The sequence below is a fragment of the Microcoleus sp. B4-D4 genome (assembly GCF_036705185.1).
In the GTDB taxonomy this organism is placed as follows: Bacteria; Cyanobacteriota; Cyanobacteriia; order Cyanobacteriales; family Microcoleaceae; genus Microcoleus.
The window spans coordinates 1-57,671 of the sequence record NZ_JAUBTX010000024.1 but is presented as its reverse complement, the minus strand read 5'-3'; the positions used below and the strand labels follow the sequence as shown (position 1 = coordinate 57,671).

Here is a 57,671-nt window from a genome sequence, read left to right as displayed (position 1 = left end):
GGGCTGATTGTTACTGATTGCAAAATATCTACCAAAGATTGCCTATCCGAGCAAATTCTTTATCAATCAAAATCTTCTCAGCAGTGGACAAAGGAAATTTCATTAGCAACTTTGTCAAATCATCCATACGACTTACTACAAAATCCACCTCCGCTGCAAGCAGAGCGGCAATATGCTAAACCTCGTGATAGTAAACCCATCCCTACTGGTAGAGTTAACTCAGGAGAAATAATCGGTCGTGTGTACTATGTCCGGGGAGTACCGCCGACATTTATTGAAGATTATAATAATTGGATTAAAAATCCCTTTCAAAGAACAGGTTCCCGGACTCTTTACACATTGACAGTCGCTTTATTTTTCGTTAGTGGTTTGAGCGCGTGGATAATTATTGAGGTAGTTTTATCTGCCAAACGGAATGAGCAGCACCTTGCACAGCAACAACGGGAACAATTAGAGCGGGAAATTCAACAGATTAAGCTGGAATTAGAAGAGAAAAACCAGCAAACTATCGAATTAATTGACCAGCGAGAGAGAGGTCTTGCTGAACTGGAATCTTATCGGCAAGAACAGGAGCAAAATAAGAGAGAACTGGAAAATCAAATTGCATCTTATGAAAGCGAACTGGCTCTTAAAGAACAGCAACAGCAAGAAACTGCTCAAACTTTAGAAGAATTGCAATTACTACGGCAAAAGTTGCAAGAAACGTCTCAACGAGAATCTGAAGCAAAGCAGCAGATCAAGCTGCAATTAGAAGAGAAAAACCAGCAAACTATCGAATTAGCTGACCAGCGAGAGAGAGTTGTTGCTGAACTGGAATCTTATCGGCAAGAACAGGAGCAAAATAAGAGAGAACTGGAAAATCAAATTGCATCTTATGAAAGCGAACTGGCTCTTAAAGAACAGCAACAGCAAGAAACTGCTCAAACTTTAGAAGACGACTTGCAATTACTATGGCAAGAGTGGCAAGAAACGTCTCAGCGAGAATCTGAAGCAAAGCAGCGGAGTGAAGCGCTCAATCAGACAATAGCTGATTTGAAGCGCGATCGAGATTTAATACAACAGCAATCTCGTCAGCTAGAGCAACCGTTAGAAACAATACCTAATATTAATGAACTCAATGCTGCACTAGAAGGATCTAGGGCAGAATTAGAGCGGATCAAAGCAGGATCAAGGGATTTTGAAGTTTATGCTTTAAAAGAAAATCACAAGCTAGAAGAAGAAAATTCTGACTTATATCGAGAACTAAATTCAGCTTTAGAAGAAAATCACGAGCTAGAAGAGGAAAATGCTGACTTAGACCGAAAACTAAATTCATCTAAGGAGTATATCCGTTATTTGCAAAATATAATGGATGATAACAATTCTTTGATATCAGATACTCAAGAGATAGTTATAGATAGTTCCTCTGCTGCTGGAGTTAGTTATAGATTGAGAAATGTTTCAGGCAGAGATGCGGTGCGGTCTTTAGAGCGTTTGGGATTCACCGAAGATAGGCAAAACGGCAGCCATGTTATCCTGAAAAAAATGATAACACGAACAATTTGTCTCCCCGTACCAATACATGGGGGTCGAGCATTAAAGGATGGGACACTCAGGACTATTGTTCGGCAAGCAGAGATAACCAGAGAGGATTTTTTCGATAATCTGTGATCGTGTTGAATCGAAAAAAACACTTTTAATGGAGTTTAATAGGAAGTGAAATTTAGGGTACTCGAAACACTAATTGCTAGTTCTATTCTTCTATCAATTTCATCCTTGTCATCTGCTGAAAGTAATCAACAATATTCTACAATTCTACCCACAGGAACTTACTACTCTCAAGGAACCATGTTCAATAATTCCCGGAGAGAAATTGTACATAAAAATAATATAATCTGTATTAAGATTGTCAAGGGCCCTGCAAATCCTTACAAGGGAGTGGAAGATATCACAGTTAGCAGCGTGTCTTTTCAAAAGGGGAAATTCTATATTGATGCTACCGGAGAAGAGTTAATCTTAGAAAAAAATGGAAAAGTAATAAATAGTGGTCGTGGTGGTGTATGGGAGTATAGAGGCACGTCACCAGATCCCAGGAGTCAACCTATACAGGCTCAAAAAATGGGAGAGTGTGTGGCGGCTCAAGGACGATATGTACAGAAGATGCAAGGAATATCCATCTCAGGAATCGATTTTCCCAAGTATTAACCACGATATATAGGTGGGGGTTAATGAGGGACTAGGCGCAAGCTAGGCTGAGCCTTTGTTCTGTGATGGCTCGGCGGATGTGGTGGAGCAGGGCGTCCCAAATTGCATCGGCGCTTTGAACGGGATACTTGAAATGTTCGAGGTCGTATTGTACAATGATTTCTAGAGGCGCGAGGGCTTGCTGGTTTCTACAACTGGCAATTGTGGCGATCGTCTCTTGTTCCCATCTGGCAAACAGTCTATAGCTGAAAAAGGAACTGCATTTTTGTCCTTTCTGGTTCAGGTAAACGACTATTACTTGATGTTGTTTGGGGTAAACTTTGACTATGCGGTTGACGGGCATTCTCAGGGCTTCGGCTGCTTCTATTTTGGAGATTTGCCAGCACTGGGGTTTGAGCCAACCGGAGGCTGTAAGGCTTTGACGGGTGCGGCTAGCCTTGTGAGTTTTTTGAGTGCGTCTCTTGGTCATTGCTATTTCTCCTAAATCGGTTTTCATTAAAATTAAGATTTTCAATCTAATTAAAATAATATCTGTTAAATCTTCTCCTGTCAAGCAAGACAGGTAAATTTGTTGGTACACAAGTAAACTAGGAATTGTGGTTATCTCGTGGCTGATACCGTGGACGCAGAAGCTAAGAAAAAACTGAGTGAGGTTGTTAAATTAGCGCGGGGCTCGATGAGTCTGACTGCTTTTGGCAAGCTGTTGGGAGTTTCTGCTGCTTCTGTCTTGTATTGGGAAAAGGGGCAGGTACTTCCAGATACGAAAAATTTGACTCAGATTGCGACAAGAGCAGGCTTTACGATGGAAGAGCTCATGGCTCACCTCGAAGGCAAGCCGGTGCAGGAACCTCTGGATACCAACGAGCTGCTTAAGAAAATTCAATGTATGCCACTGAGTGACTTAGCAGTGATTGTTCGAGCTGGTATGGAGCGACTGGCTGCTGCGGCTGTAGCTTCTGGGAAGTATGGTTGATGTTCTGTAAACTAGGAATTGTGGTTATCTGGTGGTTGATACCGTGGACGCAGAAGCTAGGAAAAAACTGAGCGAAGTTGTTAAGCTAGCCCGTGGCGACCTGAGTTTTAGCGCTTTTGGTAGGCTATTGGGAGTCTCTGGGTCTGCTGTTCAGTATTGGGAAAAGGGCCAGGTACTCCCGGATACGAAAAATTTGACTCAGATTGCGGCAAAAGCGGGCTTTACAATGGAAGAGTTGATGGCTCATCTCGAAGGTAAGCCAATGCCGGAACCTGTCAATACCAACGAGCTGCTGAAGAAAATTCAATGTATGCCGATTAGTGAGTTGGCAGTGATTGGTAGAGCCGTGATGGATAGACTCGCGGCGGCGGCTGAGTCTTCTGGGAAGTATGGTTGATGTAGATATAGACCAGTTTACTTGTAGGTACGATCAAGTAGCTTTTAACTTGTGAACATCCAAAATAGACAAAAACTTAGTGAAATCATCAAAACTGCTCGTGGAACAATGAGTCAACGAGCGTTTGGTAAGCTTTTAGGCGTTTCTGCGACTGCTGTTCAGCTTTGGGAAAGGGGCGATACGGTTCCCGATACTGAAAACTTGGGTAAGCTCGCAGCGAGAGCAGGCTATACTCTGGAAGAGTTTCTCAGCTTTTTGGATGGCAATCCAGTCTCGCAACCAGAAATTAACGATATTGTCAAAAAAATTCAGTTTTTGCCTCTGAGTCAGGTGGCGCTAATTGCTAAAGCTGTAGCGGATAGATTCGCTGCGTCGGCTGAGGCTGCTGGAGAATGAGTTTGGCTCGATCGCGATCGCCCGTTTTGCAGAATTAGACTCGATCGCCCTTATGGACTTACGCACTCCGACAAAGAAACCTGGTTTTTCACCTAATCTGTTGGTGACAACGAACTATTTTCGTAAAAAACCCGGTTTCTCGGCCCTATGCGATCGCCCTTATTGGAAAATCACTCGCCCTATCCCTGACTCAATATGTCTAAAAACTCTCGGACAACGCGATCGGGTTCTTGACTGCACCTGTGGGCCTCGCAATAGTGGATGGTGAAGATGCCGTGGGATGCAAAGATGCGATCGCGCGTTTCATCTTTTTCTGTGTCGGGATGCGATATTTCGAGAATTCCCCATTTGCCTTGGTGGAAAATGAGAAAATCTGGTTCTTGGTTTTGTCGGCCCTGCGGGTGTGGTGAGGCGGGCTTTGGAGTTGGGGAAGAAAAGGACGGAAGTGCGATCGAGCGCTTCGGCTATTTTTACTTCTTCTTCGCAGCGAAAGCGCAAATCGTTCCAGTGATAAATCCGTTCTTTTGGGTGAGATTCAATTCCTTGGTTATGATCGTTTTCAGCCTTGACAATTTCATCTGATGCTGTATTATCCTCAGTTACAATTGATTTGTTTAAATCAGTCTGATAAAAATCTGCTTCGCTTAAGTTTGTGAGCAATAATCTGGCTCCGCTTAAGTTAGCACCACTGAGGTTAACTCCTATTACCTGAGTGCGATGCAAAGTTATTTGGTGTCGCCGCAAATATCGTTTTAGAACTGATTTAAGATTGTTTTTTTTTACCTTTTCGTCAAAAGCTTCTGATAGTAGTTTCCAGAGTTTAGCGCCAGCAGATTTAATATATTCATCATCATATTTGGAACTATTAGCAATTTCATCATAAGAGTGTCTGCCTTCCCAACATTGTCTGAAGATTAGCTCTTGCACGTCGTTTAACTGTTCGTCTTCATCTAGGGCTGTTTCGACAATGGCGAGAGCTTCCTCGGCAGTCATGGGTTAAATCCTCTTAAAGTAGTATCAGATTTGAGGTTGTGCTGGTAGGGATTGTGGCATTTTGCCTGTGTTTTCACCTTACTCTGGGTAGATTTTAGCACGTTTTTTAAGATGTTGCTACTTTTGGTCACTATTTATTACTTTTTGTCACTGTAAATGTCATCCAGAGTGGGTAAGCTAATTTGAATAAAAAGCACTCAACAAAAACAATATAAGGAGAACCATCGTGGAACAGTGGATTAACTTCGAGCAATCTTTGAATCAGCGATTAAATTGCCAAGATTTAGACGAACAACAGAATAAAGCCAAAAACTTCTCGCTTAAAGGTCATTCTTTAGTGCGAGGCGTTGCCGGTTCTGGCAAGTCATTAGTATTGCGAAATCGTCTGGCAAAACTAATTGATGAGGGTTATAAGGATATTTTGGTATTGTGTTACAATCGCTTTATGAATGGATGGATTGATTCAATAATAAAAGAAAAAGGCTTGAGTTTAAAAGTAGAGAGTCGAACTTTTCATAGTTGGGCTTATCGCATAGGGTATACTTATGAGTGGGATAAAAATCCTGAAATGCGACGGCAAATTATTGATTTAGTTCAAAAGAACGCCAAAAATCGTTATCAAGCCATTTTAATTGATGAAGCTCAAGATTTTTATGATGAATGGTTTATGGCGATGTTAGGTGCTGTAAGTCCCGATACAAACTCTATGTTTTTTGTCTATGACAATACTCAGTCAGTGTACGAAGGTCAGCAACATCGAAGAAAGCAAGATTGGAGTTGGTCTAAGCTTGGATTTGAGGTCAGGGGTCGTTCGCAAATATTTGATTTAAACTATAGAAACGCGCCAGAAATTATAGAATTAGCTTGGCAGTTTATATATCCTTATTTAGCTAGTGCTGATATGAAGATAGCTAAACGGTCAGAAGCTGGTGGTAAAATCGGTCATATTGTCGAACCACTCAAAAAGTCTTCTCGCAGTTCATCTATTAACCCAATGCTTCTAAAAAGCGATATGTCTCCCGACAATATAGCTAAACAGGTTAAACTGGCATTGAGCACTCATCCAGAGTCTTCAATTGGAGTTTTATTGCATCCACAAGAGTCAAAAGACTTTAATTTAGAAATTAGTAAATCTCTGCGGCAATTGGATATTCCCCATCACGCTCCAATGCGTTCTCAAGACCGAGATCATAACGTTGTAAACCGACCTTTTGTAATTGTAGATTCTTGGAACGCGCTGAAAGGAGTTGAGTTTGATGCCGTTATTATTCCTGGCGTTGACCAAGTGGAAGAATTATCAGATCCCGATAAAGATTTTCAAGAAAAAGCAGGACTTTATACAGCAATAACAAGAGCAAGAGATCACGTAGTTATGTTATACCAAAATGAAACTCATGTTGTGCAGCAACTTCAAAACATTTTGACAGCACCGGATGTTTTGGAGAGTGACTCAATCGTGAATGCTCAGGCTGCTTAGTGTGACGATGTAGATTTGAAGGCAATCGCATACCACACAAGAAGAGTTTGACAATAAGTAGTAAGACACAATTAATTACACAAAACTCTGGGCTACAAGCCTTGTCTAGTAAAGAATCAGCAAAAAATCAGTGTGTAATTAATTGTGTCCAATTACTTACCAATCAAGCAATTTGAAGCGTACTAGGTTCAGGGATAGATTCACTTTCTGCTTCCCAAGCTTCCAAATACATTTCTATCACTTCTTCGCTGTTATGAATCGCTTCCTCACGAGTTTTGCCGTGAGGAAGCGATTCATAACCACGCGATCGCCAAACTCTGGAATCGTGACTAAGAAAAGCCGATCTTCATCCGACCATTGAACCATCATACTGTATCGACTCATAAATCCTCGCCCTCCCTTAACTCATTGAGTTCAGTTAATAATTGTGCTAACTGCTTTTCTAGATAGAGTGCCACATCATCTCCATCTTGGCCGGGAATTGTCAATGTTTTTCTGAGCCTTGGATGTCGCCAACGCTCATGGCTACCTTTGCCACGCTTGGGTAGATCAACAAAATTTTTACGCGCAATTTGAGCTTTAACTCTCTAATTTTTTTTGGCATCAATTTTGTCTACAGCTCTACTCTATTTTATAACTTTTTTTCGACTTCTTCAAATACGATCGCACTTCTATCCTCACTTCTTCCCCACCTTGTCTCATTGCTTGCAAAAAGGCTGTTGAAGCGCGATCGCCCTTTCGTCAATTTTCAACCAACACAAAACCACGCGCACTTCATTCTCACCCTAAATCTCGTAAAAAACCCGGTTTCTTCCAACTCAACGAAGTGGCCAGAAACCGGTTTTTTCCGCAATACTTGGCTATCGTCCTCAATCTTGTAAAAAAACCGGTTTCTCGATTCGTCAATTACAAATATCGAGTTAACTGCACTCGATAGCGTTCTTTTTTTGTTACCATAACTTCCCCAATTTCCAATCTTCCCTTACCGCTAACGGCGATTAAATCTCCAGATTTAACGTGATAACTAGATTGGGTGATATCTTTCCAATTAACTCGCACGTCGCCTCTGTCAATAAATTCAACCATTTTGCTGCGAGACATTGCGAATCCAGCCGAGGCGACAGCATCCAATCTCATTGATGCTTCAACGGTTGTCATTTCTTTCTTTTTCGGTTCTCTAATTTTGAGTTCGCTCAATTCAATGCGCCGAGTTTTCACCGGAACCGATCGCACTTGCTGCAAACTCATCTCCAAATACTCTACCATTTCGGGCATGACAATCGCTTGCGCGCCGCGTTCGCCCAACACAATGATATCGCCCGTTTTCTCGCGGACAATTCCCGTACCCAACATCGCCCCCAAAAAGTCGCGGTGAGAAGCTGTGTCGAACAAGAAATTGCCAGCTATTTCTACCGCAGCAATGCTGACACTCGCAGAGTCGATCGGGATATCCGATCGCGCGATCGCAATTCTTTGTCTTTCAGCTTGCGGGTAGCCGCCCCAAGCCACTAATTCCACATCAGTTAAGCGCTTAAATACCGTCATAGTGTCCGCCAACTCCGGCGGCGACAGAAAATCAGTCAGAGTAACTTCCCAAGTTTTAATTGCTTGTTCCGCTTGGTCGATCGCCCGCGCCACACATTCACGATTTTCGATACCTTTTAACAGTTCTTCTCTTTGTAACATCAGTCAATTTTAGATTATAATTTGAAATTTGCAAACCTTGCTGTCACTAAAAAGTCTACTTTTTAAACAGTCGCACTACTTTAATTATAGTCTAAAATCGTCAAATCAGGATATGATGAATTTTGTTGCTGGTAAAGCTGATTTGATTAACACGATCGTTGTACCAAATGTATGAAGTCTTCGAGTTTAAGCAAGGTCAATATTTCAACGCAGTTTCTGTCTCAGCAAACAGCCGAACCTTTGAAACAAGCGCTACAGGATCAAAGCCTTATACCCGAGGAAGCAGCGGCATTACTAGCAGCGGGCGAACAGCGCGCCATTCCTGCCATCAGCAAAAATACGGCGTTGATCCAAGAGATTCAGCATCGGGTACAAAGCTTGCCATCTGTTCATTCCCTGGTACAGGGCGATAGCCGAAACTTGGCACATATTCCCGATGAAAGCGTACATCTTGTAGTCACATCGCCGCCGTACTGGAATTTAAAAGAGTATCTCAAAAATCTCAACCAGCTTGGGGAAATAGCAGACTACGAACAGTTTTTGCAAGAGCTCGATCGAGTATGGCAGCAAGTATGGCGCGTTTTAGTCCCCGGCGGACGGCTGGTGATTGTTGTGGGCGACGTCTGTGTGGCGCGCCGGCGGTTTGGCAGACACATGGTATTTCCCCTGCACGCCAGCATTCAGGAACACTGCCGCCATTTAGGATTTGATAACCTCGCACCGATTATCTGGTACAAAATCGCCAACGCTTCCCTAGAAGCAACCGGAAACGGCACCAGTTTTCTCGGCAAACCCTACGAGCCCGGAGGTGTCATCAAAAACGACATAGAGTTTATCCTGATGCAGCGCAAACCGGGCGGCTACCGCAGTCCCACCCTCACAGCACGAGTATTGTCCGTGATACCGGAAACTCTGCACCGACAGTGGTTTCAACAAATTTGGCAAGACATCAAAGGCGCTTCCACCAAGCAACACCCCGCCCCGTATCCTTTGGAACTAGCAGAAAGGCTGGTGCGGATGTTTTCCTTTGCCGGGGACACGGTACTTGACCCATTTATGGGGACGGGGACAACCTGCATCGCTGCGGCCAATTGGGGACGCAACAGTATCGGCGTAGATGTTGAGCCAAATTACCATCAAATGGCGCTGAAACGGATGCAAGAAACTTATGGTTTGCGCGTAGTTTATGAGGGATTGATGGCGGAGGTTATCAAATGACGGGACTGTCGCCCATCCCCGATGATGTATTCCGGGAAGCGGTGCAGGGTTTTTGGGATACCCGCATCGCTCAAGCACAAACCCAGGCGCTAGCAGGAAAAGTCGATCGAGGCAATCGCAGTGCGGTGACAGGCGGAAAGCAAATGGACGGTTTCATCCTCACCCTGACCAATTTCCTGCTGGCTGCGGGTGTTCCCCAAAATCACATCCACGTTAAAAAAAGCCTAACTGTCATACCGGGCTTTTTTCGGCCGACGAAGATGTATGATTTTCTGGTTGTAGACCCACAAAAGCGGCAACTCAAGGTAGTCATCGAGTTAAAAAGTCAGGTTGGCAGCTTTGGCAACAATTTCAACAACCGCACAGAAGAAGCGATGGGGGCTGCTCTCGACATCTGGACAGCTTACCGGGAAGGGATGTTTGGCGAAGCACCTCCGCCACCCTGGTTAGGATATCTGTTTGTTTTAGAAGACAGTCTGGCTTCGCGCGCGCCGGTGCAGGTTGCCGAACCGCATTTCGCGGTTTTGCCGGAGTTTAGAGGGGCAAGCTATGCTAAACGTTACGAACTTTTTTGTCAGAAGATGGTACGGGAAAGGCATTTTACTGCTGCTTGTTTTTTACTGACTAACCGCGAACAGTCTGCACAACATCCCAATTATACCGAGTCATGTTCAGACTTGTCTGCTGCCAATTTTTTGCACCAGCTTATCCGGCACGCGCTCTAAATTAGGTAACAGATTTTGGCGTTGCTGAACTAGAGTATGAATGTACATTTTTTAGTTTTTGCCGAAGACAGATTTTTTGCGCCTTTGAGTCTTTGTGTAGAAGTTAATTCATATTATTTCCGGTCGATTACCTTAACAAAAATGGTTTGTAGTACGGACTTCAGTCCGCATTTTAAGAGCGGACTGAAGTCCGCACTACGAACCTTGCTGATTGCGCTACCGGACATCATATTAATCAGCAATCGCGCATTGTCAAATTTTACAGTTTATTCTTCGTCTTCACCCGCATATATAGCTCTTCCATCGCCTCAATAAACGAACCATCCTTCTGCCAAAAAGCCGGAAAATCTCCCTGTTTCTTCACCACGATCGCACTTACGCCACTTTGCACCCCCACCTCAATCGTCTGCGGTAATCGCTTCGCACCGTGCCAAAACTCCTTCAGGCTGATTGTTTGCGCTTCATTCGCGATCGCCCGCGTGTAATAGGAATTCACCGCCACAGGGGCCGCTGCATCCGCCGTCAACTCAGCAGAAAGCGCCATTCCCAAAGGCGTTTTTGCCAATTCGCGGTGCAGCACTTCCTTAGAAAGTCCCCGTAATTCAAACAGTAAAAACGGATCTTTGTCCAATTCGGCCGCCACCAAATAATAAACTCCCGCAATATGTTTGCAGGGATTGCTATAGTCTGGACAAGAGCAAGTCGTTGTAAAGTCCTCGCGGCTGCTGGGTAAAAGGTGCAATCCAAAGGGTGAAAAAGCCTTTTCAATATTGTCTGGCATTTCGTTGAGCAACAGCCGGGAAATGAAACTGGCTTTCGATGCCATTTGGGCGATCGCCACTTTCCACTTTGCCTGACTAATCGGCTCAAACTCAATTTTAGTTTTGTAAAGCGGCTCCTTATAAACCCCAAAATAAGGATTAACCGATCCTCTCACCTCTGCCATCACTAACCCATCATTCATTTTAAAGCTTTTTACCTTACCATTCCGGGCATAGGCACGTCCCCGCCCCAGTCGTCCAGAATCGGTAAACTTTTCCAGCGCGCTGATAAATTCATTCCCCCACCAAGTCCGAGTAAATTGTGACATAAGCTGTTCTGCATTTAAATTGTATATTTCGATGAATCTCAAAAATCCTCTCCCCCTCTCCCACTCTCCCCCCACTCCCAATCTCCCCCTCTCCCAATCTCCCCCTCTCCCACCCAATTTCCCAATCTCCCAATCTCCCCCTCTCCCCCTCTCCCCCTCTCCCAATCTCCCCCTCTCCCAATCTCCCCCTCTCCTAATCTAGAACCGCATTTTTATTGAGCCTAATTAATTTCTTAAATGCCTCATTATCCAACTCAGTTAACCACGATTCATCAGCACCAATAATTGAACCTGCCAATTTCTTTTTGTCCTCAATCATTTGGTCAATCTTTTCTTCCAAAGTGCCAATTGCCACAAACTTATGCACAAATACATTTTTTTCCTGCCCGATCCGAAACGCCCGATCCGTCGCCTGATCTTCCACCGCCGGATTCCACCAGCGATCGAAATGGAACACATGATTAGCTTTTGTCAGCGTAATTCCCACACCGCCCGCCTTCAGTGACAAAATAAATACCGAAGGCTCTGATTCTGGATCTTGAAACTCTGAAATCATCCGTTCCCGTTTTTCGCGACTCGTTCCCCCGTGGATGTAATAAGTGTTATAATGTAAAGTGTGTTTGATGTATTTTTCCAACGCATTTCCCAATTCTGTAAACTGCGTAAATACCAATAAACTTTCGCCTTCAGCTTTCACTTCTTCAATCATTTCGATCAGCCGTTCCAATTTGTGCGATCGCTCCGGTGTAAACTCACTTTCATCCTGCAAAAACTGGCGCGGATGGTTACAAATTTGCTTTAGCTTCAGCAGCGTCGCCAAAATCATCCCCTTGCGCTTCATCCCGTCAGCCGCGTCAATTTCTTGCTCTACCTCTTTCACAATGGCTTCATACAAGGAAGCTTGCTCGCGGGTGAGATTGCAGTAGAGTTTTTGCTCCACTTTGTCGGGGAGATCCTGAATAATTGACTTATCGGTTTTCAGACGGCGCAGGATAAAAGGTTCTACTAATTTTTTCAGCGCTGCTGATTGCGTGCGACTCCCATGTTTTTGAATCGGTAACTCAAACAACTTCCGAAACTGCGCCTCTTTTCCCAAATATCCGGGATTGAGGAAATTAAAAATTGACCATAAATCCAACAAGCGATTTTCTACAGGTGTTCCAGTCAGCGCCAACCGATGGGTAGCCGGCAACTTTAAAATCGCCTTTGTTTGTGCCGCCTTCGGATTTTTAATATTCTGCGCTTCATCAATTACCAAGCGATGCCACTCTACACTGCTCAACAGCTTCTCATCTTTGCGCGCCAAAGTAAACGAAGTAATCAACATATCGCAATCTTGGACGGCGGCTTTAAATGCTTTGATATCTTGCAAGCGCCCAGGGCCGTGGTGAATCAGCGATCGCAATTCTGGAGCAAACTTTTCCATTTCCTTTTGCCAATTGCCAACTACGGAAGTGGGCGCAATTAGCAGCGTGGGTAAAACCGCAATTTCTGTCTTTTGAGTAGTAGATAAAACTTCCCGTTCTTGCAATAATCGAGCAATTACCTGCGCCGATTTACCCAAACCCATATCGTCGGCAAGACAGCCATTTAATCCCAAACTTTCCAAATAACTCAACCAAGAAACACCGCGCTTTTGATAATCCCTTAACTTACCCTGAAACCGTACTGGATCTGCAATTAACTCTAGCCGACTCTTATCGTGCAGCTTCTCCAACATATCCGATAAAGCCCGATCGCGCTCCACCTCCAACTCTTCACTAGCTTCTCCTTGGGCTGTCAACTTCATAAAGTCAATCAGGCTGACATCGGGATTCTCTTCGCGATGTTTTTTCCAAAACTCCAGCATCTCCTGCATTTTATCTTTGTCCAGTTCCATCCATTGTCCTCGGAACTGCACCAGCGGCGTTTTACTATTAACTAACGCCTCCCATTCTTGTTCGCTAACCCGTTCGCCTCCGATCGCCAATTCATACTGATATTCCACCAAGGAATCCGCTGAAAACAATCCCTTACCCTTGATTGCAGCGCTCTTGCTACCCTTCCCTTTGACTTGCAGGCGAATCTTCGCCCGTTGTCGTCCCTTCGGCGTCCACCAAGCGGGGACAATCACTTTGTATCCGGCATCTTCTAGTACCCAAGCGGACTCGCTGAGGAAGGTAAAGGCATCATCTAAGCTGAGGGAAATGTTAGCAGGTTTGTCGGTTTCTAGCCCTTGCCAAAGCTGGGGATAAATGCGCGCCGCGTAGCCGAGATTTGTCAGCAAATGTTGCTCGAAGTTGTCGCCGAATTGTGTTTGCAACTGTTTTTGTTGAGTCGATCGCGATCGCCAATAATCCTGCAACGGCATCCGCAGAGATGGGTCTTTTTTCGCAGCCACCTGAAACTCTAAAATCCAAGGCTGTTCGGGGTTTTCGGGGGATTGTAGTTGAAAGCAAAGGGAGAATGAGTCAGCAGATTGATTGCGCGTAATGCGATCGCGCCAGGTTTGCCATTGCTGATATCGATCTAGGCTGACTCCCGCGATTTTTCGTGTTTGGTTGAGACAAATTTGGAGTAAAGAGTCCGAAATTTTATTCTCAAACGATGCTGGGATTGGTGTTTGAGTAACAATTTCCGCGATCGCACATTCTGAAAAATGCCGCAGCAACATTTCGCGATCGTAGAACTTTGGCGTCATATCTGCTAGTTTGAGCTTGTTAAAACCCGACGCACAAACTAAAGGCATCCATTCAACATAGCGTTGTAAATCCGTTTCGTATTGCGCTGAAACAATTTCCCATCCCGGATAAATCTCAAAGCTTGGTGCAGTCTTGGCAGTGGTTTTAGTAGTTTTTGCAGTTTTTGCAGTTGTTTTTGTTTCACCGGCTTTCTTGCGCCCGCGCGTGGCTTTTGCAGCGGGTTCTGATGTTTCGATGGGTGCGATCGGATCAGTTTCTCGATAGCGCAACGCCGGAATATAAAGATCCTTGAGAATAATTTGTTTCAAAAATTGCGTGTAGTGATGCCAGAATAGTAAGTCAGAACCGAACTGAACTTCTGCCAAATCGTAGAGGGCCAGAAAATGCAAATCGTTCAATACTTTGGTGAGGCTGTGGGTGGCAATTGGCAGACAATCGACTTCCCAATATTCTAATTCAAATGTTTCGGGTAACTCTGTCTCTAAATATCGCGCTAACTCTAAAGATGGTAACGGCTGGTTGTCGGCGGCGGGTAGTAAAAAGTACCGAGGGGCGATCGCTTCTAGCCCCCTCGAACTTGTATTTCCGAAGGCTGATAGTTGAATCCCGGCTTCTTTCGTTAGAAACTCTGTTAACTTTGCCGTTTCCAATTGGCGGGGATGAACTTTACCACGCTGCTTTTTCTGTTCAGTAGTTTCAACCCAAATATAAAATTTTCCACCTTGAACAAAACTTTCTTCTGTTTGAGGAATCCAAGTGCCGTGGAGGATTTTCATAGGTCATACCAAATGCAACCTTTGGCAGCCTATCATATCATCAATTAGCGGGAAAAGATAAGAGGGCGGTTGAAACCGCTGCTATACAAACGATGTCCGCCTCTGCGGACTAAAGAGAATAACGTAATTTTACCGCGCTATCTTGAACCGGCGTCGGCAGGTTTTGCTTGTGTAGACGCGGTTTCAACCGCGCCCGTCTTCTTACAAATTTAGAAAATATCAGTTAAATCCAGCACAAAACCGGGCAGTACATTTTCACCTGAGAGAGTTTGAGGCGCATCTAAAATTTCTACTTCTCTATCTTGACGGGAGATTTCTACTTGTCGATTTTTGCGATCGAGCAACCATCCCAAACGAGCTCCATTTTTCACGTACACTTTCATTTTAGCCCGCAATTTTTCTAGCGCATCGGTGGCCGATCGCAATTCCACCACAAAATCGGGACAAATTGGTGCAAATTTCTCTTTTTGTTCCGCAGTTAAAGCATCCCACCTGTCGCGCCGAATCCAAGCAGCATCGGGAGAAATATCTGAACCGTCGGGCAGTTTAAATCCAGTAGAAGAATCAAAAACTACTCCCAAATGCTTATTTTGACGGCTCCAAGATTGAAGTTGAAAGTTTAGGTCTGAATTCCGTCTGCCTGTCTCGCTACCTGTAGGTGGCATAATAATTAATTCTCCCGTTGCAGTGCGCTCAAATCTTAAATCCCGGTTGTCTATACACAACTGGAAAAACTGCTTGTCAGTTAATTCGAGCGTTAATTCTAGGGGAGAATGTAGGGCAATAGTTGGTAATTCCATAGCTGTAACTGTCTCCAAATATTACATGAGTAGAATGCCCACAACCAACTGCCAACAACCAACAACAAACTAAAAGAGCGGGCACTCTTGGCACCGCCCTACCAACAACCAACTGCCAACAACCAACTGCCAACTGCCAACAACAAACTGCCAACTGCCAACTGCCAACTGCCAACTGTCAACTAACTAAGTCTCTGCTGTATAACCTTGCATATTTTCCGGTTCAAACGATCGCAAAATATTAGCTGCTTTGTCGGTTAAAACGTCAGTACCCTTAACAGCAATCAAAAATTTGCCCGCATTCAAACGGTTGCGGTAGGGTAAAGCATCGCCGCTACCAAAGGCCATTCCTCCGGCACCGCCGACAAATACGCTGCCCATCCCGCCGCCGATCGCACCTAGCAGTCCACCGATGAGGTGATCGCCAATTACGCCCGCCCAAGCAAAAGTCTTCAACTCAGTCATCAAGCTGAAAGTAACGCCGGCAATAAAGCCAAACGGTATCAGCCAAATAGCCATGAGTTTCGCTTGTTTATTTGCTTGCTGGTTGGGATCTATCAAGCCGAATTCATCGGCAGTTTTGTAGCCGCGGCCCAAAATACTTACTTGCTTCATCGGTAAGCCTTCTTTTTCGAGGGCGCAGTAGGCCGCTTCGGCTTGCATTCGATCGGGCAGTACGGCGATAAGATAATTCATTGACAATAATTCCTGATAGTTAGGTTCGGATACCCGGAATTTATTATAGCCTGAAAAGACTTGCTAGCTAAGGAATTGGGCGTTTTATAGAGGTCGGCCCAGGACGATCGCCCCCAAAGCTAAAATATTTCCCGCAAAAATGACCGACCATGACCGAATACAGATACAATTCAAACTGCACAAAGGCAAGCTTGAGCTGAGCTGTTAGATACGGCTCTAAGTCATAAGTCTCAACTTTGAGCTCGCCAACGCTCGGCCTATTTTTACTATTGCACTCCACTGCTTGCTATGCCTAAAGTTCTAGTATCCGATCCGATCGACCAAGCCGGAATTGACATCCTCTCCCAAGTCGCGCAAGTTGACGTAAACACAGGACTTTCAGCCGCCGAACTGGTTAAAATTATTCCAGATTACGACGCTTTAATGATCCGTTCTGGCACCCAAGTTACCAAAGAAATCATTGAAGCCGGAAATCTACTCAAAATCATCGGTAGAGCCGGAGTCGGCGTAGATAATGTCGATGTACCCGCCGCTACCCGCAAAGGAATTGTAGTCGTCAACTCCCCCGAAGGCAACACGATCGCCGCTGCCGAACACGCGATCGCCATGATGCTCTCGATGTCCCGCCACATCCCGGAAGCCAACGCCTCCGTCAAAAGCGGTAAATGGGAACGCAACCGCTTTATCGGCGTAGAAGTCTACAAAAAAACCCTCGGTATCGTCGGTTTGGGGAAAATTGGTTCCCACCTAGCCGCCGCAGCTAAAGCAATGGGCATGAAACTGCTGGCCTACGATCCTTTCATTTCCACCGAAAGAGCCGATCAGTTGGGCTGCCGCTTGGTGGAACTCGAATTGCTGATGCGCGAATCTGACTACATCACCCTGCACATCCCCAAAACGCCGGAAACCCTGCACTTAATTAACGCTGAAGTGCTGTCGAAAATGAAGCCCACGGCCAGGATAATTAACTGCGCTAGAGGTGGCATCATCGACGAAGTAGCCCTCGCAGAAGCTATAAAATCAGGCCAGATAGCCGGCGCAGCGATCGACGTTTACGAACACGAACCCCTCGAAGCCGATTCCCCGCTGCGGAGTGTCGGCCAAAACATCGTGCTGACACCTCACTTGGGAGCTTCCACGGCGGAAGCTCAGGTGAATGTGGCGATCGATGTTGCCGAACAAATCCGCGACGTGCTGTTGGGATTGCCCGCGCGATCGGCTGTTAACATCCCAGGAATTTACCCAGACTCGATCGAAAAACTCAAACCCTACCTGCAACTAGCCGAAACCCTAGGCAACCTCGTCAGCCAGCTAGCCGGAGGCCGAGTCGATTACCTCAACGTTCAACTCCAAGGCGAACTCGCCAACAACCAAAGCCAGCCCGTAGTCGTCGCCTCCCTCAAAGGCCTGCTCTCCCAAGCCCTGCGAGAGCGCGTTAACTACGTCAACGCCAGCATTGAAGCCAAAGAACGCGGAATTCGCGTCGTCGAAACCAGAGACGCCTCAATTCGCGACTACACTGGCTCTCTGCGCCTCTCGGCCAAGGGAACTCTGGGCGAACACACAGTCACGGGTGCAGTCCTCGGCGAAAGCGAAATTCGGATTACCAGCGTTGACGATTTCCCAGTCAACGTTTCCCCGACTAACCATATGCTGTTTACCCTGCACCGCGATATGCCGGGGATTATTGGCAAAATTGGTTCCCAATTGGGCAGTTTTAATGTCAATATTGCCAGTATGCAAGTGGGCCGTAAAATCGTGCGAGGCGATGCGGTGATGGTTTTGAGCCTTGATGACCCTCTACCAGAGGGCATATTGGCCGAGATTCTCAAAGTTCCGGGAATTCGGGATGCTTACACGGTGAATCTTTAAAGAATTTTAGATTAAGGATTTTAAATCTCAAGTCTAAAATCCTTAATCTAAAATCGTTACAGGGTAAATCTTTAAAGGATTAAGGATTTTAAATCTCAAGTCTAAAATCTAAAATCGTTACAGGGTAAATCTTTAAAGGGTTAAGGATTTTAAATCTAAAATCTCAAACTTGTTCGCTTGCGAAGTTTAAAATCTCAAATCCTTAATTTCAAATCGTTAAACGGTAAATCTTTGAAGGATTAAGGATTTTAGTGACTGCCAATCTAAAAGCTAAAACTTGTTCGTTCGCAAAGTCGAAGAATCCTTGATCTAAAATCATTGCACGGTAAATCTTTGAAGGATTAAGGATTTTAGAAGCTGCCAATCTAAAATATAAAATCGTTGCACGGTAAATCTTTGAAGGATTAAGGATTTTAGATTTTGGATACAAGGACTGATAATTGGTAATGAGTAATTAGTCATTGGTAAAAAAGCCAGAAAGCTGAATTGTTTCTATTAGTCAATCCTGATTCTTCACTACCCAGTTCCCAGTTGCCAATTCCTGACGGGCCAATCTAAAATCTAAAATCTAAAATCTAAAATTGTTATGGCACATAGCTGGTGGGAAATTAGAATTATTTGCGATCCGGCGCTGGAAGATATCATCTTTTGGCGTTTGGAACAATTTAAGTGTCGGGGAACAGCCACTCAGATCAAAAGCAATTCCTGCCTGATGTCGGCTTATTTGCCCGAAGAACAAGCCCGATTGCTGGATTTGGCTGCCCTGTCTCTGTGGCTGCGACAAGATGCTCTGTGTGTAGGTTTGCCCCTACCTGCGATGCAGTGGAATTTGATTGAAGAGGAGGATTGGGGCAGCACTTGGAAGCAGCACTGGCAGCCTCAAGAAGTGGGCGATCGCTTTTTAATTAATCCCGCTTGGCTGCCGGCGCCGACTGATACCGATCGCGTCATTTTGCGTTTAGATCCCGGTGTGGCTTTCGGTACGGGTGCTCACGCTACGACTCAGCTTTGTCTGGAATCTCTGGAAATGCGTCTCGGTTTTGATGACAAAGAGTGCATAGTTGCGGATATTGGCTGCGGATCGGGTATTTTGTCGATCGGCGCGGTGTTGTTGGGCGCTACAAAGGTTTATGCTTTGGATACAGATCCTTTGGCGGTGCGATCGACTATTAGCAACCGACAGCTCAACCGCGTTAATTCTCAACAGTTGGTTGCAGAGCTCGGCAGTATAGATCGCTTGAAAGAAATGATCGACGAGCCGATCGACGGTTTGATGTGCAACATTTTAGCAGAAGTAATCATAGATTTAATCCCGCAGTTCACCGCGATTAGCAAACCGAGTACATGGGCCGTGCTCAGTGGCATTTTGCTCGACCAAGCTAAGCCAATTGCCGATACTCTCGAACAGCACGGCTGGATTGTGGCTACTCTGTGGAAGCGCCAAGATTGGTGTTGTTTTAATATTCGGCGCAGTTAGCGATCGGAGATCAATGCTAATTTGAGCCATGCTAATCTGAGAAATGCTAAATAGATTAATACTCATATATTGGACTATTCTCAAAAACCTGTAGGGGCAGGGCATCGCGTAGTCGAAGGGTTCACCAATAGCTTTCTCATGATACCAAAAAACTCAAAAAACCCGTCTCCATCCTCGCGAAAGTCCTGAAAATTGAGAATGGTGCAATATCTCAATACTGCCTTAAAATATAACAAGTCACAATTTAGCATCACAACTAAAGACTTATGGACTCAAAATTGTTATATGAGCGGTATAGGACTGGCGATCGCGATTTCAGAGGTATCGATCTGAGCAACACCTGTACGACTTTTGGCTGATTGATGTTAATTTGAGCGGTGCTAATTTGGAAGGCGCTAGTTTGGGCGGTACTTATTTAATTAATTCTAACTTGAGCCATACGAATTTAGAAAAAGCATGGCTGGATTCAGCCCTACTGATTGGGGCAAACTTGAGTAATGCCAATCTCAGGAATGCTAAGTTGCTTAATGTTGACTTGAGGACTGCCGATTTGAGGGGCGTCGATTTGACGGGTGCCGATTTAAGCGATGCGGTGCTGATTGAGACTAACTTAACTGATGCTAACCTGACCGATATTAAAACAACAGAGCGGACTATTTTCCATCAAGTGACTATGCCTGACGGCGGGATTCAAAACGATTTAAACAGAGCGTTGTCTGCTGAAGAATTGCTCCGGCGCTATAGCGAGGGCGAGCGGAATTTTCAGGATAAAATATTGCATCGTGTAGATTTGACCGGTGCTAACTTGCGTTATATTGACCTGAGTCGTTCTTGCTTAAGCTATGTCAACTTTAGCGGTGCTTGTTTAGAAAATAATTTTGGTTTTGGAAGAGAAGTTATATTTTGCGATTTGAGAAATGCTCGATTGAGTCAGCCTGAAGATTATCGTGGTGTCAGTTTTATTTATTGCGATTTGAGAGACTCTAATTTATCAGGAGTTGACATGAGTTATTCTCTCTTCATAAGAAGCAACTTCCTGGGAGCTAAAAATTGTCTTTCTGGTGGTATTCAAGGAGACTTATTATTTTACGAGACTACTTGGAGCAATGGAGAATTTATCGCCGGTCCTATCAACGCTACTGAACACTGGCGTGGTGAGATTAGGGAGGGTGAATTTTAAATTTGAAGAAGTAGCCGCAGGGTGGGTCAGCTTCGATTGCCGTAAGTACGATCGCCCTTAATTAGGCAAAAACAATCTCGATCGTCCAGTAATATCGTTTCCAATGAAATCGGAATGATTTAACCGCAGAGAGCGCAGAGGGCACAGAGAGAGAATAGAGAGATGAATACAGGACGATGCTACCGGATTCGCTCTAAGTAAGCAATTGCAGCATAATTAAGAACTAGAAACTAAAGAACGAACGTAAAAAGACACCGCTCCAATTAAATAAAAACCATTCACCAAAATCAACAATCCTTTCCCAATATAAGAGTGAACAAAACCAAAAACGCGGAAAGTAGACAGCAGCACTAACAGCATTTCCACCAGAGAAACAATAGACCCGTAGTGCTTCCTATCCCAATACGAAAACGGACTGATAAAACGGTAATTGCTGAACGGAAAAAAGTGTCGGTGAGCGTCGTCATTGTGGACTGGCAAATCTCCCAGAGAGTGCAGGATGATGCTGAGAAACAGAATTTGCACGCTTTGCCAGCCGAAGTAATAAGCAATTACCCAGCCAATAACCGCCAGAGGAATTGAATGAAACAGCGCCACAATATTCTGGACAAAAGGTTCATAATATGCAGTTGACCAAATTGTAGCTTCCGGCAAACGAGCAATGTATTTCGCCCAAAAGTAAAATAAAAATATCGGAATGTCGGGTAAGATTCCGCCCGTAACGATGAGCAAATTCAACTCAGAATGCTGGGCTCTACCGAGAATGGCGAGATTGATAATCGCGTGGCTGGGAGTTTTCATGAGTAAGGTGCGTCAACTAGGATTATCTTATTCATAATTAATCAGATATTAGTTGACGCACCCTACGTGTGAGATAATTGGCTGATGTTACAAGTGAGGTTGCAGTCGATCGAGCAACTGCGCCGCTTGCATCACTCCCTCAATGCGATCGACCTCAGCGCCATTTTTGAACAGTACCAAAGTCGGCAAAGCATAAATGTGATGCTGCGACGCCAACTGTTCGTACTTATCCGTGTCAATCTTGACCACCATCAGCTTATCCTTCGTTTGACCGCTGACTTGCTCCAAAATCGGTACCATCATCTGACAAGGCCCGCACCAAGTAGCGTAAAAATCTACCAACACGGGCAAATCGGAGCCCGATAGTAACTCCTCAAAACTGCTGAACTGTTTTTGAACTGCCATAAGACAAAATAATTTTTTTGGTTCTGGCTCGATTTTAGTGCAAAATTCTCTGGTAGATTGCGAGGATACAATTATGGAATTATTGCCAGAGACATATCAGAGATTGCGGGGTCAAGTTGCACTCGTCACCGGTGCATCGCGGGGAATCGGCCGCGCCGTTGCTTTAACCCTAGCCGCAGAGGGCGCTAAAGTCGCCGTCAACTATGCCAGTTCCAGCGCTGCTGCTGATGAGGTGGTAGCAGAAATTGACGTTGCTGGCGGAGAAGCGATCGCCCTTGCAGCAGATGTCTCCAAAACTGACCAAGTGGATTCACTCATCAGTAAAGTCATGGAAAAATGGGGACGGATTGACATTTTGGTGAACAATGCAGGCATCACCCGCGATACTTTGCTGTTGCGGATGAAGCTGGAAGATTGGCAAGCTGTGATTGATTTGAATTTAACCGGCGTGTTTTTGTGCGCGAAAGCTGCGAGTAAAATCATGCTGAAACAGCGCAGCGGCCGAATTATTAATATTGCTTCGGTGGCTGGACAAATGGGCAATCCCGGACAAGCTAATTACAGTGCGGCGAAAGCTGGGGTAATCGGATTTACTAAAACTGTGGCGAAGGAGTTGGCGAGTCGCGGGATTACTGTGAATGCTGTTGCACCGGGTTTTATCACTACAGATATGACGAAGGATGTCAAGTCTGATGAGATTTTGAAATACATTCCGCTGGGGAGATACGGAGAAGTTGAGGAAGTTGCGGGGATGGTGAAGTTTTTGGCGGCGGATGCGGCGGCGGCTTATATTACGGGGCAGGTTTTTAATGTGGATGGGGGAATGGTGATGGCTTAGATTTGGTTTTTTTTAACCGCAGATGCACGCGGATGAAAGCGGATATCTGCGGTTGAATTGTGAAGTTATACTCATACTCTCACTGGCAATTGTTTGAGCAGTTCATTGACAATGATTTTAGCGATAGAACTATTTTCAGAGAGTATTTGCAAGCGTTTTAAAATATCTTGCTCCAGATAAACATTTTGTTCGGCTACACCAATCGATCTTAAAGAATCTGCTGCTGTGATGGTAAGCTCATCATCCGGTGTTTGAAGCATTTCGAGTAAAATAGGAATTACTTGTTGGGAGTCTGCATCGGAAATAATTTCGGCGCAGCGGTACTGCCACTCTTGGGGGCGATCGCGCCAACAGGATTTGAGTGAATCCCAATCAGTAGGAGTCATTTTTTGAACTAAATCAATGGCAGATATGACTGCACAATCAGACCAAAAATCCGCCGAAAATTCTTTGTTTAAATATTCGTCTAGCTGTTGAAAAATCATCACTGTTTTAACTCCTTATTTAGAAAGTGATGGGATTGCCGCCTGTAGGATAGGATGATTCTATGTTGCCTGCAACATCTTTGATAACTAGCCATTCTACTCCATCAACTGTTTCGCGATGGAAAGTCACACCATCAGAAGAACGAGTGTGAATAGTAGGTGTTTTTGCTACTTGATTGGTAACATCTATAATTTTAGCATTACTCCAACTATCGGGTGCTAGAGTTGATTTTTTGGGGCGAGAAAAACTGCCGTCGGGAAATTGTTTAATTGACTCGACAAATGTTGTGCCATCTGAATTATTGTTAATAACTCTGACTGTAAAATTTGGGTCAGTTTTAATTTGGGGTGAATGAGCACCGACAATCCTGTTAGAGTTGGGTGGACGGCGTTCTCCATAGAGAATTTTCTCTTGGAGTTCGGATGGTAGATGATTAGAACTGCCTGGACTACCACTTGAACTTGATTGCATTGAGAGCGAAAATGTGATACTATTGGGACTGCTACTAAGATTAGTTGCTAATGTCGCTGTTGGCAATAAGGGCGATCGCATTTACGATCGGCTCAACCTAATTTTTAAAATCAAAATATTTTCCTAATCCAATTGTACACCGCAGCAGACAAAGCACGTAACTTCTTTACAAAAATTTGCCAGATTGAAACTTTTGTTACCTCAAATAAATCTTCGATTTCTACGGGCAGCGGCGGCATCCCGATTACTTCGTAAAGCGGATATTCGCCGCTTTTTCCCGGAATTTCAACTAATACGCATTGATTGACGATCGCCAATTCCTTGACTTCCTGATAAGTCTCTTCGGAAATCAACAAACTCGTTCCTACTTGCTTGTTCGCAGCCTCGATCCGGCTGGCAAAATTCACCGCATCTCCGATCGCCGTAACTGTCTGACTGTTCGACGCACCCAAATTCCCCACAACCGCCAAACCGCAGTGAATCCCAATCCCAATCCGCAATCGGTGACGGTATAAAGTCTCAAAATAGGGATTGAGTTTCTCTAGTTCCTCCAGCATCTCGACTCCCGCCCTCACTGCTTGTTCCGCCGCCTTTTCGGGATTTTCTAACCCAAATAGCGCCATGAAACCGTCTCCCATATAATTATTAATCATCCCACCATTGTTATTGATTACAAAACCCATTTTCTGGAAATAGCGATTTAAAATATAAATTACGTCGTAGGGTAACAGCGATTCTGCAAACGCAGTAAACCCTCGAATATCAGCAAACAAAATTGCAATTTTTTTCTCGTGTCCCACAGGTGCAGAAATCAAATTTCCGACCATTTCGTCGTTAAATGCTTCCAAGTCTTCAGAATCGATCGCCAATCTCCGCAAAATCACCTTCCCGCCCGCCACCTGCGTCTGACAAGCCAGCCTAATTTCGGGCTCTAAGCGTAATTTTTTGGCAAGTTCCTCTTCCGACGAGGTGCGCGGAGAGCAAAATTCCAAACCTTCGACAATCAAGACGCGGCAAGTCGAACACCGGGCGCTACCGCCGCAGATGTGGGTGTGGGGAATGCCGGCACTGAGGGAAGCTTCGAGAATTATATCGTCGTCGTCTATCTCGATCGTGCGATCGTCCGGCAGATAGTGAATGTGCGGCATCTGTGGCGTCTCCAACCTGAATAGCGCGAGAAATCTCGCTCAAATCTGCGATCGCCATCAACCGGTGCGATGCCAACCCAATTTTTCAAACTCTTTTCTATATGCCCTGATTGCTTAACTGTATCAGGATTTTCTCTTATTTTCCGAACTCAACCGCCAAGCTGAGGCCCGATAAGTAGTAAGACACAATTAATTACACAAAAGTCTGGGCTAAAAGCCTTGTCTAGTAAAGAATCAGCAAAAAATCAGTGTGTAATTAATTCTGTCCAATTACTTACGGGACATTCAGAAAAAGATCGCCTCACTCGATCGCTATTAGATCCCCAACTTCTTCAAGAAGTCCCAGAGTTGGGAGTTCTGTTTTCTAGCGTTACTTTTATTGACAAAATTAAATTATTCTTAATAGTTTAATAGGGGCTGAAAGCATGATAAATTCACGATCTAATTCCACAGGTCAGCCACATATTTTTATGTTTTAGCAGGCTTTATACCAATTTCATAAAGTAGCGCTAAATATTACCCCCCCGCGACTTCGGGGGGGGCTAAGACTTCATCCATACCACATCTTTAGAAAAATAGTATTAGTTATTACGATAAATCTTTCCGCGAACTTTACCGGATGAGCTTCGACGAAGTTTTTGCGGGAACGCCGATCCAATTTTTAGCCAGCCAGTTCCAACAAAATTTGAATATGGCTGAACAAAGGATTGATGCCAACAATCAAAAACGGGTAATCCCTTACTTTTCTCTCAAGCCTTCTTTGGTAGTCAATAGCATCAGTATGTAGGAGTCTATTTGTGGGGCGGGCGGGACATCCGCCCCACAATAAATTTTACTTTTTGTGAGACAAAGCCGAAAGCCTGTTGTTAAGCTCGGCTTTTGTATTCTTCCACAATCGAGCAATTGACGACCATTGTTCCAGAGGAATCGGTGAAGGTGACTTCATCTTTGTAATGTCTGGGGGTTTGCATCAACAAGCGCCAAGCTTCTCCAGCATCGATTAAATTCATCCGACCGGGGTAGTGAATTTGTAACAATTCTTGCACCATCGGGTAATAGTTTGAGTTGATGCTGGGGAAAATGTGATGTTCTGTGTGGTAAGAAAAATTTAAGTGCAGCAAATCAAATATTTTAGGAACCCGCAGCGAAGCACTATTTATCAGCGGGTCGTTAATCTCGGTCATCCGACAGCCCATGTGATTGGTGAAGATGTAGAACATGGCACCTGCATGACCGATCGCGATCGGCAAAATGTAGGCAAGAGCTACTTTAATCGGGTTAAACTCTAGATAGAATAAGATACTCAGGTGAATTGCGACAATTCCCAGACATTCAAAGGCGATCGTTCTTCTATCTTTCGGACTAACTGTAAAGGCAGCCGGTACGTAATCGACAGATTTATCGTTGAATAACAGTACCGAGGTGAGATTGCGGAAATTGTGTACAAACCAGGAACCGGCCATCCCGACAATTAACCACAGCGGATTGACTTCCACCGACGGTACAAATAGATTTTGAATCCATTTTCCCCAAGTGTCGGGCTGCTGCGACAGGTAATTGCGATCGGGGTCTGCTGCAGAATTGGTGTTGTTGTGGTGTACGAGGTTGTGCAGATTTTTCCACTGAGTAGGCGGCATGAACAGCATACTTAGGCCAAAAAAGGCGATCGGATAAGTGAGGCGAGACTTTTTCTGAACGCTACCGTGCATCAAGTCGTGGGAGCTAAATAGCAAAACTATGATACTATTGCCCATGATGACGGCTAAAGGTAAGTAAAGCCATAAAAAATAGACAGACCAGCGATCGAGATTAGCAGCAATTCCCCATCCCAACAATAAAATCGCGATATTTATCAGCAGTATCCCTAACTTGCTTGAATTCGGTTCAAAGGCATCTGATGGCAGCAGCGGGCGCAATTTTTTAACATATACCGAGTGGTGAATTAGCGTTTCTTCGCTTAAGGTCGGTGTTTCAGTCTTGTCTAGAGTATTGAGTTTTTTTTCTGATTTCATGTTTTGGATAAGAGTATTTCGATGTCACTCAATAACTTTCTACAGTTAATTGTATCTGAGATATTGCATGATTGTTAGCAACAGGTTTGCCTGTTATGCAAAAATTTAATGTTCTTGTGAAATAAGCCGGAGATTCCGTTTCCAAACAGCTTATTGAAAATAATAGTATATATAAGTTATCGGATTTTGAACCAATAACCAATAATATCGTTTCCGGTTGCATCAGAATAATAAAATCGAGTTAACAGTCAACAGTTAACAGTCAACAGTCAACAATGATGTTTGAGTGCAACCGGAATTGATATAACTCACAAGAAGCAACTTACCTTAAAATTGTCCGTTACCTTGAACAATTTCTTTAATTGTCGTCAGCGTATCTAGCCCGATTAATCCCCGGCGATAACCTTTTTGGTTGGACATTCCCAAAAATATCGCATCTCCCCGATTTTGATAGCGCCAAAACCGAGGGGAGGCATTAATAAAAGTTGAGGCGCTGTTGACATCTAGAGCAAATTGGCGACTTTCTAAGTAAGATTCAGTGGCGATGGAGTCAGCGTGGCCGCTGCTGTAGCGGTTGATCCAGCCGATCGCAATTTCTAAACTATCAACAACTTTAAACGCTATGGTTTTGTTTAAGTAAGGTTGAGTCCATTCGTAGGGTTCAGCCAGCTTCAACTCTGGGAAATCTGCGACGAGATCTGCGTCTCCGCTAATTTGAAAGCCTTTTTCTTTTAAACTGTTCCACAGCCTGACTAAGGAAGAAGGCTTTTGGTTGCGATCGATCAGCACTTTCTCGATCGCATTTACCGGATCTGGCACACTTTGATGGCTGTCCAAAATCATCCACCTTGCCATTTCCAAACTACCAGTCGGCGACCAATAGAGGTAGCAATTGCCCATTGCCGATCGCAACACCGGTGCAGTGCACAGCCTTACCACCTGCTGCACCAAACTCGGTCTACCGTAGGGAATAATTAAATTGAGATATTGGTCTTGAGTCACCAAATCGCGGATTGCAGCGCCCCGATCCGGCGGCAATACCTGCAAACATCCTGACGGCAAACCGACCTCATCGATCGCCGAGTTCAAAGCTTCTCCAATTACAGCATTAGTTCGCCAGCTTTCGCTGCCACCTTTGAGAATCAAACTGTTAGCGGTTTTGAGACACAAACCCGCCGCGATCGCCCCCAACTCGGGAAACGCCTCGTAAATTAGGGCGATCGCCCCCAGCGGCAGCGATTGACAGTATACTTGACAGCGATCGACTTGATAGGAAGCATTGATCACTCTGCCGATCGGATCTGGCATTTCCCCCAACCGTTCCAGAATTTGGACAGTTGTCTTGATCCGTTCCGGTGTCAGCTTCAGCCACTCCACAATCAAGTCGGGAATCGCCATATCGCGACTCGCTTCTAGATCCAGAGTATTTGCTTCTAAAATGTCATTTTGTCTGTCTTTTAGCGATCTCGCCATCGCCTGCAAACCAGCAGCGCGATCGGTGCTTTTTGTCGCCGCCAAGTCCAAAGAAGCTTGATAAGCGCGGCGGGCAACATTTGCCCCATCTGATGAATGACTAAATTCTTCTATTATCATTTAACTAACGCCTGTAAGCCAGCCATACCATCAGCGCCGGCAGCATTGCTAGCAGCACGGCGACCATTGCCCACAGAATCACATTGGGCCCGGGCGAGCTCAGTGCCAGGGGCAACCAAATCACTAGCGGGACCAAAATCATCCCTAGCGCCAGTGGCAAGTAGTGGGTTTTCAAACCCGGATTCGCTCTGTTCCATTGCTTCCCCGTCCACCGCCAAGCCTGCTTGTAAGGATAGTTTGTTGATAGTTGTTCGATAACCTGTCCGCTTTCGTCCAATACAAATATTTGCTGACAGCGGTTGCAGCCAAAGGCTTCTGTCAGCGTTATGGGTACGAGACGACCCTTGCGCCGGCAAGGGCAGGGGTACTCATCATTTAAGTCAATTTTTTGAGCTTTTTGGGATGGCACGAGCGATCGGATAAAAAAAGCGTTTTTGCAAAAATAATCGTTAACATATCCACTTTGTCAAGCTTGTCAATTCTGCCCGAGGCTTTCAATTGCTTGTTTCTAGCCGAAGCTCGACCAGCAATTTTGACTTGCAAGTTCTGGACTCAATTGTACCACTAACTTAGGTATTTTCAACCATTTCTGGGAGTATACCAAATAGTTTCTTTTGATACTTTTGGATCTTGTTGATTTTTTCCATCTTCTAAAGCGGGTGACGCGATTCGAACGCGCGACATTCACCTTGGCAAGGTGACGCTCTACCACTGAGCCACACCCGCATTTCCTGCGGTCTTAACTATAATCTCTCAATTCTCCGAATTTGTCAAGTCTTTTTTGTAAGTTTTTTTTTCAGACACTTCAGACAGCGCGCCGGGCCGCGCCCCGCCTGAATTTGCAGCAGCTTGATTGTTAAAAAAATCAGTAATTGCAGTGCTTTTAACCGTCATCCGCCCAAGGCAAGGCTACAATCAAGCTGCAATCGTGGGAGAACACTGCTCATGTCAGACTTAAATCGCGGAATCATGAAGTTCAAAGGAGCTGACAGCCCGATCGCGATCGGGCTTTCGGCGATCGTCATTGGCAGCGGCATCGGCTTCCTGATCTGGTGGGCGATGCAATCAGCCTACGCCTTCAGCTAACAGGCGCATAGAACTAGGACTTATGCAAAAACCCGGTTTCTCAGAAAAATCGTCGATAGATTCGGGAGATACTTGAGGCAGGAACCGGGTTTTTGAGTTCGCGCGCCTCCAGCACTGAGAACCTAAGAATTAGAAAGCATTGCTCAGAAGGCAGAATTTTCAGCAAATTCTGTCTTCTATATTTTTTTGCCCTCAGACAGCACTTGCCAAACTCTTATGTGGTGCTTATCCTGAGCTTGATGAGGCTTTTATACTTGTAACTTAATATGCGATCGATTTTCTTGACGTTTGCTCTCATGTGTTTAGCTAGCCCCGCTGTGGCCGCAACCTGCGAGGAAAGCTTTCAAAAAAAAGGCGACTTTCTCAGTGGTGCTGCCTTTTCGGCCCGGGTTCAGGTTGAGGGATTATCAGTAGAAAAAGCATTTTCGCAATTGCGACCCATTTTAGCCCGCGAGGGGATCAAGACTGTCAGCACTGATGTCAGCATGGGTGTGATGAAAGCAGAAAATCCCGCAACAGCTTTTCAGCGCGCTTTGCCGATCGATGTATTTGCCTCAGAGGATGGCAATCTGTTAACTGTCGAGATGATTTTTACCATTCCCAGTGGCGTGGGTGCAAGCAGGGACACCGTGAAAAAATACTTGTGCGATGCGCTAAATCAATTGTTGCCCAAAACTACAAGTACAAGGACTTCTGCGACACCACAACTGAGTTCGGCATTGCATTAATTCGATCGCTCTTGGGGAAACTATCTGCGTCAAGGAACGTTAATCTGTGGTTTCCTGTTGCTGCATCAACGCTTGAAATATCATCGCGGGCGATCTATCGAGTGCAGCAGATCGATCGCCCTTCCCCATCATATTTATGCCAAATCAGCGATCGCACTCCTGAGTTAGCTGAGCCTATCTGCTGTTATCCCATAGATTTCCCCCGCCGACTACTTTTGTAGTATAATTGTAGTTCTGTCGCCATCGCGCGCAATTATCAAACTCAAGTGTTTGGAAGGGGTTGTATCTCACAAGAAATTTATGGCAAGCTTTCAGGACATCATCAAATACTACAACAATTACTGGAAAACCTCGGTTCTGAGCATCGGTGCATCCAGCCTGTTTGCGATCGCAGATTTAGCCGTACCCTACGCGATCGGGCAAATCTTAAACGTATTGTCCGATCGACCTACAGATACAATAACGCAAAAATCGATCGCAGCGATCGCCTCACTTACCCAGCAGTCACCAAGCAAAATATTATCCTTATCCGTCTTGCTGGGCTTGATTTTTATCGTAACAGTCGCCAAAGCACCCATACAGCCTTGGGTGGGAAATTGGTTCCACTGGGCGCTACCATTAACAGCGCGGCGCGATCGAATGAAAGGAGCGATCGGCAAAATCCTCACCTTACCCCTAGAATTCTACGACGAAAACAACGCCGGACGGATTGCCAGCCGCATCGCCAAAGGCATCGCCAACCACACTTGGACTTACCCAGAAATTGCCGGTGAATTCATCCCCGAAGTCGTGCGCTTAATCGGCATCTTTGCAGTTATCTGGTTAATTGAATGGCGCATCGCCTTATTAATTTTGGTTTCTTTCCTATTTATCCTCAGTTTCACCCTCCAAAGCCTCCGACAAGTCACTCAGCGCGAAGCAATTTTGGATGAATACATCGAAAATACCGAAAGCCGCAACTCAGAAATTATTACCAACATCAAAACAGTCAAAGCATTTGCGACGGAAACAGACGAACTAAAAAGACAAACAACCAGACTCGATCGCGAATTGAAAGTAGTAGTTAACCGCATTCACAAAGGATACGTCATCCTGGGGACATACCAGCAGACCATCGTCCAGTTTTGCCTGTTTTCAGTTCTCGGTTTTAGTTTGGCAGCAACAGTCGCCGGCCAGATATCTCTGGGATATTTTGTTACGGTTTACACCTTAGCAAGCATGGCCTATTCCCAACTGCGTCCGATTAGCATTATCGCCGAATTATTGGCCCGCCGCTATTCTTCAATGATCCGGTTTCACGAGTTTATGCAATTGCCAGACGGTGTAGATGCAGGCAATTTAGCAACGGAAAATGCTGTATCGGCATCGCCCTATAAATTTACTGGCAAAATCGAATTTTGCGGGCTGACATTCGGGTACGATCGCCAAAAGCCGGTTTTGCAGGATGTAAATTTATTAATTCATCCCCGCCAGACTGTAGCATTAGTCGGGCGATCGGGTTCGGGGAAATCAACATTAGTTAAACTGCTGTTTCGGTATTTCGAGCTTAATTCCGGGCGCATTCTGATCGACGGCGAGGACATTTGTAGCTTAGACGTGACTCGCTACCGCAAGCGTTTAGCCATCGTGCATCAAGAAGTAGACGTATTTAACGGTACTCTCTTGGAAAATTTGATTTACGGCAACCGGAAAGCAACTTTTGAGCAAGTTAAGGAAGCTTGTCGCATCGCCAGAGTAGACGAGTTTGTCGGCTTGTTGCCCCAAGGTTACTATACCGTTGTCGGGGAGCGGGGAATGCGTTTGTCCGGCGGTCAGCGGCAGCGGTTGGGAATTGCTAGGGCTTTGTTGGTGGAGCCGGACGTGTTAATCTTTGACGAAGCTACTTCTAGTTTGGATTATGAATCGGAGCGATCGATCCAACTAGCCATGCAAAATATTTTGGGTACGCGCACCACCATAATTATCGCCCACCGACTGAGTACAATTCGCGAAGCCGATGCGATCGTTGTATTAGACGGCGGTAAAATCGTTGAAATTGGCAGCCACGACGAACTCTTGAAGCAACAAGGCATTTACCGCCGCCTGCACTCCCTGCAAGAAACCGGCGAATTATTGAATTAGGGATTTGGGCTTAGCCGAGGCTTGGTACACGGAAGTGTACCAAGTAAGCGGGCCTTTCAGGATTTGATAAAACCTCGTTGGCCTCATTCAAATCTTTGAACTTATCCTCAGCTTCTGGATTGCCGGGATTCACATCTGGATGATGTTTGCGGGCAAGTTTGCGATATGCTCGTTTGATTTCTTCAGGAGTTGCAGTTTTGCCGACTCCCAGAATGGTGTAGTAATCTTTGAAGTCGGTTGCAGTTGGCATGATTTAATCCTCAAAATCTGATAATTATGCACTCAAAAACCTCATAAAATAGACCTATTGTAAAAATATCCAAGACGGGAAAAATGCCGCTCCCAATTTTTTTCTTTCTTGTGGGATGGGCATTTTCCCCGACCCAAAAATTAATTAGAAGGACTTTTGCAAAAAGTCTAATCGGTCATGCGCGTCAAAATACTCAATCTTTTTTGATGCTATCAATTGTTTGTTGAATCGTCACTAACCTGAACTATTAACTTGCCAAAGTTCTTCCCTTGCAGTAAACCAATAAAGGTGCGAGGTGCATTTTCCAGCCCTTTTACAATGTCTTCTTTGTACTTCAGTTTGCCTGCCTGCAACCATTGAGACATATCATTTATAAACTCTTCATGACGCTGCTGGTAATCGCCAACCAGAAACCCTTGGATCAGCGCACGTTTAACCAATAGCGGCATCAGATTAGGGCCGGGAGGTGGAGTTTCGGCATTGTACTGGGAGATTAAACCTACTAATGGAATTCTGGCTCCCAGATTAATCTGTTGCAAAACTGCTTCTAGAATCGGGCCCGCCGTATGATCGACGTAGACATCGATTCCATTGGGACAAGCTGTTTTTAATGCTGAATTCAGGTCTTGAGTTTTGCGGTTGATGCAGGCATCAAATCCTAATTCATTCACAACGTAATCGCATTTTTCATCGCTGCCAACGATGCCTACTGCCCGACAACCCTTGATTTTGGCAATTTGACCGACAACCGCACCAACAGCACCAGAAGCAGCAGAAACCGCGACAGTTTCGCCGGCTTTGGGTTTGCCAATATCTAGCAGTGCAAAATAAGCGGTCATTCCAGGCATTCCGGTAATGCCTAATGCGTAAGAGATTGGTACTTGACTGGGGTCGAGTTTTCTCAAAGTTTCGGCTTTGGCGATCGCATAATCTTGCCAACCGCCATATCCCAGCACGAAGTCTCCGGCTGAAAATTCGGGATGGTTTGATTTCACCACTTGGCTGACAGTGCTACCCACCATGACTTCGCCTAACTTTGCCGGACTTGCATAAGACTCGCGATCGCTCATTCGTCCTCGCATATACGGATCGAGGGACAAGTAAATAGTGCTGCTGAGTATTTCTCCCTCTCCCGGTTCTGGAATTGCTGTTTCGACAACGGCAAAATTACTCTCTTTTGGTTCTCCCGTCGGGTAACTTTTGAGCAGAATTTGTTGGTTCATTGATTTAGACATAAATGACTCCTTTATTGATAGATTGCTTTATCGATCGCACATCGGAAGAATTCGCCTTCAGACTCAAAGCGATCGCTCCCCAAAAACCAGCCTACCCGAAGACGAGTCGGGATTGTGTAGCCGTCAAAGGTACTGCTTTGCTCGACAATTACCCCAAAATCTACGTAGTGAAACGCTTCACCTTCGGGATTGCCCCAGCGATCGATTTTGGCTTCCTCCAACATTCCCCGATCGCTAACTGTCAGGGTGAGTTTGACAGGTTCGCCGAGGGCTGTGAAGTTTGCCTGTACCTGTGAAGCATTTAACTCTGTCCAAGAGATGTCGGGATTGCAGAGAATGGAAGGCAGCAACATCGACTCTACTTGAACTCGGCCCACACTTCTTAGCGGGTGATATCAGCACCAGATGCCTGCATTACGGGAAACAGTCCGAGGATTTTCCACTGCGACTCGCCAACACCATCCACGATGCGATCGCATCCCCAAATCGGCAACCCCTTCGCCCAAGTCGTCGCCCGCCAGATCATCCCCCGATCACCGTAGATAACTTCTTCTCCCTTGAAGGGATGCCATTTTTGATCGAGTTTGATTTCGCCTCGCATCCACAATCGAACGGCGGATGCGAGGGGTGTGCCGGGGGCGATCGCATTCTCCAAATAGCGACGGGCTAGATTGGGAAGATTGATTAATGATTCAGGATTGAAGGGGCGATCGCTCTTCGGTGCTGATTCCCACAAATCGTCTAGAGAAATTTCTGGGATTTTAGTCATCTTTTTAAAGGTGGAAAGGGTAAGATACAGCACTTTGCGCTGAAGGTTTGGTTAAAACTACGATGTATGTTACTGGTTAAAAGCTTTTAGTTATATCATCCAGAATAGCGATCGCATCATATATATATATGTATCCGCAGGCGGATATTCTGATTGCCCATCAACTCAACAATCTAATCACAAGAAGCAGAAGCGCAACTATCAGCAAGCCACCATAGAGCGTGAAAATGCGATCGGCGAACCACTTTGGCAAGCAGAAAATGTCGATGACTTGACCGTTAAAGTTTGCTGTAGGCGATCGCTATTCCGCCCAACAACAAATATTCTCAAATGATTTGATATTTTAGAGGGCGATCGCTAATAATCTCTCCGAACTAACCAACGAAGTCTACTATATTCGCTTGCCTAATCTCGAACTGAAACAGATAATCTTAATGGACTTATCGATTCGGCATAACGGTTCGTTTGAGCGGCTGCAAGTAACCTTGCACTCAGTACCAATATCTTTCAGCAGTCTGCTCCAAGCGAATTGTTATACTGCGGATTCGTTCAAGCTTTGCGAGTCACTACCTTTTTAGATTCTCTAACCGAGTTTTTTCTGTGTGTGCTTTACGCGACAATACTTGAAGATTTTTCAATGTAGTTAAGCCACCTTCTGACATTGGTATAATGTGGTCAATTTGAAAATCTATTCGCATCTGGCTCTTAAACCCACTAGAGGCACAGACGATGAATCCTTTCCCGTCAGTATACTTGGCAAAGACAGCATCCTTAATATCCCGATACTCTGCTGGATCACGCTCTCGGATTTCCACAAATGAAAGGCTTTCTAATGGAACTGTATCAGGAATTACAATTGGCGGGGTAATTGTTACATCGGGGTAAACTCCAAGTAGCTTATTGATTTCGATATCTACCTGTTTCTTGAAATAAAGGTAATTATATCCAAATAAAACCTGCCAAAAGGATTTACCGTCATTCCATAGCGATGTAAGATATTCAGTCACCTGCCTAAGTGTTAAATCATTCTCGTAGATATGTCTTGCCACAATTGACAAATCACACTTTCTACGCTCACTAAAAGCAATGAAATCTGGCTCCATCTCCTTTTGAGCATAGAAGCGTAAAATATTTTTAACATCATCATCTCTGTATCCAAGCAGGAAAGGATAGTCTGGGAAGTAGAGGTTCTTCGTTAGTTGCAGTAAATATTCCAGCTCCTCGTCAGTCAAGACTTCTCTATTTTGGATATTTACACTCTTAAATACAGCATCTAGGTCATTAACAAAACTATCATAGGCTTCCTCAGTGCCGTTATATAAAAGTACATCATAGTTTCTAGACACTGGTTCAGCAGACTCAGAAGATTCAAGAATAGAAAAGCGATAAATTCCAACAGGAACTCGTCTCAGAAAATCCAATTTTTCTAAAGCAGCATTATCGATGGAATCATCCATCATACGGGCAAACTCTTCTATCTTTTCAATTGAGATAAGTCGAGCAATTCTCTTCATTGTCTCGATATCTCTATCAACAAACTCAGCGCCATCAAGATCAGTCAATTTCTCAGGATTAACCCAGTTGATTTTATCTTCCCAATTATCGATGAAGCTTACAACATAGGCTTTTTCTGTACCTCCTGCTTTCTGTCCGCGCAAAGCCCTACCAATCATTTGGGTCATTAAAAGTGTAGAAGTAGTTGGGCGTGTCAGAAAAACTGTTTGAACATTAGGCAAATCAGTTCCTTCGGTCAACATTTCTACGTTTATGAGAACTTCGAGTTGTCCTGCCCTGAAGCGCTTGATTTTTTCTGAATTCTCTTTTACAGAAATCGTAGCTCCAGTACCTTCGTCCATGATTTTTGAGGCCACGAAGTCAGATTTTATTCCTCGGTTTTTAAATAGTCCATTTAATGCGATCGCGTGTTGAATGTCAACTGCGAAAACCAAAAGGGGCTTATACTTTTCTCGGTTCTCAACATAGTGATCGATAATCCGTTTATTGCGGATACTCGACATCGCAATTCTTTCGGCAACCTTCTTAGGTAATTTGTCGAAGTCCTCAATTGATCTAATATCTCTGTCTGTTAATTCTTTATAGAAATCTAGCTCTGTCTCTAAGTTCTCGAAAACTGGTTCTGCAAGAATTCCTCTTGTAATGAGCGTCCTCAAGTGTTCTGAAAAGATAATGTCATCGGGAAAAACTTTTTTAAGCAAACCTTGCTCACTTTTATCTGTTCTGAATGGAGTTGCTGTCAACCCTAACATTCTGAAACCATCTGCTTTTCCTCTATCTTTAAAGTTTTGCTTAATGCTGTCAATTAATTTTCGATAAGTCTTTGCTGTTGCATGATGGGCTTCATCCACTACTAAAAGTATCGCGTCGGAATGATTAACCCAATTATTTGTGAGGTAATTTAGCCCACTGTTTAAACTATCTTTGCTGGCAATAATAATATCATCAGTTTTTTCGATGTTAACAGGGCGATCGTGCTTGGGATGACCAGAAATCACGCGATACTTGAATCTTTCAGTATCACTTAGTAATGATGGGTAAGCACTAAATTTTAAGGTTTCAAACGCTTGATCAAGTAGCTCATGTCGATGAGCAATCCACAAAACTTTTTTACGCTTGTCGATGAAATTGCGTAGTAACCAATGAACGGCTGTCAACGTTTTTCCACCACCCGTAGGCAAAACTAACAAACCCTCAAAAGGAGACTTATTTTTCTGATCAAGTGCCTTAATTGCCTCATTTTGATGGGCGTAAAGTTCTCTAGGATTTTTGCCTTTATTAACTTGGATTTGACCTGAGTATTCAACTTCAATAGTTTGCATATTAATGAAAAACTGAAGATAACTTTAAATTTGTGGCTTGTCCGACTGCTGCTCTATCGATAACTCCAAAGTAGGTGAACTATGGATAATGACAGATAAGCTTTCGGCTGCACCTCCACCGATAGAACGAGCAGTATACCTATCTATTATCACGCAACTGAGGCTTAATTCTTATTTTAACGTAACATTACCGCATCTTTTATTACAAGGTCATTGCGATCTCTTCAACAATCGTCTGCTAAAGCGTGCAGAGGCGATCGCAAAAAAAAAATTGTGCGTGAATGTAAATTCTGCACCATAGGGAAAATATTGCCATCTCTCAGGTTCATTTTTGCTGAAGACAGCTCGCGAGCGCTTGAACTGCCCCATCAACTCCATTCTTGTTCTGAATCTTTTCTCCCAATATTTTAGCTTTCTGTTGGACTTCTTTTGTCAAAGCGTAGGCGATCGCGATGACTGCCACATCGTTTGTTCAAATCAGATAAATCTTTGTGCTTCGGGGGGTGCATTGTCAGCGTCTCGCCATTCCGCGTAAATCTCAGATTGCCGTTGTGATCCTCTTCCACGTGTGCGCTCGCGCTGAGCGTCGATCGCAACTTTAATGGCATTGATGGGTAACTTCAAGCGTTCAGCGATCGTCAATTGCACCTTGCGATCGCCTCAACAATACAGCGTGTGATGATGTCAAAGGCATCACAGACTTTCCAGCATTATTAACAATCGTTTCGGGCTGAACGCTTCACCTCAGTTTATGAAAGGATTTCCACTTAATTCAGCAGCTCGTATGCCCCGCCACGTTCTAATGCACGGCGGTATGCCGGACGCCCGTGAATGCGATCGAGAAAGCCCATCAGTTTCGGTCGGCTGCTGTCCAACCCTACCTGTGCAGCCGCCGCCTCCAATGGAAAGCTCATCTGAATATCGGCTGCGGTGAACTCACTACCAACAAACCATAAGCTTTTCTCAAGTTCTGCTTCTAGATAACCCAGATGCAGTGCGATTTGAGGATCAATGAACGATTTATTGACGCGATCCACAATTGCCCGCGCGATCGGTCGAGCGAAAAACGGCATCGGACTTGTTTCAACTTGGTTAAAGACTAGCTTCAACACTAGCGGGGGCATCGCAGAGCCTTCAGCATAATGCAGCCAGTAGATGTATCGCAACCGTTCCGGCGTGCCAAGCTCTGGAGCGAGTCGTCCGCCACCGTAACGGTCAACTAAGTATTCGACGATCGCACCGGATTCAGCCAGAGTCAGCGCACCATCGGTAATCACCGGAGACTTGCCCAGTGGATGCACTGCACGCAGCGACGCGGGAGCGAGCATTGTTTTCGGGTCGCGCTCGTAGCGCTTGACTTCATACTCTAGGTCGAGTTCCTCTAGCAGCCAGAGCACTCGCTGGGAGCGAGAGTTGTTCAAGTGGTGGACAGTAATCATGTTTTTATTCTCAGCTTACAAGAGATTGATGCGGTGAATTGTGAATGGTCAAGAGTGGATGTGTTGATAGAAAACTCGTTTAACGTTTTCGGCACAGAAGATATAGAGTCCGACAATTGCCGCCAGCACCAACAGGAATTCGAGCGGCAAGGATTGGAATCCCAGTAAACTTGCAAGCGGAGTATAGGGAAGGAAGAGTGCGATCGTGACGATCGCGATCGTTGACAGCAACAAATACTTTCCCCGCTTGCTCGCGAGAATCGACTGCCGCGTCCGAATCACCAACACAATTATGGATGCAGAAATCACAGATTCCATAAACCAACCAGTTCGATCGCAGCCAACCGCTTCACAATCACCTGCTTTTTCGCCATTTGCTTAGCGCCGCGAGACAGATTGAGGCTGACAATGGCGGGCAGCAGTTGAGGAGTCAGGCCAACCGCCAGCGCTAGGGAAAATAGGAATGATTCCAAAACCGGGCGTTTCAGGTAAACATTGGCGGCAAAAATCAGGACAACCAGAATCAGCGTCACCTCCATCAGAAAGTAGCCAAATTTGGTGAGTCCCGCTTCAAATTCGGTTTCCGGCGGCCTAAGTTTCAATCGTTCCGATACCTTACCAAACTCAGTTTCCTTTCCGGTATGCACCACCACTGCTTTGCCAGTACCGCTGATGACATTGGTGCCCATATAAAGGATGTTAATGCGCTTACCCAGATCTGTTTCTGCGGGCAGAACGCCGCTGAGTTTGTCAGCCGGATAGGTTTCTCCAGTCAGCGCCGCTTCATTCACCGACAAATCTTTCGACTCTAAAATCAGGCAGTCACCGGGAATGCTATCGCCAGCATTAAGCAACACAATGTCACCCGGAACCACTTCCTCATTGGGGATTTCTTGAGATTTACCATCCCGCAACACCGTGGCTTTTACTTGCACCAAAGCCAGTAATTTCTCAACAGCATTTGTCGCTCCCCTTTCTTGCCAAAATCCTAGTAAGCCGCTAATTAGGACGATCGCCAAAATGATGATCGCATCTGCCGCATCTTTCAGAAAGATCGAGAGCACGGCGGCAAAAATCAGAATCAAGATAATCGGACTCTTAAACTGGTTGAGCAACAGCGTCAGTGAGTTCGATTGCTGTTTCTGTTTCAGACTGTTCGCACCGTATTCGCTCAGGTGTTGTTGAGCATCCTGACTGCTTAAACCTGCGGGCGTAGACTTCACCTGAGTCAGCACCCGATCGGCAGGCAAGTTCCAAAACGTCGAAAGTTGTGAATTCATTGTTTTATAGCTCAATACGGTTCACTTAAGACTGTTCAGTCTGTAAAACCAGGTGAAAAATATATACTGCGATCGCTTTCCTACCCTTCGCGAACGCCTTCGGCGAACGGATCGCTTCGCTAACACGCGGACGTTCGCAATGACAAAAAAGCGTTAAGTCTTGTTTTATACCTAACTTTTAATTTCCTGTTCGATTTTCCCGTTTACCGCTAACTGACTTATCGGTTCCGAACTGAATGATTAGAGTTTTAAATGTAATGTTGCAAAATCAAGATGAAGCTGCTAAGGTGTATAACTGTGGGTACAAATGGGTCGGTGCCCGAGCGGTTAATGGGGGCGGACTGTAAATCCGCTGGCTACGCCTACGCTGGTTCAAATCCAGCCCGGCCCACCACAATTTACATAAAAGTTAAAAATTAAAAGTGTTAAATTAAAATTTTTAATCTTTTATGCCCGTGTAACTCAGGGGTAGAGTACCTCCTTGGTAAGGAGGAAGTCGCGAGTTCAAATCTCGCCACGGGCTTATCTTTCCAATAATTATGGCTGCGTCCTTTAGCAGTCTCACTCAATCTTTGATTGACGGCGGGCGCTGATTTTCCACTGATATCGTCTTTCAATAATATCAACAATATCGGGCATTTTATTTTACCTCATCGGGGACAAAAGTTTCTATGGAGCAGCGTAAACTTATGCCGCCCACAATACTTGTCGCGCTTCGACTCAGTTCATGCTGAGTCAATTTGTGCTTAGTCTAAACTCCAAGAGGGATAGTGTGAGGGAATCCCCACAGCCGATCGCGCAAAAATCGGAAGTAGAAACTTCTGGATTATCTGTAGCGCGATCTGTGGAGGATGAACAACTTAATTTTCATGTTAATTCTGACGGCACCCTCGATAAATTGCCGTCTGGCGATCGGGCGATGCAACCAGCCAATATTGCCGAAACCAAAGCAGCATCTATTGCAACAGCAGATATTCCCAAACTGAACGAAATAGAACTGCCAATTATCAGCGCTGAGGCACTGTATCCCAGGGAAAACATCAGAATCAATTCAATTTCCAGGGCCCCTGTTGTCCAAATATCTCAGTCAATTGTAGAAGTAACAGGTTTGCGAATCAATCAAACACCAAACGGTTTGGAAATCATTTTAGAAACCGGAGGGCAACAATTACAAACTACTACTAGAGTACAAGGCAATACGGAGATAGTTAACATTCCCAACAGCTTTTATGTGCTAGATGGATGGAAAATTTACCCGCATTTTATGAGTCAAATAAACTAGATTATTAGTAAAATTTATAGGACAATAGTTGAGGGTTAAAATACAATTCTGAGGAACGAAAATTTAATAATTTAAACATCGGTCACGTTTTTCTCTATCCAGAAGCAGGGAGGTAAACAGAGGCAGAGCCTCCGCACCTGCATTACCAGGCTCTTCGTGGTAACGAGCGATTCCTGGCCCGGCGCGATCGTCCGGGACTGTGATTTTTGACTCGGTGGGGGTAAAAAATCACGATATTTTCAGGGGCGGGCCCGGAATTGGCCGCAAGATCACCTAACAGGGGCGATCGACCTTTAGGATCGCACAAATGACCAAAAATCAGCGTTTAAAAGTCAATATGCACGGAAAAAAGTATTCATTTCGGAGAATTGACAATTTTTTCACCTAGTGAAAGTGCCTATTTGAAAGCTCTAGTCGCACCCGATACCGCAAATCCCAGACCGAGCCAAGTTACGATAAGAATTATTGGTTTTCTTGGCTGTTTGAAAATCAAGCAATTTTTGCTTGTTGGGCACATCAGCACTTGTCTGTTAACAGCTATGTTCTTGAGGAAGCGGTAAGCCCCGCCCCGCTTCCTTAACCTGTGGCCAAGACAAAAATGCTTGATGCCAAAGGTTTCTGCGGGGATGAGGTATTCAGCGGGAGTTGTTAAATATGAGTTTATCTTTTAAGCAAATGACCCTTTATGTGACTTTGCTGTCGATCGGCGGAGGCATGGGATGGTTGGGGAATCGCTACCTGCAAGCCCCAAATTATCTCGAAACTGGATCGGTTTTGCCCGTGGTGCGCCAGCAAATCCCGCCCTATGCTTCTCCTCCGGTTCCAGAAAATCGCGCAGTCGATCGCACCAATCCTAATTTTATTGCTGAAGCAGCAGAAAAAGTCGGGCCTGCAGTCGTGCGGATTGACGCATCGAGCAAGGTGACGAATCAAGTACCGGAAGCTTTCAAAAATCCTTTGTTTCGCCGGTTTTTTGGGGACAATTTGCCGCAGCCGGAAGAACGAATCAAACGCGGCACCGGTTCGGGGTTTATTCTGACTGCTGACGGCCGCATCGTGACTAATGCTCACGTTGTCTCCGGTACGGATACTGTTAAGGTGACGCTCAAAGACGGCCGCGAGTTTGAGGGTAAGGTGCAGGGTGTCGATCCGCTGACGGATGTGGCTGTGGTTAAGATTAATGCTAAGGAACTGCCGCAGGTTGTTTTGGGTCGATCGGACAATATTGTACCCGGACAGTGGGCGATCGCGATCGGCAATCCTTTAGGTCTCGACAATACCGTGACTGTGGGCATTATTAGCGCTACGGGTAGAACCAGTTCCCAAGTCGGCATCCCCGACAAACGAGTCCGATTCATCCAAACCGACGCAGCCATCAACCCCGGTAATTCAGGCGGCCCCCTGCTCAACGACCAAGGCGAAGTAATTGGCATCAATACCGCCATTCGCGCCGACGCTCAGGGCTTGGGATTTGCAATTCCGATCGAAACGGCCAAACGAGTTTCCGATCAGTTATTCGCCAAAGGAAAAGCCGAACATCCCTATCTCGGCATTCAAATGATCGGCTTGACTCCCGCCACCAAAGCAGAAGTCAACAAACAACTAGATAATAAAATCACCCTCGATCGAGGTGTAGCCGTAATGCGAGTGGTGGAAAATTCCCCCGCTCAAAAAGCCAACCTGCGCGCCGGAGATGTGATTCAAAAAATTGACGGAATTGCGGTCAACACTCCCGGAGACGTGCAAGAACGGGTGGAAAATGCTGCTGTCGGCAAAGAACTAGAAGTGGAAATTAACCGTTTGGGCCAAGTTCAGAAAATTAAAGTACGTCCGGGTGCTTTTCCCGTATCCGCTAGCCCCGCCGGTGGATAATTTCAACAGTTGACAGGATGCAGCATACAGGTTGAGAGTTTACAGAAGGACGATCGCGCGAGGAGATGCCGAGGGAGAATGAATCTGATGCTCGATCGTTCCCGACACAAAAACCGGGTTTTTTACTACAATCCTCCGTCTATCGCGAGGTATATAGGATTAAAAACCCGGTTTCTTAATTCCCTGTCCGTCCAGGATTGTTTATTTTTGGAACAACATTCATCTTTATGGCTTCGGCAAACCGTTGATCTGTTTACTTTTCTTTAGGAGAGTTTGGTTTAATCGAACTCGTGCTGGCTAAATTTTCTTCTAGGTGCATCCTCTGCTCCATTTGCCTGAGAAAATAGCCTGTCATCATCGCGGAAGCTAGCAAACCTGCTAAATTTTCGCGGTCGGTGGTAATTTGGACATTAAAATTGTCTGAAGGCAATACCCCGACAAGTCCTTGGACGTTATGAGAGATAATTTCTTTGATTTCAGGGCTGGCGGACTTGGCGATGCGGGCTAGAACCTCGGGAGATTGGTGTTGGAGGTACTTCAGAAGTGGGTTGACTGCGGTTTGTTGGGCATTGTCTGGGTCAAAGTCAGGGTGAAAAACCATTTGGCGATTCTTAATTTCTGGCTGGCTACATTCTACTTCAAACTACTCGTCATTGCTTCGGCACAAATTTGCCTGAAAGTCAATTTGCAGTTGTTTGGGGAGTTGGTCTACTTGAAAGTACCGATGAAATTTCTCGGTAACTTGTAACCAATACGATCGCCCCTCGGTAGGCTTCCGCTTGCGAACAAAGCCCATTTCTACCAGTTCCTGCACTTGTTGGTAAGCTCCTGAGCCCCGCAAATTCACTAAATCCGGCTGCGCGATGCCACCTTTGAGGGCGATCGCCGCCAGCGTCCGCAAAGCTCCCACACCTAATTCTGGAGGTATCAAAGTTTGCATCAAACTGGCAAACTCGTCTCTCAGTTGCAGGCTGTATCCCGTGGGAGTTTCGACGACTTCTAGGGCGCTGTCGCGGCGGGAAGAGTCAGACATGAGTTCAATAATGGCATCTTCGGCGGCAGGTCGATCGCACTTAGCAATCTCGGCAATTTCTGCTATTGAGACCGGCTGACCTTTAAGGTAAAGTATGGCTTCTATTGTTGTGGCTAAGCGAGTCATTGGGAAATTGGTAATCGAAAATTGGGATGTTGAAGTTCAACAATCATTAGTGTAATTGATTTAACGAAATTAACCGATATTTGTGACTTCTGTATCGTGCATCAAGGGAATTAGCAATCAACATTCTCCTGAGACTTATCCAATACTTCTTGTGGTTCTGGCATTTTGCCTGCTGTTTACAGGCTTTTTAAGAAAAGTATTTTACAATAAGTCGGGACTTTTTTTGATCGCCAAGCCAACTGTAGAATCATAGTTAGTTGATTTGAGATTTTCTATTTCAATACGGTTCACTTGAGATTATCTGAAAATAGAAACGAAGCAAACAAGAATATTTATTTTTCATAACTTTTTACCGCCTGCATCGTCTTAAGTAAACGGTATTGAAATATAATCAACACTACTGCTGCGATAATGATATCTACTAACTGTAGCACTATTTTATGAAAATGGTATAAGAGTTTTGCGATCGCTAGCGCGTGCAGTATCAAATACCAAGTCCGAATTGTTTTTTTGAGTTGCTAAACTTGAATATAAATCAATACGGTTCACTTAACATATTTATGCCCCGGAGATCCCCCTCGCATCCCCCTTAAGAAGGGGAGTAGGGGTTGACTTTGAGGGGATTCTTGTTCCCCCCTTTTTAAGGGGTGTGCCAGGGAGATCGTCTTAAGTAAACCGTATTGGAATATAAATTCCGATTGTTCGCTATCAACCGAAGAGAATTTACAGGCTTCATAGTCATAAACTATAAACCTAGTTAAATCATAAATTTCTAGTTGATAATCCTCAATTTTTCACAATAACCCGGTTTCTTTCTTGTGAGTAAATCCTGCTTAAGAAAGCCGATTTGACTCAGTTTGATTTACCCGCAATTGGGATGTTGATTCCCGTCTTGCCTTCAGCCACCGTCTCCGTTCCCAATTCACCGAACCAGTGATTAGTAAAACACTGGGTATTAAGCCGATGAATACATAGAGAATACGACTATAAATTCCGCCAAAAAGACCGAAATGAATAGTACCGATCGCAATCATAAACTTTAACATAGGTGGCGGTTCTACAACGCGATTCACTGTCAACACTTCCCCACTATATCGGTTCAGTTCTACATTACTCAGAGCAAACCGACTTAACTCGTGAGGAAGTTGCTTGCTAACTGTAATTTTTTCTGGTTCATGTTCGTCAAAAACTACATAAGTCGTTTTTCCATCCGGCATGGCTGCATCCGCTTTGCGTAACAGTTCACTTAAAGCTATGGGTTGTTTCGCAGGGGGTAAGACTTTTGCCAATTGCGGAGATTGATTGAATGAAGATTGCAGAACTAAAAATGACAATATCGCACCTGTAACAGCCAGAATTAGTAAAAATGTACTTGATAAAATGCCTCCGACTTGATGGATATCGTAACTTAATAATGGTAGTGGTGCAGTCGTGCGAACTGTAAAGCCTGTTTTTAACTTTCGCCAACCACTCCACAATATTATCCCTGTAATTACGATTAGTAAAAATAGCAAGCCAGTTATACCGACAGCCACCATTCCCACTTGACCTATAGCTAATTTGTAGTGGAAGTTATAGAGAAATCCTATTGGTGAATTATCCCATTTTCTCGCTCCCAAAATCTTAGTCGTGTAAGGATTAACAAATGTATCTAAGCTTTCTCCGTCTTGGGCTTTTATTGTGATCTGATAGCTGCCATCCGGCGTTTGAGGAAAGCGAATTGACTCTAAGGGGAAATTAGGATAAGCAGCTTGCACTGGTGCAATCATTTCATCCAGCGAGGCTAGCTTTGCTTGGGGAACAACTCGCATGAAAGACGGGTGAATTGCACGATCTAGTTCCTGATGAAATACAAGGGCGCTACCACTCAAACTAATCACAGTTAGTAATAGCCCGATCGCAATCGCAATCGAACCATGTATTGTTAGTATCAATTTGCGAATTTTCATGTCTGAAACAGGCTATTAAGGATTAAATGCAACAAGTTTTATGCTTGTATTTGACTTGACAATAAAGGCAATTTTTTCGATTCTAAATGTTACTCTCCTGTACCACACTTAGTTTTACCACCACCACAATAAGTAGCAAACCAAGGACTAAATTTAGTCGCATCTTCTGGATCTTTGGTCATATTCACCAGCGTTGCAAAGCTAGATGGCTTACTGGCATACCGAAAGTGCATATGTATTGGTTCACCCTTTAATTCACCGTGCGGCGGTACGAAACTGAGATACTGGAACTTATTGCAGTTTGGATCTTGCTTTTCTTCTTTCACTAACTCAAATAAATCCCAAGTCATTTTATATTCGGCGTAATACTTGGAATCGCCAGTTGCACCCATGTAGACATACTGGCAGTTGCGCGCGATCGGTTTTTTCCCCGCTGCATCTTGGTAGAAGCTGAATTTCTCCATTTTTTCGACATCAATGCGTTTGGGGTTGCGCGGATCTTTGACAGAGTTTTGGTGTTCTGTGTTGAGATTAAACACGCCATTAAATCCTAAATAAGGGACTTTATAAGCGTTCATCGAGATCACTTGAGTGGCTACAGGTGATGGAGGCGTAACTTTTGGGGGCGCTTGCTCCGCAGCCTTTTGGGATCGACTTGCAATGTTTTCTGAGGCTGGTTTCGCGTCAGGTTGATTGACTTGTGCTGAATCTGATACGGGTTGACAAGCGATCGCCATTACCCCAGTTAGAATGATAATTGAATTAAGTTGAAATCGTTTCATGGTGGAGTCTCCTGGTAAAAAAAAATAGAGCGCGAGCGAGTCATTGCCCACTCGCAAAATAACTATCAAAACTTCAGGGTAAATGAACCAATTACTGTCAACGGTTCACCAGGCTGATTGCCAGAAGCTCTGCTACCCGTGACAGATTCAATGTAGTTGACATTGAACAGGTTTTTGATATTGATGGCAGCTCGCCAATTATCGCGCTGATAAAAAACAGCAGCATTGGGGAGGAAATAACTATCCACTTGAAAGCTGTTAGGTAAATCCCCTTCTCTCTCGCCCACATAGCTGAACCCAACTCCAAAACCTAAACCCTGCAAATCGCCGCTTTGAATTTCATAATTTGTCCACAGACTACCGCTATGTTTGGGAACATTAAACAATCTGTTGCCCACCAAATCGCGGTCTGTATCTGCTGTAACTTTAGCGTCTGTATAGGCGTAAGCAGCAATAATATTCCACCCCGGCAAAATTTGTCCCGAAATATCGAGTTCAACACCACGACTTTGCTGTTCCCCAGAGGCAATTGAGAATAAAGAATTATTCGGATCGGTGACAGCAACGTTTTGTTTTTTAATGTCAAAGTATGCCAAAGTAGCCGCCAGCCTTCTGTCGAGCAACTCAGCTTTGACACCGACTTCGTATCCTTTTCCGGTTTCGGGTTCGATCAGAGCGCCCCCGGATGTTGTTGCCTAACCTGGATTAAAAGAGCGCGAATAACTCGCATAAAGAGAAAGTTCGGGAATGGGTTGATAAACAATCCCTAGACGGGGGGTGAAATCATCGTAATTTTGAGTCGAAACGCTTCCTTCACCTGAGTCGTTTCTTTGCTCTGCGGTGTCATAGCGCAGACCTGCTAGTAGCTTTAAATTATCGAAGATTGCAATTTGATCTTGCACGTAGAAACCATATCGGCTTGTTTCTATCTTATTCGATCCAAAAGGAGCTAGTGTATCTTCATCTGGTTTGGGAACTGATCTGTAAACCGGATTGAAAATATTGACGGGGATCGGTGTTTCAAAATCACCGACTGTGGAAAGTCTTTGATCGCTGTAGGCGATGTCTGCACCAAATATGAGGGTGTGTTGGATTGAACCTGTAGCAAAATCGCCTACGATGTTTGTTTGGAGGGTGTAGTTTTTATTTTGGGAGTCTTGAGAAGCCCAAAATAGATCGGTGGTGGCAGTTTTTTCATCAAAGCCAAGTTCTTGAAGACCGATTACATTGAAATCGTAATTGTAGGATGCGTACCGAAACGCATTTCTTAGCTTCCAGTTGTCACTGAAACGGTACTCGAAATTGTAGCCAACATTAAAGTCTTGGGTTTCGATCGCATCATCGGGATCGCTAGCAACGCGATCGCGCGGAACGTCAACAACCCGACGACCAAGAACAACCAGTCCATTATCAGCAGCCCGCTGATCGTCGATGTATTCAAGAGAAACTGTCAAGTCAGCGCGATCGCTTATTTTCCAGGTCAGTGTCGGCGCAATGGATAACCGCTGGTTGTCTTGGGTAAAGCCCCGATAACTATCACTTGTTTGGTACACTCCGTTCAGGCGGTACAGCAGGCTGCGATCTGAGGTTAAAGGGCCGGAGATGTCAAAGCGGGGTCGGATAAAACTCTGGTTTCCAAGTTGCAGTTCAGCTTCGTAGAAAGGTTCTGACAGCGGTTGTTTGGATACTAAGTTAATTAAACCACCTGGTTGAATCTCACCGTACAGAATAGAAGCTGGCCCTTTGAGAACTTCAACGCGATCGAGGTTGGCGACTTCTGGAAAAGACCCATAATTACCATATCGCCTGAACCCATCTCGCAAGATAGGGGCATCGTTAAAACCCCGAAGGCCGAATTCGCTACCCCGACCTGTAACAGTTCCGCCGTATGTGACACCGCTAACGTTGCGGAGTGCTTCATCTAAGCGGGTAACTTGTTGATCTTGTATCACTTCTTGGGGGACAACTTGGATCGATTGAGGAATATCGCGGATTGGGGTATCTGTGCGGGTGGCGGAGGAAGCATTGGGCTGTAGATAAGGAGTTTGCTGATTGCCCGTGACAATGATATTAATTTTTTCTGTGCTGACACTCAGAACTAAACCGCTGGTGCTTCTGAGTACACCTGCTGTTGGCAAATTTTCTTGACCCGTGATGTTGATACGGATACTATTGCCATCAACCTGAGTCACTGTGACTAAATTAATTCCCTCAAATGGATTTTGGGCGCTAAATTCTTGACCGTCAGGTAGAACTAATTGAGCATTGGCAATATCCGCAATTAGAGTTTTGCCCTCAGTCCTGGTCTTCGCTTGCAGGACTTGCCCCTCTGCTGTTTCTAAAATGACTTCTAAACCTGCCTGTGTTGGGTTCAATCGCACGCCGGTTACTTGTACGACTGATTGAGAGATTTGCACAACATCTGAAAAGTTGGTCAAACTCGGTCTCGACGGATTTAATAAGCTTTCTACACTGGTATTCGGACGAGCTATTTCGTCGAGTTTTGGTATTGCTGCTGTTGGCTCTTTTGCCTGTGCTGTCGGTTCAATATTAGGAATAGGAGAAGGGCGATCGCCATTGTACTCTGGAGCAAATGTCAAGTCAGAATTGGGTTTTTGGTCGTTGTTTTCTACAGGTAGCTTGACTTCTAACTCCTCGCTTTTAGATGATGGCTTTTCTTCGAGGGTTTTTTGGGGCACGATGGCAGAAGCGATCGCCCACCATTGAGATTGAGTGCGATCGTCCTCTTGTGAGGGATTTATGGAACTCGGATCGGGGGCGCTCTCAGGTGCAGTTTCACCAGAGTCTGGGTTAACGCCGTCAGAGAAACTCCTTGGCCCAACTGCTGCTACGGGCATGATACCAACGCCGAGCAGCGCCACACAAAAAAACGGCAGACACAGTTTCATTTCCACACCACACACTTAAAAAAACTTGAGACTCTACACCATCTGTAAGAGCGAATGCACCGATGGAGCAGCACTCTGGTCACTTGTACTGTGCTGAAAACCTACCAACACAAACACGGAAACCAAGTCTGTTACTCACAGGCGCAGCTATCTGTAGTCGTAGTTTCAATTTAGTTTCCTGACATGAGGGACGATGCTCTCGGGTCGCAGTCAACAATCTAACATTTATTGCGAAATATTTGCAATAATTTTATTAAAATAAATAAATTGTTTGCAAATGTCAAGTAAATATTGATTTTTTTATTGATAAACTTTATTGGATTTTTGGTAAAACTTCACTGGCGGACTGCCAACAAGTTAGGGGGCGCTGTTGGAGCCCCCTCGCTTTAAGCTGCAAATCCGTAGAAAATTGGCTTCTAGATTGGATGAGTCCGTTGTTGGTCAACCTAAAGCTTATGACTGTCGAACAATCATATTGAAAATAATTATGAATTACTGCTTACCAAAATTGATAATTTAGCTTTTAATGACTTCAGATTAATCAAGAATTTATATTAATAAATTTGAGTGACACCTCAAAAAAAGCTTTTGAAGAAACGATCGCAGTTACCGGCCGCGCGTCGATTTCAAGATTTCAGGGTTGCAATGAGTGCAACAAGTAGAATGGCTCAACCTTTGAAGGATTTTTGAGAAATCTCCCGTAAAACAGTTCGACAGCTTTAGACTTCCTGCGCTACAGGTGCCATCACCAGCCTCATCAATTAGCTTTTACCTTTCTGCAAGACGGAGAAACAGAAAGGTCTATTTTATTGAAAAAACACAGTTTCTAAGCACCAGTGCGTCAATCCTACAATCTTTAGTACATCTGCATCGGGAAATTTCAGTTTAAGGGTATGAGAAAATTCTCAAGTAGGAATTCTACTAACTCTCTACTTGATGGTAGCAATCCCTAACTTAGCTCCCTTAATTCGGCGCAATCGATCCATAACTTCCACAACATTTCCGTGATTGACACCTTTATCCGCGTTCAAAATAATTAAAGAAGTCTGATTAGAACCCATCACCTCGCGCACCGCACCCTCAATCTGGTCTAAGTTGACTGGCTTTTTATCAACCATTAATTTTCCCGATTCATCAATGGTGATGGTAATTTTAAAAGGCGCTTCCTGACTTTGAGAGGTTGTCGCTTTTGGTAAATTTACCGGCAAACCCTCAGATTTGGATAAAGACAGAGAAGAAATAATTAAAAACGTCAATATAGCGAATACCACATCAATCATTGGCACGATATTGATCTGAGCAATGTTATCGGGTTCATCGGGTAGACGCATAGTTAGATTCTCTCGGTAGTTTTTCGTAGCGGTGACGGTACAATAATTCTAGCTGCCCTCCAGCTTCCTGAATAAAAGCAATTTGTTGTAAATAAAACCCGCGAAACATATTGGCAAATAACAGCGTAAAAATTGCCACCACTAACCCCGTTGCCGTAGATACCAGAGCTTCGCTAATCCCACCGGTAACGCCTGCTGCATTGCTGCTGCCGGCTTCTCCCAGTTTGAGCGAGCCAAAAGTAGTAATTAATCCCAAAACAGTGCCGAGCAACCCAAATAGTGGGGAAAGGCTGATAATGGTATCAAATATTGTATTAAATCGCTTCAGAATAGGGATTTCTGCCTGAGCGCCACTTTCTAGGGCCAAACGAAATTCTTCGATGTTGGGCGAGTCTAATTCTAAAGCTTCTAAAAAAATCCGGGCCAAAGGCAAATCGGCGTTTACTTGTAATTTTTTGATGGCGGAATTGGGGTTTTCGCGGTAGAGATTTAGAACTTCTCGCACGACTCGCCGCTGCCGCCGATTTACCCGAAACCAAAAGGCAAGACGCTCTATAATCAACGCTACTGCTGCGATTGACGAGGCAAACAGGGGCCAAGCAACAATGCCTGCAGCGCGAAAAATGTAAATCAAATTATCCATTAGAAAGTATCCATTAGTTTGTACTCTCGCGAGATCCGTCGATCGCAGGGGGTCTAATGCTGCAACCCCTTGCGACAGAAGGCTGGTAGATGTTTCTGTGTCAAGTTGGCACAAGTGATTCAGACGGAGAATTGTTTCACTCCTTGGCGCGATCGCGATCGCACTTCCCGCACTACCTGTATCTGAGTATCTTTGCCTGTAGTCGAAATGCTCCTACTGTTATCCCTATCGATTTTTCTGTCAGTGCTTTGTTGCTAAAATTTGCATTAGGAGTTGACAATAGCAGTCAATACTTAAAAAGATTCTCAACTAGAATTTCACGATTGTTCGGGAATGTCAAGCGATCGCACCTAACATAATATACATATAAATTATAAAATACTTTTAACTTATAAGAAATAATTATAAATTAAAGGGCTTGAGAATACTGATTTTTTTTGGTAGAGTATTGCAGTTAAGGAATTTGGGAATTTTATCTGCCCGAATTCGACCGCAAACAGCGCCCGCGTGAGTAACACAGACAGCAAAACAGAATGCTAGGTGATAGTATAAACTCGCTATATAAAAAACAAATAAATGAGAATAATTATAATCTAACTAATGAAGGAGATTCATCAGGCATGAGTTTTTCAAACGTTTCGGCGACGCAAAGACAACAAGAAGAAGAGGCTCTCAAAAAAATTCTGGCGATCGGGCTGCTAGCCTCAACCATATTGCACGCTGTGGCACTGCCCTTGAGCCTCAAGTTGCTCAAACCGGCTGAATTTCCAGACGATGCCATTGAAATTGTCATGCTGGATGAACCTAAAGTAGAGGAAATCAAGCCAGAGCCAGCTATTCAAGAAAAGGTATCTCCCCCGCCGGAGACATTCAAACCAGAACCGCCACCAGAGCCAACTCCCCCAGAAGAGCCACCCGTAGCAGTAACGCCACCGCCAATTCCAGAGGCGCCACCCGTAGCGGTAACGCCACCGCCAATTCCAGAAGAGCCACCCGTAGCGGTAACGCCACCCCCGATTCCAGAGGAAGCCCCGGTAGCAGTAACGCCACCGCCGATTCCAGAAGAGCCACCCGTAGCAGTAACGCCACCGCCGATTCCAGAGACACCTTCTGCGATCGCACCTAAACAGGATTTGACTCCCCCAGAAACTCCTCCAAGCCCGATCGCCAACGAACCCAAAACCCCATCGCCCGATCCTCCCAAAAATGATAGCCCGATCGCCAGTGAGGAACCTCCTAAAAGCGAACCACCCGTTACCCAGTCTCGCCCCAAGAGCGCTGAGAGTTCCCCAGATTTTACTGCAGATGCTGGAAATCCCAAGTCATCGAATAGTCCTGAAAACAATAACTCGCCCTCGCCATCTTCAGAGGCATTAAATCCTGCTTCTGGCCCCATAGCTCGATCGCCAGCAGCCGGCCCGCCAGTCACAGCTACCAGGCCAGGAGGCGGCAGCAATTCGGGAAGTGCGATCGCCGATGTCACAAATCCAGCAGGAAATCCCGCCCCGAGTGAAAGCGAAATATCTTCCTCAGAAGAGCCATTTGCGGGCGGTTCTGGCCCCATAGCTCGATCGCCAGCAGCGGGCCCGCCAGTCACAGCTACCAGGCCAGGAGGCGGCAGCAATTCAACAAGTGCGATCGCCGATGTCACAAACCCCTCCTCTGGCCCCGGAGGCGGAAACCCCCCGAGTGAAAGCGGAAGCTCTTCCTCAGAGCCATTTGCGGCCGGTTCTGGCCCCATAGCTCGATCGCCAGCAGCGGGCCCGCCAGTCACAGCTACCAGGCCTGGAAGCGGCCGCAATTCGGGAAGTGCGATCGCCGATGCCACAAACCCAGGAGGAAGTCCCTCGAACTCACCATCCGGTGGTAGTGGAACTGGTGGGAGGGTTTCTTCAGAGCCCTTTGGCAGTGGTTCGGGCTCAGTGCCAAAACCGAAAAACTCTGGTGGAGGGGGGAGTCCTTCCCGTCCTTCGGGCCCGGCACCAGGGACTTGCATTAGCTGCGGTAAACCTGAATATCCGAGTGCCGCCAGAAAAGAAGGGCGGCAGGGTCAAGTGAAAGTCAAGTTTGATATTGACCCTAACGGTAAGGCATTCAACATCGCGATCGAGATTTCTAGCAAATACGACGACTTCGATAGCGCTGCGATTAAAACAGTAGAAAGATGGAAATTTGCCTCATCAGAAAGCGGTATTCAAGGAAAAACAGCATCTATTACCTTCCGGCTCAATGAGTAGGTATTTTCTGGAAACCTAGCAATTTGGCTGGGAATTCAATAGCACCAAGAAAGCAACTGTAAATCTAAAAATTGAATTTTGTGTGAATTATGAATTTTGGAATGTCGCCAGCAATATTAAGTAAACTTCAGCGATTTGGATTCGCTCTATTACTTGGCTCCAACTTGGCAATGGCTGAGTTATTCGCAAACCCTCACAGCGCAATGGCAGGAGTGATTACTTTACCCGATGGCGGACGTTGTGAGGGAGAATTGAGCGAGGGAAAACTCAGCGGGCCCGCTATGTGCGAATATGCCAATGGCGATCGCTATGAAGGGCAATTTCTCAACGGCCAACCTCACGGTAAAGGTGTCTATTCTTTTAAAGCAGAAGGTCGATACCAAGGAGAATTTGCCTCGGGTGAATTCAACGGTCAAGGTGTCCGCGAATTTGCTAACGGCAACCGCTACGAAGGAACTTTTAAAGACGGTGAATTCGACGGTACAGGTACTTTTACTTCCACTAACGGCATTCGTTATGAAGGCTCTTTTACCAATGGTTCTCCCAGCGGTCGGGGGGCTTTTACGTTCAGTGATGGCACTCGTTGCGAAGGAGATATTAAAGAAGGCAAAGTTAACGGTAAAGGAGTCTGTCAATATGCTAATAAGAACCGCTACGAAGGAGAGTTGCTGAGTAACTTGCCTCACGGACAGGGAACCTATACTTTTGCGGTCGGAGGCCGTTATGAGGGGCAGTTTAGTGAAGGGCAATTTCACGGCAAAGGGGTTCGCGAATATCCGAACGGCAACCGCTATGAAGGAGAGTTTGTCAAGGGCAACGCTCAAGGTCAGGGGTTGTTAACTTTTAAAGAAGGGGGACGTTATCAAGGGCCGTTCGAGAATGGAGAATTTAATGGTGAGGGTGTCCGCGAATTTGCTAATGGCAATAGCTATAAAGGCATTTTTGTCAAGGGTAAGATGAGTGGGAAAGGAGTTTATATTTTTGCCAATGGCGATCGCTGCGAAGGCGAATTTCGCGAGGGTCAGTTTAACGGCAAAGGTATCTGTATTTACGCCAATGGCGATCGCTATCAAGGTGACTTTCTCAACGGGCAGAAACACGGTCAAGGTTCCTACATTTATGCAGATGGAACTAAGTTAGAAGGAAATTGGCAACAGGGTCAACTTCAAAAATAATTGTTTTTCCTGTTTCGCGCTACTCTTTTTCTAAAGATAAGCGATTGATGGGATTTATAATTCAGAGGATAGGGGTTTTGAGGCAGAAAAATGACACTTGCCTTGATCGACAGGTCGAGCTCGTTAAAACCAAGGCCATTGTTGACTAAGTGGAGATAATTCTTCATATTGCTGTCTCGCATCCTTGCGGTAAAATTTCGCCAAATGCCTCTGCCGCCACATCATTACCATTACTCACAAGTTAAGCTAAAAGCACTATTGTAAAGGAGTAATTTTACTCATTTTTTACCTGTTTACCCAATTAAAATATGACTCCATTTGTTCCTTTATTGAAAAACTGTTCGGGACTTCTTTGAGTTCCAGGGAAATGAGAAATAATTAGGGCTTGCTGAAAAAGTCCACAAATCGAATCTAGGTGTCAAACAGCTTGAAAAATGGGAGATTCGGAGATGGGTTCCCAAATTTACTCCACAATTTTCCACCGAAATGCAAGGATTTTGAGCCGACAAACGTCATAACGAGAGCACTTTTTTGTGTTTAAAAATCTTGCAACCCTTGGCAGTCATAACTTCTAGTACAGCTCGGCGTAAGTAGACAGACTATATTTGTGGTAGACTAACATAGTTAGTTTAGACCAGTTTCGGTAGGTGATAAAGGAGTCATATATGGCCTTATTAATGCCTAAAACATTAAAATTAAGCGATGGCGAGCGTCATCAACTTCACCAGTTGAGCAAGAGACACAACACGCCACAACAGATCGTGCTACGAGCCAAAATCATTCTCATGGCGTCTGATGGTCAAAACCATCGTGAAATAGCCCGAAGTTTAGAGATTAATCGGCAGATGGCTCGTGAAGGGGCGAAACCGATGGTTGGAGAGCGAGGGAAAAGACTTATCGATTTTGCAAAGATTACAAGATCGAGAACGTGTTGGCGCACCAGCAAAATTTAGCATGGAACAAGTAACCGAGTTATTTGCACTCGCCTGTTCCTCACCGTCGGATTATGGACGGCCAATAAGTCATTGGACGGCTAGAGAACTGGCGGAGGAAATCATGTTTCAAGGCATTATTGAAAGTATATCAGTCCGACATGTTGGCAGATTATTAGAAGAAGCCGAACTTAAACCACAGGCCTCGTGCTACTGGTTAACCCCCCCCCTGTGGATGAAGAATTTGATGCAAAAGTTAAAGATATTACAGGTTTATATCTGACTGCGATTGAACGCAGTCAAAATGGAGAACACACCATATCGGTTGATGAAATGACAGGGATTCAAGCTATTGAACGTATCGAGAAAGACTTATTAATGCGACCAGGAAAAGTTGCAAGAAGAGAGTTTGAATATATTCGTCATGGCACGCAGACATTGATAGCCAATTTAAATATTGCTACGGGTAAGATTATCGAGCCCACTTGCGGAAATTCGAGAACAGAAGCCGATTTTTTACTCAACATTCGTCACATCATTGAAACTGACCCTGATGCTCAAAAATGGCATCTAATTATGGATTGTCTGAATACTCACCAATCTGAATCACTGGTGCGTTTGGTCGCCGAAAAAGAAGGCTTAGATATCGACCTCGGTATTAAGGGAAAAAGCGGCATACTTCAATCCATGAAATCCCGCGCTGTTTTTTTAAGTGACCCAACACATCAAATTGTTTTCCACTATACACCCAAACATTCTTCGTGGCTTAATCAAATAGAGATTTGGTTCAGCATTTTGGTGCGGAAATTACTGAAAAGAGCAAGTTTCACGACTTCAGTACGATCTGAAAAATCGCATCCTCAGTTTTATTAACTACTTTAATCAAACAAGGGCCAAACCTTTTAAGTGGACATATAAGGGTAAAGTCTTGGCTGTTTAATAGTCTGTGTATTTACGCCGAGCTGTACTAGTTCTATTCAGCAAGCCCTAATTAGCCTCACATGAGGTTTTCATGCCTAGCTTAACAATCCCTAAATCTTGATTTTTGTCGGTGGCAAAATACTTAACGGTAGTGCTTTTATGTAAAGGATGGAGAAAATTGAGGCGGTTGAGTCTTCAGCATTGCTAATCGGATTTGGTGATTGTAGTCATGAATAAAATTCCAAATAGCACCAGCCATGATTCTCCAACTTCTTAGAAAACGATATAGCCTTTCTCACAAAGGTGAGGTACAATAACAACAGTGTGTAAACCAGTTAAAAATATTTGATGATGTAACT

At 44.9% G+C, this 57,671-nt stretch carries 53 protein-coding genes, 3 tRNA genes and 3 pseudogenes (1 of these 59 running past the window's edge); 24 read left to right on the top strand and 35 right to left on the bottom strand.

Going from position 1 to position 57,671, the window contains the following annotated elements; all coding sequences use genetic code 11:
* Both QUB13_RS18140 and QUB13_RS18135 read left to right on the top strand, forming a co-directional pair.
* Positions 1-1,650: the 3' portion of a type II toxin-antitoxin system HicA family toxin gene (locus tag QUB13_RS18140; protein ID WP_333383092.1), read on the top strand. The gene continues 279 nt to the left of window position 1, outside the view; only the last 1,650 of its 1,929 coding nucleotides appear in the window; its start codon lies beyond the left edge, outside the window; it ends in the stop codon at positions 1,648-1,650.
* 105 nt (positions 1,651-1,755) lie between these two features.
* Positions 1,756-2,184: a hypothetical protein gene (locus QUB13_RS18135; protein WP_333383088.1), complete on the top strand. Its 429-nt coding sequence runs from the start codon at positions 1,756-1,758 to the stop codon at positions 2,182-2,184.
* Positions 2,185-2,215: 31 nt separating this feature from the next.
* Here QUB13_RS18135 and QUB13_RS18130 read toward each other — a convergent pair whose 3' ends face one another.
* Positions 2,216-2,764 (bottom strand): hypothetical protein, encoded by a 549-nt coding sequence (locus tag QUB13_RS18130; RefSeq protein ID WP_333383085.1) that lies wholly within the window; start codon positions 2,762-2,764, stop codon positions 2,216-2,218.
* A 27-nt stretch (positions 2,765-2,791) separates the two neighbouring features.
* Here QUB13_RS18130 and QUB13_RS18125 point away from each other — a divergent pair, with 27 nt between their 5' ends.
* From QUB13_RS18125 to QUB13_RS18115, 3 genes are all read left to right on the top strand, one after another.
* A complete protein-coding gene (locus QUB13_RS18125; protein ID WP_333117045.1) occupies positions 2,792-3,157 on the top strand; it encodes a helix-turn-helix domain-containing protein in 366 nt (121 codons plus the stop codon).
* 31 nt (positions 3,158-3,188) lie between these two features.
* The gene (locus QUB13_RS18120; protein WP_333117047.1) at positions 3,189-3,554 is read left to right on the top strand and encodes a helix-turn-helix domain-containing protein; all 366 of its coding nucleotides are present in this window, start codon (positions 3,189-3,191) and stop codon (positions 3,552-3,554) included.
* A 108-nt stretch (positions 3,555-3,662) separates the two neighbouring features.
* The gene (locus tag QUB13_RS18115; protein WP_333383082.1) at positions 3,663-3,950 is read left to right on the top strand and encodes a helix-turn-helix domain-containing protein; all 288 of its coding nucleotides are present in this window, start codon (positions 3,663-3,665) and stop codon (positions 3,948-3,950) included.
* 303 nt (positions 3,951-4,253) lie between these two features.
* Here QUB13_RS18115 and QUB13_RS18110 read toward each other — a convergent pair whose 3' ends face one another.
* Entirely contained in the window at positions 4,254-4,943 is a 690-nt protein-coding gene (locus QUB13_RS18110; RefSeq protein WP_333383079.1) for a pentapeptide repeat-containing protein, read from the bottom strand.
* 226 nt (positions 4,944-5,169) lie between these two features.
* Here QUB13_RS18110 and QUB13_RS18105 point away from each other — a divergent pair, with 226 nt between their 5' ends.
* Positions 5,170-6,420 carry a UvrD-helicase domain-containing protein gene (locus tag QUB13_RS18105; RefSeq protein ID WP_333383076.1) on the top strand — a complete coding sequence of 417 codons (1,251 nt, stop codon included), beginning with the start codon at positions 5,170-5,172 and terminating at the stop codon, positions 6,418-6,420.
* A 163-nt stretch (positions 6,421-6,583) separates the two neighbouring features.
* Here the strand turns inward: QUB13_RS18105 and QUB13_RS18100 are convergent.
* The 3 genes and pseudogenes from QUB13_RS18100 to QUB13_RS18090 all read right to left on the bottom strand — a co-directional run bounded on the left by QUB13_RS18100 (position 6,584) and on the right by QUB13_RS18090 (position 8,106).
* Positions 6,584-6,804, bottom strand: a pseudogene (locus tag QUB13_RS18100) (type II toxin-antitoxin system HicB family antitoxin).
* The gene (locus tag QUB13_RS18095; protein ID WP_333117054.1) at positions 6,801-6,908 is read right to left on the bottom strand and encodes a hypothetical protein; all 108 of its coding nucleotides are present in this window, start codon (positions 6,906-6,908) and stop codon (positions 6,801-6,803) included. Before QUB13_RS18095 ends, QUB13_RS18100 begins: the two are co-directional and overlap by 4 nt.
* A 418-nt stretch (positions 6,909-7,326) precedes the next feature.
* Positions 7,327-8,106: a photosystem II S4 domain protein gene (locus tag QUB13_RS18090; protein ID WP_333383073.1), complete on the bottom strand. Its 780-nt coding sequence runs from the start codon at positions 8,104-8,106 to the stop codon at positions 7,327-7,329.
* A 171-nt stretch (positions 8,107-8,277) separates the two neighbouring features.
* On the opposite strand from QUB13_RS18090, the gene QUB13_RS18085 reads away from it, so the two are divergent.
* Both QUB13_RS18085 and QUB13_RS18080 read left to right on the top strand, forming a co-directional pair.
* Positions 8,278-9,324: a DNA-methyltransferase gene (locus QUB13_RS18085; RefSeq protein ID WP_333383071.1), complete on the top strand. Its 1,047-nt coding sequence runs from the start codon at positions 8,278-8,280 to the stop codon at positions 9,322-9,324.
* Positions 9,321-10,049, top strand: a complete 729-nt coding sequence (locus tag QUB13_RS18080) for a PaeR7I family type II restriction endonuclease (protein ID WP_333383069.1) — start codon at positions 9,321-9,323, stop codon at positions 10,047-10,049. The genes QUB13_RS18085 and QUB13_RS18080 overlap by 4 nt, the downstream gene beginning before the upstream one ends.
* A 259-nt stretch (positions 10,050-10,308) precedes the next feature.
* On the opposite strand, the gene QUB13_RS18075 is transcribed toward QUB13_RS18080, so the two are convergent.
* The 4 genes from QUB13_RS18075 to QUB13_RS18060 form a co-directional block, all read right to left on the bottom strand.
* Positions 10,309-11,304, bottom strand: a complete 996-nt coding sequence (locus QUB13_RS18075; RefSeq protein WP_333383067.1) for an SWIM zinc finger family protein — start codon at positions 11,302-11,304, stop codon at positions 10,309-10,311.
* A gap of 28 nt (positions 11,305-11,332) precedes the next feature.
* Positions 11,333-14,596 (bottom strand): DEAD/DEAH box helicase, encoded by a 3,264-nt coding sequence (locus tag QUB13_RS18070; protein ID WP_333383065.1) that lies wholly within the window; start codon positions 14,594-14,596, stop codon positions 11,333-11,335.
* Positions 14,597-14,805: 209 nt separating this feature from the next.
* Complete coding sequence (locus QUB13_RS18065; RefSeq protein WP_333383063.1) at positions 14,806-15,396, bottom strand: Uma2 family endonuclease; 591 nt, start codon at positions 15,394-15,396, stop codon at positions 14,806-14,808.
* Between the two features lie 186 nt (positions 15,397-15,582).
* On the bottom strand, positions 15,583-16,092 hold the full coding sequence (locus QUB13_RS18060; protein ID WP_333383061.1) for a hypothetical protein: 510 nt from the start codon (positions 16,090-16,092) through the stop codon (positions 15,583-15,585).
* 288 nt (positions 16,093-16,380) lie between these two features.
* Between QUB13_RS18060 and serA the strand changes: the two genes are divergently transcribed.
* From serA to QUB13_RS18045, 3 genes are all read left to right on the top strand, one after another.
* Entirely contained in the window at positions 16,381-17,964 is a 1,584-nt protein-coding gene (serA, locus tag QUB13_RS18055) for a phosphoglycerate dehydrogenase (protein ID WP_333383059.1), read from the top strand.
* 586 nt (positions 17,965-18,550) lie between these two features.
* On the top strand, positions 18,551-19,441 hold the full coding sequence (prmA, locus tag QUB13_RS18050) for a 50S ribosomal protein L11 methyltransferase (protein WP_333383057.1): 891 nt from the start codon (positions 18,551-18,553) through the stop codon (positions 19,439-19,441).
* A 370-nt stretch (positions 19,442-19,811) separates the two neighbouring features.
* Positions 19,812-20,621, top strand: a complete 810-nt coding sequence (locus tag QUB13_RS18045; RefSeq protein WP_333383055.1) for a pentapeptide repeat-containing protein — start codon at positions 19,812-19,814, stop codon at positions 20,619-20,621.
* A 216-nt stretch (positions 20,622-20,837) separates the two neighbouring features.
* On the opposite strand, the gene QUB13_RS18040 is transcribed toward QUB13_RS18045, so the two are convergent.
* Positions 20,838-21,422 carry a hypothetical protein gene (locus QUB13_RS18040; protein ID WP_333383053.1) on the bottom strand — a complete coding sequence of 195 codons (585 nt, stop codon included), beginning with the start codon at positions 21,420-21,422 and terminating at the stop codon, positions 20,838-20,840.
* Between the two features lie 87 nt (positions 21,423-21,509).
* The gene (trxA, locus tag QUB13_RS18035) at positions 21,510-21,827 is read right to left on the bottom strand and encodes a thioredoxin (RefSeq protein ID WP_333383051.1); all 318 of its coding nucleotides are present in this window, start codon (positions 21,825-21,827) and stop codon (positions 21,510-21,512) included.
* Positions 21,828-21,900: 73 nt separating this feature from the next.
* On the opposite strand from trxA, the gene fabG reads away from it, so the two are divergent.
* Positions 21,901-22,665, top strand: a complete 765-nt coding sequence (gene fabG, locus QUB13_RS18030; protein WP_333383049.1) for a 3-oxoacyl-[acyl-carrier-protein] reductase — start codon at positions 21,901-21,903, stop codon at positions 22,663-22,665.
* Positions 22,666-22,736: 71 nt separating this feature from the next.
* Here fabG and QUB13_RS18025 read toward each other — a convergent pair whose 3' ends face one another.
* From QUB13_RS18025 to QUB13_RS18015, 3 genes are all read right to left on the bottom strand, one after another.
* A complete protein-coding gene (locus QUB13_RS18025; protein ID WP_333383047.1) occupies positions 22,737-23,153 on the bottom strand; it encodes a hypothetical protein in 417 nt (138 codons plus the stop codon).
* Between the two features lie 16 nt (positions 23,154-23,169).
* Positions 23,170-23,622: an EndoU domain-containing protein gene (locus QUB13_RS18020; RefSeq protein WP_333383045.1), complete on the bottom strand. Its 453-nt coding sequence runs from the start codon at positions 23,620-23,622 to the stop codon at positions 23,170-23,172.
* Between the two features lie 110 nt (positions 23,623-23,732).
* On the bottom strand, positions 23,733-24,770 hold the full coding sequence (locus tag QUB13_RS18015; protein WP_333383043.1) for an adenylate/guanylate cyclase domain-containing protein: 1,038 nt from the start codon (positions 24,768-24,770) through the stop codon (positions 23,733-23,735).
* A 619-nt stretch (positions 24,771-25,389) separates the two neighbouring features.
* Here QUB13_RS18015 and QUB13_RS18010 point away from each other — a divergent pair.
* On the top strand, positions 25,390-25,557 hold the full coding sequence (locus tag QUB13_RS18010; protein WP_333383041.1) for a hypothetical protein: 168 nt from the start codon (positions 25,390-25,392) through the stop codon (positions 25,555-25,557).
* Positions 25,558-25,636: 79 nt separating this feature from the next.
* Here QUB13_RS18010 and QUB13_RS18005 read toward each other — a convergent pair whose 3' ends face one another.
* The 4 genes from QUB13_RS18005 to QUB13_RS17990 form a co-directional block, all read right to left on the bottom strand.
* Positions 25,637-26,782, bottom strand: coding sequence for a fatty acid desaturase family protein (locus QUB13_RS18005; protein WP_333383038.1), 1,146 nt, complete (start codon positions 26,780-26,782; stop codon positions 25,637-25,639).
* Between the two features lie 327 nt (positions 26,783-27,109).
* Positions 27,110-28,375 carry a glutamate-5-semialdehyde dehydrogenase gene (locus QUB13_RS18000; RefSeq protein WP_333092025.1) on the bottom strand — a complete coding sequence of 422 codons (1,266 nt, stop codon included), beginning with the start codon at positions 28,373-28,375 and terminating at the stop codon, positions 27,110-27,112.
* Between the two features lie 4 nt (positions 28,376-28,379).
* A complete protein-coding gene (locus QUB13_RS17995; RefSeq protein ID WP_333383036.1) occupies positions 28,380-28,784 on the bottom strand; it encodes a hypothetical protein in 405 nt (134 codons plus the stop codon).
* Between the two features lie 245 nt (positions 28,785-29,029).
* Positions 29,030-29,101 (bottom strand) — tRNA-Gly (locus tag QUB13_RS17990).
* A gap of 219 nt (positions 29,102-29,320) precedes the next feature.
* Here QUB13_RS17990 and QUB13_RS17985 point away from each other — a divergent pair.
* From QUB13_RS17985 to QUB13_RS17975, 3 genes are all read left to right on the top strand, one after another.
* Positions 29,321-29,461 carry a hypothetical protein gene (locus QUB13_RS17985; protein ID WP_194010048.1) on the top strand — a complete coding sequence of 47 codons (141 nt, stop codon included), beginning with the start codon at positions 29,321-29,323 and terminating at the stop codon, positions 29,459-29,461.
* Positions 29,462-29,727: 266 nt separating this feature from the next.
* Positions 29,728-30,189, top strand: coding sequence for a hypothetical protein (locus QUB13_RS17980; protein ID WP_194068240.1), 462 nt, complete (start codon positions 29,728-29,730; stop codon positions 30,187-30,189).
* A 300-nt stretch (positions 30,190-30,489) separates the two neighbouring features.
* The gene (locus tag QUB13_RS17975) at positions 30,490-32,310 is read left to right on the top strand and encodes an ABC transporter ATP-binding protein (protein WP_333383034.1); all 1,821 of its coding nucleotides are present in this window, start codon (positions 30,490-30,492) and stop codon (positions 32,308-32,310) included.
* 52 nt (positions 32,311-32,362) lie between these two features.
* Here the strand turns inward: QUB13_RS17975 and QUB13_RS17970 are convergent.
* From QUB13_RS17970 to QUB13_RS17925, 10 genes and pseudogenes are all read right to left on the bottom strand, one after another.
* Positions 32,363-32,560, bottom strand: a pseudogene (locus QUB13_RS17970) (DnaJ domain-containing protein); the annotation flags it as partial.
* Between the two features lie 212 nt (positions 32,561-32,772).
* Complete coding sequence (locus QUB13_RS17965) at positions 32,773-33,795, bottom strand: NADP-dependent oxidoreductase (RefSeq protein ID WP_333383032.1); 1,023 nt, start codon at positions 33,793-33,795, stop codon at positions 32,773-32,775.
* Between the two features lie 11 nt (positions 33,796-33,806).
* Positions 33,807-34,172: a DUF6920 family protein gene (locus QUB13_RS17960; RefSeq protein ID WP_333383030.1), complete on the bottom strand. Its 366-nt coding sequence runs from the start codon at positions 34,170-34,172 to the stop codon at positions 33,807-33,809.
* A 5-nt stretch (positions 34,173-34,177) separates the two neighbouring features.
* Positions 34,178-34,564 (bottom strand): DUF6544 family protein, encoded by a 387-nt coding sequence (locus QUB13_RS17955; RefSeq protein ID WP_333383028.1) that lies wholly within the window; start codon positions 34,562-34,564, stop codon positions 34,178-34,180.
* 566 nt (positions 34,565-35,130) lie between these two features.
* Positions 35,131-37,401 carry a DEAD/DEAH box helicase family protein gene (locus tag QUB13_RS17950; RefSeq protein WP_333117093.1) on the bottom strand — a complete coding sequence of 757 codons (2,271 nt, stop codon included), beginning with the start codon at positions 37,399-37,401 and terminating at the stop codon, positions 35,131-35,133.
* 325 nt (positions 37,402-37,726) lie between these two features.
* Positions 37,727-37,864 carry a hypothetical protein gene (locus QUB13_RS17945; protein WP_333383026.1) on the bottom strand — a complete coding sequence of 46 codons (138 nt, stop codon included), beginning with the start codon at positions 37,862-37,864 and terminating at the stop codon, positions 37,727-37,729.
* A gap of 14 nt (positions 37,865-37,878) precedes the next feature.
* A complete protein-coding gene (locus tag QUB13_RS17940) occupies positions 37,879-38,049 on the bottom strand; it encodes a hypothetical protein (RefSeq protein ID WP_333383024.1) in 171 nt (56 codons plus the stop codon).
* 119 nt (positions 38,050-38,168) lie between these two features.
* The gene (locus QUB13_RS17935) at positions 38,169-38,840 is read right to left on the bottom strand and encodes a glutathione S-transferase (protein WP_333383022.1); all 672 of its coding nucleotides are present in this window, start codon (positions 38,838-38,840) and stop codon (positions 38,169-38,171) included.
* A gap of 48 nt (positions 38,841-38,888) precedes the next feature.
* Positions 38,889-39,158 carry a cation transporting ATPase C-terminal domain-containing protein gene (locus tag QUB13_RS17930; protein WP_333383020.1) on the bottom strand — a complete coding sequence of 90 codons (270 nt, stop codon included), beginning with the start codon at positions 39,156-39,158 and terminating at the stop codon, positions 38,889-38,891.
* The gene (locus QUB13_RS17925) at positions 39,146-40,120 is read right to left on the bottom strand and encodes an HAD-IC family P-type ATPase (protein WP_333383018.1); all 975 of its coding nucleotides are present in this window, start codon (positions 40,118-40,120) and stop codon (positions 39,146-39,148) included. The genes QUB13_RS17930 and QUB13_RS17925 overlap by 13 nt, the downstream gene beginning before the upstream one ends.
* A gap of 309 nt (positions 40,121-40,429) precedes the next feature.
* On the opposite strand from QUB13_RS17925, the gene QUB13_RS17920 reads away from it, so the two are divergent.
* The 4 genes from QUB13_RS17920 to QUB13_RS17905 all read left to right on the top strand — a co-directional run bounded on the left by QUB13_RS17920 (position 40,430) and on the right by QUB13_RS17905 (position 43,274).
* A tRNA-Tyr gene (locus tag QUB13_RS17920) sits at positions 40,430-40,514 on the top strand.
* Between the two features lie 57 nt (positions 40,515-40,571).
* Positions 40,572-40,643, top strand: a tRNA-Thr gene (locus QUB13_RS17915).
* A gap of 249 nt (positions 40,644-40,892) precedes the next feature.
* Positions 40,893-41,402 carry a hypothetical protein gene (locus QUB13_RS17910; protein WP_333383016.1) on the top strand — a complete coding sequence of 170 codons (510 nt, stop codon included), beginning with the start codon at positions 40,893-40,895 and terminating at the stop codon, positions 41,400-41,402.
* Positions 41,403-42,056: 654 nt separating this feature from the next.
* Positions 42,057-43,274: an HhoA/HhoB/HtrA family serine endopeptidase gene (locus tag QUB13_RS17905; protein WP_194010055.1), complete on the top strand. Its 1,218-nt coding sequence runs from the start codon at positions 42,057-42,059 to the stop codon at positions 43,272-43,274.
* A gap of 253 nt (positions 43,275-43,527) precedes the next feature.
* Here QUB13_RS17905 and QUB13_RS17900 read toward each other — a convergent pair whose 3' ends face one another.
* The 7 genes and pseudogenes from QUB13_RS17900 to QUB13_RS17870 all read right to left on the bottom strand — a co-directional run bounded on the left by QUB13_RS17900 (position 43,528) and on the right by QUB13_RS17870 (position 52,047).
* Positions 43,528-43,875 (bottom strand): DUF760 domain-containing protein, encoded by a 348-nt coding sequence (locus QUB13_RS17900; protein WP_194010056.1) that lies wholly within the window; start codon positions 43,873-43,875, stop codon positions 43,528-43,530.
* A gap of 42 nt (positions 43,876-43,917) precedes the next feature.
* Positions 43,918-44,433 carry an SMC-Scp complex subunit ScpB gene (gene scpB / locus QUB13_RS17895; protein WP_333383013.1) on the bottom strand — a complete coding sequence of 172 codons (516 nt, stop codon included), beginning with the start codon at positions 44,431-44,433 and terminating at the stop codon, positions 43,918-43,920.
* 833 nt (positions 44,434-45,266) lie between these two features.
* A complete protein-coding gene (locus QUB13_RS17890) occupies positions 45,267-46,382 on the bottom strand; it encodes a PepSY-associated TM helix domain-containing protein (RefSeq protein WP_333383011.1) in 1,116 nt (371 codons plus the stop codon).
* Positions 46,383-46,471: 89 nt separating this feature from the next.
* Positions 46,472-47,164: a hypothetical protein gene (locus QUB13_RS17885; RefSeq protein ID WP_333383009.1), complete on the bottom strand. Its 693-nt coding sequence runs from the start codon at positions 47,162-47,164 to the stop codon at positions 46,472-46,474.
* Positions 47,165-47,229: 65 nt separating this feature from the next.
* Positions 47,230-50,022, bottom strand: a pseudogene (locus QUB13_RS17880) (TonB-dependent siderophore receptor).
* 980 nt (positions 50,023-51,002) lie between these two features.
* Entirely contained in the window at positions 51,003-51,404 is a 402-nt protein-coding gene (locus QUB13_RS17875; RefSeq protein WP_333383007.1) for an ExbD/TolR family protein, read from the bottom strand.
* Complete coding sequence (locus QUB13_RS17870; protein WP_333383006.1) at positions 51,388-52,047, bottom strand: MotA/TolQ/ExbB proton channel family protein; 660 nt, start codon at positions 52,045-52,047, stop codon at positions 51,388-51,390. Before QUB13_RS17870 ends, QUB13_RS17875 begins: the two co-directional genes overlap by 17 nt.
* Positions 52,048-52,667: 620 nt before the next feature.
* On the opposite strand from QUB13_RS17870, the gene QUB13_RS17865 reads away from it, so the two are divergent.
* From QUB13_RS17865 to QUB13_RS17855, 4 genes are all read left to right on the top strand, one after another.
* Positions 52,668-54,284, top strand: a complete 1,617-nt coding sequence (locus QUB13_RS17865; protein ID WP_333383004.1) for an energy transducer TonB — start codon at positions 52,668-52,670, stop codon at positions 54,282-54,284.
* Positions 54,285-54,454: 170 nt separating this feature from the next.
* On the top strand, positions 54,455-55,459 hold the full coding sequence (locus QUB13_RS17860) for a hypothetical protein (protein WP_333383003.1): 1,005 nt from the start codon (positions 54,455-54,457) through the stop codon (positions 55,457-55,459).
* An 852-nt stretch (positions 55,460-56,311) separates the two neighbouring features.
* Positions 56,312-56,674, top strand: a complete 363-nt coding sequence (locus QUB13_RS30515) for a helix-turn-helix domain-containing protein (protein WP_442922179.1) — start codon at positions 56,312-56,314, stop codon at positions 56,672-56,674.
* The gene (locus QUB13_RS17855; RefSeq protein WP_333383001.1) at positions 56,623-57,264 is read left to right on the top strand and encodes a transposase; all 642 of its coding nucleotides are present in this window, start codon (positions 56,623-56,625) and stop codon (positions 57,262-57,264) included. The genes QUB13_RS30515 and QUB13_RS17855 overlap by 52 nt, the downstream gene beginning before the upstream one ends.
* The last annotated feature ends 407 nt before the right edge of the window (positions 57,265-57,671 follow it).

Excerpts from the sequence above, each read along its gene's own strand:
- QUB13_RS17860 (WP_333383003.1), top strand. The coding sequence starts at position 54,455 with ATGGCTGAGTTATTCGCAAACCCTCACAGCGCAATGGCAGGAGTGATT.
- QUB13_RS18090 (WP_333383073.1), bottom strand. The coding sequence starts at position 8,106 with ATGTTACAAAGAGAAGAACTGTTAAAAGGTATCGAAAATCGTGAATGT.
- fabG (WP_333383049.1), top strand. The coding sequence starts at position 21,901 with ATGGAATTATTGCCAGAGACATATCAGAGATTGCGGGGTCAAGTTGCA.
- QUB13_RS17980 (WP_194068240.1), top strand. The coding sequence starts at position 29,728 with ATGCGATCGATTTTCTTGACGTTTGCTCTCATGTGTTTAGCTAGCCCC.
- QUB13_RS17865 (WP_333383004.1), top strand. The coding sequence starts at position 52,668 with ATGAGTTTTTCAAACGTTTCGGCGACGCAAAGACAACAAGAAGAAGAG.
- QUB13_RS18115 (WP_333383082.1), top strand. The coding sequence starts at position 3,663 with ATGAGTCAACGAGCGTTTGGTAAGCTTTTAGGCGTTTCTGCGACTGCT.
- QUB13_RS17890 (WP_333383011.1), bottom strand. The coding sequence starts at position 46,382 with ATGAAAATTCGCAAATTGATACTAACAATACATGGTTCGATTGCGATT.
- QUB13_RS17930 (WP_333383020.1), bottom strand. The coding sequence starts at position 39,158 with ATGGAATCTGTGATTTCTGCATCCATAATTGTGTTGGTGATTCGGACG.
- QUB13_RS17955 (WP_333383028.1), bottom strand. The coding sequence starts at position 34,564 with ATGACTAAAATCCCAGAAATTTCTCTAGACGATTTGTGGGAATCAGCA.
- QUB13_RS17905 (WP_194010055.1), top strand. The coding sequence starts at position 42,057 with ATGAGTTTATCTTTTAAGCAAATGACCCTTTATGTGACTTTGCTGTCG.
- QUB13_RS18085 (WP_333383071.1), top strand. The coding sequence starts at position 8,278 with ATGAAGTCTTCGAGTTTAAGCAAGGTCAATATTTCAACGCAGTTTCTG.
- QUB13_RS18065 (WP_333383063.1), bottom strand. The coding sequence starts at position 15,396 with ATGGAATTACCAACTATTGCCCTACATTCTCCCCTAGAATTAACGCTC.
- QUB13_RS18005 (WP_333383038.1), bottom strand. The coding sequence starts at position 26,782 with ATGAAATCAGAAAAAAAACTCAATACTCTAGACAAGACTGAAACACCG.
- QUB13_RS17885 (WP_333383009.1), bottom strand. The coding sequence starts at position 47,164 with ATGAAACGATTTCAACTTAATTCAATTATCATTCTAACTGGGGTAATG.
- QUB13_RS18000 (WP_333092025.1), bottom strand. The coding sequence starts at position 28,375 with ATGATAATAGAAGAATTTAGTCATTCATCAGATGGGGCAAATGTTGCC.
- QUB13_RS18070 (WP_333383065.1), bottom strand. The coding sequence starts at position 14,596 with ATGAAAATCCTCCACGGCACTTGGATTCCTCAAACAGAAGAAAGTTTT.
- QUB13_RS18060 (WP_333383061.1), bottom strand. The coding sequence starts at position 16,092 with ATGAATTATCTTATCGCCGTACTGCCCGATCGAATGCAAGCCGAAGCG.
- QUB13_RS17900 (WP_194010056.1), bottom strand. The coding sequence starts at position 43,875 with ATGGTTTTTCACCCTGACTTTGACCCAGACAATGCCCAACAAACCGCA.
- QUB13_RS18010 (WP_333383041.1), top strand. The coding sequence starts at position 25,390 with ATGAGCTTCGACGAAGTTTTTGCGGGAACGCCGATCCAATTTTTAGCC.
- serA (WP_333383059.1), top strand. The coding sequence starts at position 16,381 with ATGCCTAAAGTTCTAGTATCCGATCCGATCGACCAAGCCGGAATTGAC.
- QUB13_RS17965 (WP_333383032.1), bottom strand. The coding sequence starts at position 33,795 with ATGTCTAAATCAATGAACCAACAAATTCTGCTCAAAAGTTACCCGACG.
- QUB13_RS17925 (WP_333383018.1), bottom strand. The coding sequence starts at position 40,120 with ATGAATTCACAACTTTCGACGTTTTGGAACTTGCCTGCCGATCGGGTG.
- prmA (WP_333383057.1), top strand. The coding sequence starts at position 18,551 with ATGGCACATAGCTGGTGGGAAATTAGAATTATTTGCGATCCGGCGCTG.
- QUB13_RS17985 (WP_194010048.1), top strand. The coding sequence starts at position 29,321 with ATGTCAGACTTAAATCGCGGAATCATGAAGTTCAAAGGAGCTGACAGC.
- QUB13_RS18015 (WP_333383043.1), bottom strand. The coding sequence starts at position 24,770 with ATGCCGCACATTCACTATCTGCCGGACGATCGCACGATCGAGATAGAC.
- scpB (WP_333383013.1), bottom strand. The coding sequence starts at position 44,433 with ATGACTCGCTTAGCCACAACAATAGAAGCCATACTTTACCTTAAAGGT.
- QUB13_RS18080 (WP_333383069.1), top strand. The coding sequence starts at position 9,321 with ATGACGGGACTGTCGCCCATCCCCGATGATGTATTCCGGGAAGCGGTG.
- QUB13_RS18020 (WP_333383045.1), bottom strand. The coding sequence starts at position 23,622 with ATGCAATCAAGTTCAAGTGGTAGTCCAGGCAGTTCTAATCATCTACCA.
- trxA (WP_333383051.1), bottom strand. The coding sequence starts at position 21,827 with ATGGCAGTTCAAAAACAGTTCAGCAGTTTTGAGGAGTTACTATCGGGC.
- QUB13_RS17935 (WP_333383022.1), bottom strand. The coding sequence starts at position 38,840 with ATGATTACTGTCCACCACTTGAACAACTCTCGCTCCCAGCGAGTGCTC.
- QUB13_RS17950 (WP_333117093.1), bottom strand. The coding sequence starts at position 37,401 with ATGCAAACTATTGAAGTTGAATACTCAGGTCAAATCCAAGTTAATAAA.
- QUB13_RS18110 (WP_333383079.1), bottom strand. The coding sequence starts at position 4,943 with ATGACTGCCGAGGAAGCTCTCGCCATTGTCGAAACAGCCCTAGATGAA.
- QUB13_RS18040 (WP_333383053.1), bottom strand. The coding sequence starts at position 21,422 with ATGAAAACTCCCAGCCACGCGATTATCAATCTCGCCATTCTCGGTAGA.
- QUB13_RS17875 (WP_333383007.1), bottom strand. The coding sequence starts at position 51,404 with ATGCGTCTACCCGATGAACCCGATAACATTGCTCAGATCAATATCGTG.
- QUB13_RS17975 (WP_333383034.1), top strand. The coding sequence starts at position 30,490 with ATGGCAAGCTTTCAGGACATCATCAAATACTACAACAATTACTGGAAA.
- QUB13_RS17870 (WP_333383006.1), bottom strand. The coding sequence starts at position 52,047 with ATGGATAATTTGATTTACATTTTTCGCGCTGCAGGCATTGTTGCTTGG.